General features: G+C 66.1%; 50 protein-coding genes, 1 tRNA gene and 1 pseudogene. 12 read left to right on the forward strand and 40 right to left on the reverse strand.

The annotated features are described in order from the left end of the window. Positions 1–313: 313 nt before the first annotated feature. The 12 genes from tyrS to ACLQ3C_RS18915 form a co-directional block, all read right to left on the reverse strand. Positions 314–1,642, reverse strand: coding sequence for a tyrosine--tRNA ligase (tyrS, locus tag ACLQ3C_RS18860; RefSeq protein WP_425706632.1), 1,329 nt, complete (start codon positions 1,640–1,642; stop codon positions 314–316). A gap of 60 nt (positions 1,643–1,702) precedes the next feature. Beyond that, complete coding sequence (locus ACLQ3C_RS18865) at positions 1,703–1,918, reverse strand: Trm112 family protein (protein ID WP_425706675.1); 216 nt, start codon at positions 1,916–1,918, stop codon at positions 1,703–1,705. A gap of 82 nt (positions 1,919–2,000) precedes the next feature. Then, on the reverse strand, positions 2,001–5,006 hold the full coding sequence (locus tag ACLQ3C_RS18870) for an AMP-binding protein (protein WP_425706633.1): 3,006 nt from the start codon (positions 5,004–5,006) through the stop codon (positions 2,001–2,003). A gap of 122 nt (positions 5,007–5,128) precedes the next feature. After that, positions 5,129–6,583 (reverse strand): argininosuccinate lyase, encoded by a 1,455-nt coding sequence (gene argH / locus ACLQ3C_RS18875; protein ID WP_425706676.1) that lies wholly within the window; start codon positions 6,581–6,583, stop codon positions 5,129–5,131. Between the two features lie 17 nt (positions 6,584–6,600). After that, positions 6,601–7,800, reverse strand: coding sequence for an argininosuccinate synthase (locus tag ACLQ3C_RS18880; RefSeq protein WP_425706634.1), 1,200 nt, complete (start codon positions 7,798–7,800; stop codon positions 6,601–6,603). A 217-nt stretch (positions 7,801–8,017) separates the two neighbouring features. Next, the gene (locus ACLQ3C_RS18885) at positions 8,018–8,530 is read right to left on the reverse strand and encodes an arginine repressor (protein ID WP_425706635.1); all 513 of its coding nucleotides are present in this window, start codon (positions 8,528–8,530) and stop codon (positions 8,018–8,020) included. Beyond that, complete coding sequence (gene argF / locus ACLQ3C_RS18890; RefSeq protein WP_425706636.1) at positions 8,527–9,450, reverse strand: ornithine carbamoyltransferase; 924 nt, start codon at positions 9,448–9,450, stop codon at positions 8,527–8,529. Before argF ends, ACLQ3C_RS18885 begins: the two co-directional genes overlap by 4 nt. Next, on the reverse strand, positions 9,447–10,655 hold the full coding sequence (locus ACLQ3C_RS18895; protein ID WP_425706637.1) for an acetylornithine transaminase: 1,209 nt from the start codon (positions 10,653–10,655) through the stop codon (positions 9,447–9,449). The genes argF and ACLQ3C_RS18895 overlap by 4 nt, the downstream gene beginning before the upstream one ends. Then, positions 10,652–11,644 carry an acetylglutamate kinase gene (gene argB, locus ACLQ3C_RS18900; RefSeq protein WP_425706638.1) on the reverse strand — a complete coding sequence of 331 codons (993 nt, stop codon included), beginning with the start codon at positions 11,642–11,644 and terminating at the stop codon, positions 10,652–10,654. Before argB ends, ACLQ3C_RS18895 begins: the two co-directional genes overlap by 4 nt. Beyond that, positions 11,641–12,918: a bifunctional glutamate N-acetyltransferase/amino-acid acetyltransferase ArgJ gene (argJ, locus tag ACLQ3C_RS18905; RefSeq protein ID WP_425706639.1), complete on the reverse strand. Its 1,278-nt coding sequence runs from the start codon at positions 12,916–12,918 to the stop codon at positions 11,641–11,643. Before argJ ends, argB begins: the two co-directional genes overlap by 4 nt. Next, complete coding sequence (argC, locus tag ACLQ3C_RS18910) at positions 12,915–13,955, reverse strand: N-acetyl-gamma-glutamyl-phosphate reductase (RefSeq protein ID WP_425706640.1); 1,041 nt, start codon at positions 13,953–13,955, stop codon at positions 12,915–12,917. The genes argJ and argC overlap by 4 nt, the downstream gene beginning before the upstream one ends. Positions 13,956–14,065: 110 nt before the next feature. Continuing rightward, entirely contained in the window at positions 14,066–15,019 is a 954-nt protein-coding gene (locus tag ACLQ3C_RS18915; protein ID WP_425706641.1) for a zinc-binding dehydrogenase, read from the reverse strand. A gap of 93 nt (positions 15,020–15,112) precedes the next feature. Here ACLQ3C_RS18915 and ACLQ3C_RS18920 point away from each other — a divergent pair, with 93 nt between their 5' ends. Then, positions 15,113–15,751, forward strand: a complete 639-nt coding sequence (locus ACLQ3C_RS18920; protein ID WP_425706642.1) for a TetR/AcrR family transcriptional regulator — start codon at positions 15,113–15,115, stop codon at positions 15,749–15,751. Positions 15,752–15,758: 7 nt separating this feature from the next. Here the strand turns inward: ACLQ3C_RS18920 and pheT are convergent, their stop codons facing one another. The 7 genes from pheT to infC form a co-directional block, all read right to left on the reverse strand. Beyond that, a complete protein-coding gene (gene pheT / locus ACLQ3C_RS18925; protein ID WP_425706643.1) occupies positions 15,759–18,230 on the reverse strand; it encodes a phenylalanine--tRNA ligase subunit beta in 2,472 nt (823 codons plus the stop codon). A gap of 43 nt (positions 18,231–18,273) precedes the next feature. Next, positions 18,274–19,341, reverse strand: coding sequence for a phenylalanine--tRNA ligase subunit alpha (gene pheS, locus ACLQ3C_RS18930; protein ID WP_425706644.1), 1,068 nt, complete (start codon positions 19,339–19,341; stop codon positions 18,274–18,276). A 165-nt stretch (positions 19,342–19,506) separates the two neighbouring features. Then, positions 19,507–19,887 (reverse strand): DUF488 domain-containing protein, encoded by a 381-nt coding sequence (locus tag ACLQ3C_RS18935; RefSeq protein WP_425706645.1) that lies wholly within the window; start codon positions 19,885–19,887, stop codon positions 19,507–19,509. Positions 19,888–19,942: 55 nt separating this feature from the next. Further along, complete coding sequence (locus tag ACLQ3C_RS18940) at positions 19,943–20,740, reverse strand: TrmH family RNA methyltransferase (protein ID WP_425706646.1); 798 nt, start codon at positions 20,738–20,740, stop codon at positions 19,943–19,945. 32 nt (positions 20,741–20,772) lie between these two features. Beyond that, positions 20,773–21,153 (reverse strand): 50S ribosomal protein L20, encoded by a 381-nt coding sequence (gene rplT / locus ACLQ3C_RS18945; RefSeq protein ID WP_188327984.1) that lies wholly within the window; start codon positions 21,151–21,153, stop codon positions 20,773–20,775. 33 nt (positions 21,154–21,186) lie between these two features. Further along, positions 21,187–21,381: a 50S ribosomal protein L35 gene (gene rpmI / locus ACLQ3C_RS18950; protein ID WP_005208912.1), complete on the reverse strand. Its 195-nt coding sequence runs from the start codon at positions 21,379–21,381 to the stop codon at positions 21,187–21,189. A 109-nt stretch (positions 21,382–21,490) separates the two neighbouring features. After that, on the reverse strand, positions 21,491–22,135 hold the full coding sequence (gene infC / locus ACLQ3C_RS18955) for a translation initiation factor IF-3 (RefSeq protein WP_425706677.1): 645 nt from the start codon (positions 22,133–22,135) through the stop codon (positions 21,491–21,493). Positions 22,136–22,376: 241 nt separating this feature from the next. Here infC and ACLQ3C_RS18960 point away from each other — a divergent pair, with 241 nt between their 5' ends. Continuing rightward, on the forward strand, positions 22,377–22,814 hold the full coding sequence (locus tag ACLQ3C_RS18960; RefSeq protein WP_425706647.1) for a DUF1844 domain-containing protein: 438 nt from the start codon (positions 22,377–22,379) through the stop codon (positions 22,812–22,814). On the opposite strand, the gene ACLQ3C_RS18965 is transcribed toward ACLQ3C_RS18960, so the two are convergent. Both ACLQ3C_RS18965 and ACLQ3C_RS18970 read right to left on the reverse strand, forming a co-directional pair. Then, positions 22,811–23,008: a hypothetical protein gene (locus ACLQ3C_RS18965; protein WP_425706679.1), complete on the reverse strand. Its 198-nt coding sequence runs from the start codon at positions 23,006–23,008 to the stop codon at positions 22,811–22,813. The genes ACLQ3C_RS18960 and ACLQ3C_RS18965 overlap by 4 nt on opposite strands. Positions 23,009–23,064: 56 nt before the next feature. Further along, a pseudogene (locus ACLQ3C_RS18970) lies at positions 23,065–23,220 on the reverse strand (nitrilase-related carbon-nitrogen hydrolase); the annotation flags it as partial. Positions 23,221–23,341: 121 nt separating this feature from the next. Here ACLQ3C_RS18970 and ACLQ3C_RS18975 point away from each other — a divergent pair. Both ACLQ3C_RS18975 and ACLQ3C_RS18980 read left to right on the forward strand, forming a co-directional pair. Then, the gene (locus tag ACLQ3C_RS18975; RefSeq protein WP_425706648.1) at positions 23,342–23,674 is read left to right on the forward strand and encodes a PspA domain-containing protein; all 333 of its coding nucleotides are present in this window, start codon (positions 23,342–23,344) and stop codon (positions 23,672–23,674) included. A gap of 32 nt (positions 23,675–23,706) precedes the next feature. After that, complete coding sequence (locus ACLQ3C_RS18980; RefSeq protein ID WP_425706649.1) at positions 23,707–24,075, forward strand: nuclear transport factor 2 family protein; 369 nt, start codon at positions 23,707–23,709, stop codon at positions 24,073–24,075. 39 nt (positions 24,076–24,114) lie between these two features. On the opposite strand, the gene uvrA is transcribed toward ACLQ3C_RS18980, so the two are convergent. Next, the gene (gene uvrA, locus ACLQ3C_RS18985) at positions 24,115–26,994 is read right to left on the reverse strand and encodes an excinuclease ABC subunit UvrA (protein ID WP_425706650.1); all 2,880 of its coding nucleotides are present in this window, start codon (positions 26,992–26,994) and stop codon (positions 24,115–24,117) included. A gap of 228 nt (positions 26,995–27,222) precedes the next feature. Here uvrA and ACLQ3C_RS18990 point away from each other — a divergent pair, with 228 nt between their 5' ends. The 4 genes from ACLQ3C_RS18990 (at position 27,223) to ACLQ3C_RS19005 (ending at position 31,990) form a co-directional block, all read left to right on the forward strand. Further along, the gene (locus tag ACLQ3C_RS18990) at positions 27,223–27,906 is read left to right on the forward strand and encodes an MBL fold metallo-hydrolase (RefSeq protein ID WP_425706651.1); all 684 of its coding nucleotides are present in this window, start codon (positions 27,223–27,225) and stop codon (positions 27,904–27,906) included. Positions 27,907–28,050: 144 nt separating this feature from the next. Beyond that, entirely contained in the window at positions 28,051–28,971 is a 921-nt protein-coding gene (locus ACLQ3C_RS18995; protein WP_425706652.1) for a DoxX family membrane protein, read from the forward strand. A gap of 110 nt (positions 28,972–29,081) precedes the next feature. After that, a complete protein-coding gene (locus tag ACLQ3C_RS19000; protein WP_425706653.1) occupies positions 29,082–29,702 on the forward strand; it encodes a hypothetical protein in 621 nt (206 codons plus the stop codon). Further along, positions 29,699–31,990 carry a HelD family protein gene (locus ACLQ3C_RS19005; RefSeq protein WP_425706654.1) on the forward strand — a complete coding sequence of 764 codons (2,292 nt, stop codon included), beginning with the start codon at positions 29,699–29,701 and terminating at the stop codon, positions 31,988–31,990. Before ACLQ3C_RS19000 ends, ACLQ3C_RS19005 begins: the two co-directional genes overlap by 4 nt. A gap of 86 nt (positions 31,991–32,076) precedes the next feature. On the opposite strand, the gene ACLQ3C_RS19010 is transcribed toward ACLQ3C_RS19005, so the two are convergent. Both ACLQ3C_RS19010 and uvrB read right to left on the reverse strand, forming a co-directional pair. Next, positions 32,077–32,520, reverse strand: a complete 444-nt coding sequence (locus ACLQ3C_RS19010) for a universal stress protein (protein ID WP_425706655.1) — start codon at positions 32,518–32,520, stop codon at positions 32,077–32,079. A 124-nt stretch (positions 32,521–32,644) separates the two neighbouring features. Further along, on the reverse strand, positions 32,645–34,807 hold the full coding sequence (gene uvrB, locus ACLQ3C_RS19015; RefSeq protein WP_425706656.1) for an excinuclease ABC subunit UvrB: 2,163 nt from the start codon (positions 34,805–34,807) through the stop codon (positions 32,645–32,647). Positions 34,808–34,908: 101 nt separating this feature from the next. Between uvrB and ACLQ3C_RS19020 the strand changes: the two genes are divergently transcribed. Beyond that, on the forward strand, positions 34,909–35,442 hold the full coding sequence (locus tag ACLQ3C_RS19020; RefSeq protein ID WP_425706657.1) for a DUF402 domain-containing protein: 534 nt from the start codon (positions 34,909–34,911) through the stop codon (positions 35,440–35,442). A 12-nt stretch (positions 35,443–35,454) separates the two neighbouring features. Here ACLQ3C_RS19020 and coaE read toward each other — a convergent pair whose 3' ends face one another. Both coaE and rpsA read right to left on the reverse strand, forming a co-directional pair. Further along, positions 35,455–36,345, reverse strand: coding sequence for a dephospho-CoA kinase (gene coaE / locus ACLQ3C_RS19025; protein WP_425706658.1), 891 nt, complete (start codon positions 36,343–36,345; stop codon positions 35,455–35,457). Between the two features lie 132 nt (positions 36,346–36,477). Beyond that, positions 36,478–37,965, reverse strand: coding sequence for a 30S ribosomal protein S1 (gene rpsA, locus ACLQ3C_RS19030; RefSeq protein WP_425706659.1), 1,488 nt, complete (start codon positions 37,963–37,965; stop codon positions 36,478–36,480). Between the two features lie 373 nt (positions 37,966–38,338). Here rpsA and ACLQ3C_RS19035 point away from each other — a divergent pair, with 373 nt between their 5' ends. Both ACLQ3C_RS19035 and ACLQ3C_RS19040 read left to right on the forward strand, forming a co-directional pair. Next, positions 38,339–38,899, forward strand: coding sequence for a 2'-5' RNA ligase family protein (locus tag ACLQ3C_RS19035; protein WP_425706660.1), 561 nt, complete (start codon positions 38,339–38,341; stop codon positions 38,897–38,899). Positions 38,900–38,951: 52 nt separating this feature from the next. Next, positions 38,952–39,797, forward strand: a complete 846-nt coding sequence (locus ACLQ3C_RS19040) for a class I SAM-dependent methyltransferase (protein ID WP_425706678.1) — start codon at positions 38,952–38,954, stop codon at positions 39,795–39,797. Between the two features lie 26 nt (positions 39,798–39,823). On the opposite strand, the gene ACLQ3C_RS19045 is transcribed toward ACLQ3C_RS19040, so the two are convergent. The 13 genes from ACLQ3C_RS19045 to ACLQ3C_RS19105 all read right to left on the reverse strand — a co-directional run bounded on the left by ACLQ3C_RS19045 (position 39,824) and on the right by ACLQ3C_RS19105 (position 53,764). Continuing rightward, a complete protein-coding gene (locus tag ACLQ3C_RS19045; protein ID WP_425706661.1) occupies positions 39,824–40,606 on the reverse strand; it encodes an amino acid ABC transporter ATP-binding protein in 783 nt (260 codons plus the stop codon). Then, a complete protein-coding gene (locus ACLQ3C_RS19050; RefSeq protein WP_425706662.1) occupies positions 40,593–41,561 on the reverse strand; it encodes an amino acid ABC transporter permease in 969 nt (322 codons plus the stop codon). The genes ACLQ3C_RS19045 and ACLQ3C_RS19050 overlap by 14 nt, the downstream gene beginning before the upstream one ends. Positions 41,562–41,565: 4 nt before the next feature. Then, complete coding sequence (locus tag ACLQ3C_RS19055; protein ID WP_425706663.1) at positions 41,566–42,501, reverse strand: ABC transporter substrate-binding protein; 936 nt, start codon at positions 42,499–42,501, stop codon at positions 41,566–41,568. A gap of 135 nt (positions 42,502–42,636) precedes the next feature. Beyond that, positions 42,637–43,716, reverse strand: coding sequence for an isocitrate/isopropylmalate dehydrogenase family protein (locus ACLQ3C_RS19060; RefSeq protein ID WP_425706664.1), 1,080 nt, complete (start codon positions 43,714–43,716; stop codon positions 42,637–42,639). A 37-nt stretch (positions 43,717–43,753) separates the two neighbouring features. After that, a complete protein-coding gene (locus tag ACLQ3C_RS19065; RefSeq protein WP_425706665.1) occupies positions 43,754–44,275 on the reverse strand; it encodes a hypothetical protein in 522 nt (173 codons plus the stop codon). A 10-nt stretch (positions 44,276–44,285) separates the two neighbouring features. Continuing rightward, positions 44,286–47,015, reverse strand: coding sequence for a DNA polymerase I (polA, locus tag ACLQ3C_RS19070; RefSeq protein ID WP_425706666.1), 2,730 nt, complete (start codon positions 47,013–47,015; stop codon positions 44,286–44,288). 64 nt (positions 47,016–47,079) lie between these two features. Then, on the reverse strand, positions 47,080–47,646 hold the full coding sequence (locus ACLQ3C_RS19075; protein WP_425706667.1) for a GNAT family N-acetyltransferase: 567 nt from the start codon (positions 47,644–47,646) through the stop codon (positions 47,080–47,082). A gap of 39 nt (positions 47,647–47,685) precedes the next feature. Further along, positions 47,686–48,468 (reverse strand): ABC transporter ATP-binding protein, encoded by a 783-nt coding sequence (locus ACLQ3C_RS19080; protein ID WP_425706668.1) that lies wholly within the window; start codon positions 48,466–48,468, stop codon positions 47,686–47,688. Next, the gene (locus ACLQ3C_RS19085; protein WP_425706669.1) at positions 48,452–49,420 is read right to left on the reverse strand and encodes an ABC transporter ATP-binding protein; all 969 of its coding nucleotides are present in this window, start codon (positions 49,418–49,420) and stop codon (positions 48,452–48,454) included. Before ACLQ3C_RS19085 ends, ACLQ3C_RS19080 begins: the two co-directional genes overlap by 17 nt. Further along, positions 49,417–50,625 carry a branched-chain amino acid ABC transporter permease gene (locus tag ACLQ3C_RS19090; RefSeq protein ID WP_425706670.1) on the reverse strand — a complete coding sequence of 403 codons (1,209 nt, stop codon included), beginning with the start codon at positions 50,623–50,625 and terminating at the stop codon, positions 49,417–49,419. Before ACLQ3C_RS19090 ends, ACLQ3C_RS19085 begins: the two co-directional genes overlap by 4 nt. Beyond that, positions 50,622–51,668 carry a branched-chain amino acid ABC transporter permease gene (locus tag ACLQ3C_RS19095; RefSeq protein WP_425706671.1) on the reverse strand — a complete coding sequence of 349 codons (1,047 nt, stop codon included), beginning with the start codon at positions 51,666–51,668 and terminating at the stop codon, positions 50,622–50,624. The genes ACLQ3C_RS19090 and ACLQ3C_RS19095 overlap by 4 nt, the downstream gene beginning before the upstream one ends. Before the next feature lie 86 nt (positions 51,669–51,754). Further along, positions 51,755–52,978, reverse strand: coding sequence for a branched-chain amino acid ABC transporter substrate-binding protein (locus ACLQ3C_RS19100; RefSeq protein WP_425706672.1), 1,224 nt, complete (start codon positions 52,976–52,978; stop codon positions 51,755–51,757). A 162-nt stretch (positions 52,979–53,140) separates the two neighbouring features. After that, positions 53,141–53,764 carry an ANTAR domain-containing response regulator gene (locus ACLQ3C_RS19105; RefSeq protein WP_425706673.1) on the reverse strand — a complete coding sequence of 208 codons (624 nt, stop codon included), beginning with the start codon at positions 53,762–53,764 and terminating at the stop codon, positions 53,141–53,143. 146 nt (positions 53,765–53,910) lie between these two features. Between ACLQ3C_RS19105 and ACLQ3C_RS19110 the strand changes: the two genes are divergently transcribed. Further along, a tRNA-Leu gene (locus ACLQ3C_RS19110) sits at positions 53,911–53,984 on the forward strand. A 15-nt stretch (positions 53,985–53,999) separates the two neighbouring features. On the opposite strand, the gene ACLQ3C_RS19115 is transcribed toward ACLQ3C_RS19110, so the two are convergent. Beyond that, positions 54,000–54,740 carry a tyrosine-type recombinase/integrase gene (locus ACLQ3C_RS19115; RefSeq protein ID WP_425706674.1) on the reverse strand — a complete coding sequence of 247 codons (741 nt, stop codon included), beginning with the start codon at positions 54,738–54,740 and terminating at the stop codon, positions 54,000–54,002. Positions 54,741–54,979 lie beyond the last annotated feature (239 nt).

Genomic DNA, 54,979 nt, shown 5'->3' on the forward strand with positions numbered 1-54,979 from the left:
CACCAACACACTATCGAGTTCTCAACGAACACACACCCACCAACACCACCCCACACAGGAGCGAACTTCGGCGAGCTAGTTCTAACAGAGCAGACTACCCGATCAAGGGCAACTGATCCAGGCTACCAGAGCCACTGTCACCGACCAAACTGACGCTCGGCCGGCTTTTGCGCCCGGCTACACCCCAAAGATACGTACTTCACGAGGTGAAGACACTGAGCTACCCCGGGAATCCTGTCGGCCCCGGGGGAGTTGCTCTCTGCGGTGCAACAAGAAAGTTACACACGCCGGAACATTGCGTCAAATCTGCTGGTCAGACGGCTACGCGCGCGCCGGCAAAAGTCTTCTTGCCGCGCCGGATGACCAGCCAACGCCCGTGCAGCAGATCTGTGGTCGACGGCCGCCAGTCGGCATCGCCGACCTTCGCATTGTTCACATATGCGCCACCTTCGGCGATTGCCCGCCGAGCCGCCTTGTTGCTGTCGGACAAGCGCGTATCGACGAGCAGGTCGACGATGGTCGGCCGATTCTCGTCCCCCTCGGCGGCGGCGGGGTACTCGGCAACCGTGGTCTCACCCAACGCGGCGGCAAGCGTCGCCTCGTCGAGTTCGAGCAGATCCCCCCGACCGAACAATGCCTGGCTGGCCAGCTCGACCGCGGCAGTGTGATCGGCACCGTGGATGAGTGTGGTCATCTCCGCGGCCAGACGTTTCTGCGCCAAACGCAGATGCGGCGTCTGTTCGGTCGCGAGCTCGAGGTCGGCGATTTGCGGTCGCCCGAGGAAGGTGAACCACTTGAGGTACCGGACCACGTCGGCGTCGGCGGTGTTCATGAAGTACTGGTACCAGGCGTATGGACTGGTCAGCTCCGGGTCCAGCCACAGACTTCCGCCCCCCGTCGACTTTCCGAATTTCTTGCCGTCCGACGAGGTCACCAGCGGCACCGTCAGTGCATGAACAGTGTTGCCATCGACCCGACGCACCAGGTCCACGCCTCCTACGATGTTGCCCCACTGGTCTGATCCGCCGATCTGAAGCGTGCAGCCGTAGCGTCGATGGAGCTGAAGATAGTCGTTGGACTGCAACAGGATGTAGCTGAATTCGGCGTAGCTGATCCCATCGGTGTCGAGTCGTCGTTTGACCGTTTCCCGGGCGAGCATCACGTTGACGGAAAAATGCTTGCCGAGGTCACGCAGGAAGTCGACGACCGACATCGGTCCGGTCCAGTCGAGGTTGTTGACCATGACCGCACCGTTCGCGGTGCCGTCGATGTCGACAAAGCGACGCAACTGTCCACCGATCCGGTCAGCCCAGCCCTCGACGACATCCGCGGCGTTCATCGTCCGCTCCCCCACGTCGCGTGGATCACCGATCAGACCGGTTGCGCCACCCGCGAGGACCACGGGACGATGTCCGGCGAGCTGAAATCGTCGAAGCGTCAACAGCGGGACGAGGTGGCCGGCATGGAGGCTGGCAGCAGTCGGGTCGAATCCGGCATATAGCGTGATCGGACCATCGGCCAATGCCCCACGCAGTTCGTCGAGGTCGGTCGACTGCGCGATCAGCCCACGCCACCGGAGGTCCTCGAGGATGTCAGGGGTGGTCACGGTTACCTGCGATGTCTCAGCGCTCACGGCGTTCATCTTTCCACCCGACTCCCCGACCGGCGGCGAGGGGCGGGCGCGCGGGCGCGCGAACCCCGATCAGGATTCGCCGGTCAGTCTCTGGTGTTCGTCGGGGTCGACGGCGCGCGCCTCGTCCGCAAGCATCACCGGGATCCCGTCGGAGTCGATCCGGTAGGCCACCCGCAGCCGGGGGTTGTACAGCTCGTCGCCCGCGTCGAGCAGCGGGCCGTGATCCTGCGGGCAGACGAGTCGTTCCCGCACGATCGGATCGATGGTCTCGGCACGCGACGGCATGTCGACGGTTCCCTTCACTCGATGACCGCACCGCTGGGATCGCGGCGTGATAGGCGTGGCCTCACCGTAGCGTGCCGCGATTTCACCCTGGCGTGCCGGCCGCGGCTTCGGCCGCACCCGCCGGCGCCGTCCTGACCCAGGTGACCTTGGTCGCCGCGGAGCGCGTATACCTGCGATAGCGGCCTTCCTCGTCTCGGTACCAGATCTTGGCGCCCGGCTTCGGCAGCCCCGCCCGCACGAGCTCGGTCACCTGTGGCCGGTACGAGTTCGACACGGGGATGTCGTCGACCACCCTGATCAGGTGCGGGCGCTCGGCGGACGGGAACTCGCCCAGCGCGACCCGCAGTTTGGTCACCGTCAACGAGTCCCGCGTCGCGGTCGGCAGGAGAGTCACCGCGACGACCGCCAGCTGGTTCCCGGGCTCGCCCACGCCGTACGCGGCCACCTGGTCGACGCCGTCCACCCGTGACAGTGCCTGTTCGAGTGGTAGGAGATAGACAATTCCGTCGGCGGAGAGGACCGGTGAGTCGACCGCCCCCATGAACCACAGATCGTCGTCGGCATCCCGAATGAACAGTTGTCCGGAGACCTCCCACCGGTCGTCACGGTTGAACACATCGCGCAACACCGTGGAGAAGATGTCGAACCGATAGCGCGTGCGCGCCAGCAGGAGGCCGACCTCGCCCGGTTCGGCCCGACGCACGAAGCCGTTGGGCGCCACGTCGAGTCGCGAGTTCTCGATGTCGTACGCCGCGACCTGTACATGATTCGTCCCCGGCAACTCCCGCCCCATCGACCCGGCCTTGTCCCCGGCGACGTTGGCGAGGATCGCCGACCCGTCGGCAGTCGCGAAGAACTCGAGTATCCGTGCCCGCGGGAAGGCCTCTTGGACGTCCTCCCACAGTCCGACCGGCATTCCGGAGCCGATGAACAACCTGATGGGGTTGTGCTCGGCGATGTGGAACGACCCCGACCGGACGATCTCGCGCATCATGGTCCACGTATAGGAGACGACCGTCACGCCGTACCGGCGTACCTCCACGGCGAAGGTCTCGGCCTCGACCCCGTTGGACAACGCGATGCGGGAGCGACCGGCAACCGTCGCGCCCAGAGTGGTGAGCAGGCCCGATGCGTGATGCAGCGGCGGAAGACAGTACACGGTGTCCCTGTCGGTCAGCCCCGCCGCCGAGGCGGCGCCGAACGCGGACACCGCGAACCGAAGATTGGTGATGGGCCAGACGGTGAGCTTCTGTTCGGACCGGGTGAACAGGATGAACGCGAGGTCCCCGGCCAGTCCCGGATCGGCGCGATACCACGCGGGCATCTCGACGGACGCGGGATCGATCTGTTCCATGTCGATGATGCGGTGCCCGTCGGCACGTTCGATCACTCGCGCATCGCCACTGCCCCCACCGAGGATGAGGACCCGACCACAATGTGCCGCAGCGGTTTCCAAATTCTTGGGATCGGCCACCACGACGGCACAGTTGGCCAGGCGAAGCATCTCGTCGATGTCGCCCTCCGGTGAGAGCATCACCACGACCGCGCCGAGCCTCGACAACGCCGCGACGACCACCAGCGCACTGGGCCGGGTGTCCATCAGGACGCCGATGTGCTGACCGGGGCGGACACCGCACGAGACCAGACCGGCGACGACGTTGCCGATGCGGACGTTGACCTGTTCATGGGTCAGCACGCGGTTCTCGAAGAGGAACAGCTCCTTGTGCCCGCCCCGCTTGGTGTTCTCCGACATGAGCTTGCCGAGCGAGATCCGGGTCCCGGCCTGGATCTGCCCCAACCGCAACAGCCGGGGCGCGGTACGCACCGATTCCTGAGCCACCGCCAGTGACGAACGCTGGAACGATGCCGCCCGGCCCAGAAGCTCGCGGGAGACCCCGGCGCCGGCGTCGGCGACCGCGCTCAGACCATGGGAGAGCCGCGAGGCCACACTGACCCCTGAACCACTGCCCGGTTCCGGAAGGGTCATCGGCTCGATGTCTTCGGGCTGCGGACCGAGTCCGCCCTGCCAGCGGATCCACTCCGCGGTCAGCGGCCACGTATGCGTTCCCGAGGTACTGCCCACCACGAGACCGAAGTGGCCGACCGGCACACATGATTCGTAGACCTCCGCGTCGGGGGCGGCACGCACGATACCTCGCACCGCGGCCGGCTGACCGATGTCGTCGGCTCCTCCGACGAACGCGAGGATCGGACAGGTGATCTCGGCGAGGGTCACCAGTTCACCGTTGATGACAAAGCCGCCCGAGACCATCCGATTGTGGACGACGAACTGCTGCAACAATTCCGCGATCGCGGGCCCCGACCAGGCCACCCATCCGTCGGATTCGAGGAAGCGGCGTTGGTCCTCGCGCGGCAACAGCGCGTCGCGGTCGTGGAGTTGACGGAGGAAGTCGAACCGGCTGCGCGCGGTCTTGACCGGGTCGAGCATCTGAAAACCGAGGCGCGCCAGCCATCCGGGCACCCACAGATGGCTGACGACACGATCGGCAAGGATTTCGGCACCGGGTACCACCAGCCCAGCAGGCAGGCCGAGCGGCAACCCCGCCAACACGTCGACTGGACTGCCGAAGGTGATCAGGCTCGCCAGGCCCTTGCTGCGCCGGTAGGCGGCGGTTTGGTAGGCGAACATCCCGCCCTGCGAATAGCCGGCCAGGTGGACGTCTGACCCGGTTGCGTCGATGATCAGGTCGATCGCGCGGCTCACCGCGAGCACGTGGTCGGCGAGGTCGCGTTCCCGGCCGCCCTCGGCGGTGTCCGGCGAGCCGAAATCGATGACCCACGGCACGATCCCGTGCTGGTGCAGTATCGAGACCGCGCCATTGTGTTCGGTCACGTCGTAGACGTTCGCCGACACCATCATCGGCGGGATGAGCACCACGTTGGGGCCGGCGGACGCGTCGTCGGGAAAATAGCGCCGCAACCTGAACATCTTCTCGGTCTCGACGACCGTGAACGGAGCCGGTTGCGTGCCCGTCTCCAGTCCACCGAGACGTAACACCTCGAGCCCGTTCTGCGCGGTGGCGACCACCCGGCCGACGATCGCTCCCAGATCCGGAATTCCGCCCAATCGACACCCCTCCTATGTGGGCACCCACTCTACCCACCCGTACGAGGCCCGAGCCGCTGTTGTACCGGACCGTGTGGTGACCCGGACCGTCAGTTCACCTGGACCGTCAGTTGACCCGGCTGCTACTGACCACCCGAACCCGGGTGCGTTCTCGGCTGGTTCTGCCAGCGTGCACGAAGTCGCGAGACCTGCTCGGTCAGTACCGCGAGCTGGCGCTGCACCTGGCCGGACGATGTGCCGCCGTGCGCGTCACGCGATTCGATCGATCCGCGAACGCTGAGCACCTCGCGCACCCGCGGGGTGAGCGCCGGGTCGATCGCGGCGAAGGTGTCATCGTCGAGCTCGGCGAGTCCGACACCCCGGCGCTCGGCCTCCCGTACGCATGCCCCGGCCAGCTCGTGGGCGACCCGGAACGGGACGCCCTGACGCACCAGCCACTCGGCGATGTCGGTGGCCAGGGTGAAACCGGCCGGCGCGAGTTCGACCATCCGGTCCTCGTGGAACTCGAGGGTGCCCACCATCCCGGCGACCGCAGGCAACAGCAATTCCAGCTGGGCGACCGCGTCGAACAGTGGCTCCTTGTCCTCCTGTAGGTCGCGGTTGTAGGCCAAGGGCTGTCCCTTGAGGGTCGCCAGCAAGCCGGTCAGGTCTCCGATGAGTCGGCCTGCCTTACCGCGGGCGAGTTCGGCCACGTCCGGATTCTTCTTCTGCGGCATGATCGAACTGCCGGTCGACCACGCATCGGACAACGTCACGTAGCCGAATTCCGCTGTGCTCCAGATGATCACCTCTTCAGACAGCCGCGACAGGTCGACCGCCGCCATGGCGAAGACGAATGCCGCCTCCGCAGCGAAATCACGCGCGGCCGTGGCATCGATCGAATTCTCCGCCGGCCCGTCGAACCCGAGATCTGCCGCGATCGCACCTGGATCGAGCCCGAGAGATGAACCGGCCAGCGCGCCGGAACCGTACGGCGACACCGCGGTCCGACGATCCGCGTCTCCGAGGCGGTCGACATCACGCAGCAGCGGCTGCGCATGCGCCAGCAGATGGTGCGCCAGGAGCACCGGCTGAGCCGCCTGCAGGTGCGTCTTACCCGGCATCACCGCATCCGGGTGCGCCACGGCCTGGCTGACGAGTGCGTCCACGACGTCGAGCAGCCCGAGCGACACCCGCGCCATCGCCTCGCGCACCCACATCCGGAACAGCGTGGCGACCTGGTCGTTGCGTGAACGACCCGCCCGCAGGCGGCCGCCCAGCTCGGGTCCGACCCGTTCGATCAGGCCGCGTTCGAGCGCTCCGTGTACGTCCTCGTCCGACGGCGCCGGACCGAAGGTGCCATCGGCGACGTCAGCGGCGAGTCGATCGAGCCCGTCGAGCATCACCACCAGGTCGTCGTCACCGAGCAATCCCGCCGCGCCGAGAACCCGGGCATGCGCCTTCGACGCGCGAATATCGAAGGGCGCCAACACCCAGTCGAAGTGGGTGGACTTGCTCAGCGCGGCCATCGCCGCGGCCGGGCCGTCGGCGAATCGCCCACCCCACAGCGAACCCTCGTTGGTGGCCCCGTCTTTCATGTGACCGGCCTGCTCACTCACCCGAGCAGGTCCCGTTGCGCGGCGATCTTCGAGGAGAGGCCGTGCAGTTCCACGAAGCCGCGGGCGTTGGACTGATCGAAGCTGTCGCCCTCGTCATAGGTGGCGAGGTTGAAGTCGTAGAGCGACTCCGGGCTGCGTCGGCCGTTGACGGAGATGTGACCGCCGTGCAAGGTCAGCCGGATGTCACCGGTGACGTGCTCCTGGGTGGAGTCGACAAAAGCGTCCAGGGACCGCTTGAGCGGCGAGAACCACAGGCCGTCGTAGACCAGCTCGGCCCACTTCTGGTCGGTGTGCCGCTTGTAGCGACCCAATTCCCGCTCCAGGGTGACGTGTTCGAGCTCGGCATGGGCGGTGATCAGCACCATCGCGCCTGGGGCCTCGTACACCTCACGGCTCTTGATGCCCACCAGCCGGTCCTCGACGACGTCGAGCCGGCCGACGCCCTGCGCACCGGCCCGCCGGTTGAGTTCCTCGATGGCCTCGAGCACGCTCACCGGCTTGCCGTCGATCGCGATGGGCCGGCCCTTGTCGAAACTGATGATGACCTCGTCGGGCGACTGCCAGTTGAGCGTCGGGTCCTCGGTGTAGGAGTACACGTCCTTGGTGGGTGCATTCCACAGGTCCTCGAGGAACCCGGTCTCCACTGCGCGGCCCCAGACGTTCTGGTCGATCGAGAACGGCGAGCGCTTGGTCACGTTGATCGGGATCGCGTTCTCCTCGGCGAAGGCGATCGCCTTCTCGCGCGTCCAGGCGTAGTCGCGGACCGGTGCGATGACCTTGAGATCGGGTGCCAGCGAGGCGAATCCGACCTCGAAGCGCACCTGATCATTGCCCTTGCCGGTGCAGCCATGGGCGACGACGGTGCCGCCATGGTCCCGAGCAGCGGTCACCAGATGTTTGGCGATCAGCGGCCGCGACACGGCCGACACCAGCGGGTAACGATCCATGTAGAGGGCATTGGCGGTGATGGCGGGCAGGCAGTAGTCGTCGGCGAATTCGTCACGCGCGTCGACGAGTACGGCCTCCACCGCACCGCAGTCGAGAGCGCGCTGACGCACGACCTCCATGTCCTCGCCACCTTGGCCCAGGTCGACCGCGACCGCCACGACCTCATTGCCGGTTTCCCGGCCGATCCAGCTGATGGCGACCGAAGTATCCAGTCCGCCCGAGTATGCGAGTACGACGCGATCGGCCATGTGTTTATGAACTCCTGTTTCGTGTGTGCACATCCATCATGGGATGCGCGGTTGGCTGGGGTGATCGGGGGTCCGATGAACGGTTCTCCCGATCAACCCGGGGTATCAGATCCGCCGATGGTCGGTCAGGTCTGCCGGGTCTTGGGGTGGTCGGGTCGGGGGTGGTCGGGTCTGGGCTGTCGGGTCTGCGTGTACCGGACGGAACGACGCGGCCCGGTCACACGAGACCCTCGATTCGTCGAGCCATCTCGGCACCGTCGATCGGATCACGCGCGCACACGAAGATCGTGTCATCACCGGCGATGGTGCCGACCACGTCGGGCAGGCTCGCCCGGTCGATGGCGCTGGCAAGATAGTGCGCCGCACCCGGCGGCGTGCGCAGGACGGCCAGGTTTCCGCTGCTGTCGGTGGAGACCAATAGTTCGGAGACCAACCGCGCGAGCCGATCGGTACCGCCGAACACCCCACGAACCGGCGAACCGTCCTCGGGAACCATGTACACGCCGACGCCACCGTCGGCGGCACGCAGCTTCACCGCACCGAGTTCGTCGAGGTCACGCGAGATGGTCGCCTGTGTGGCGTCGATACCGCGTGCGGCGAGCAGATGCTGCAGCTCGGATTGGCTGCGCACCTGCCGTTTGGCCAGGACCTCGACGATCAGCGCGTGCCGGCCGGCACGCGTGGCGGCCAGCCGCGGCTCGGGCTGCTCGGATCTGCTCGATGCGGTCATCGATGCTCCAGCAACCAGATCAGCAAGGCCTTCTGCGCGTGCAGCCGGTTCTCGGCCTCGTCGAAGACCGCACTCGCCGGCCCGTCGATGACCTCGTCGGTGATCTCGTCGCCGCGGTGGGCCGGCAGGCAGTGCAACACGACCGCCCCGGGAGCGGCGTGGGAGAGGAGCCCGGCGTTGATCTGATACGGCCGAAACGGCGCCTTTCGATCCCTGCCGTCGTCCTCCTGTCCCATCGACACCCAGGTGTCGGTGACCAGCACGTCGGCATCGGTCGCGGCGCGGACCGGGTCGGCGACCAGCCGAATCGACCCACCGGTCAGCGTTGCACGCTTCTCGGTGTCGGCGATGACCTGGGCGTCGGGCGCGAAGCCATCGGGGGCGCTGATCGTCACGTGCATCCCGGCGGTGACTCCGCCGAGCGCCAGCGAATGCGCCATGTTGTTCGCACCGTCGCCGAGGTAGGTCATCCGCAGTCCGGCGGTGGCGCCCTTGCGTTCGATGATCGTCTGCAGGTCGGCGAGTATCTGACACGGGTGAAAGCTGTCGGAGAGGGCGTTGACGACGGGAATCGTGGCGGTGGACGCCATTTGCTCGAGCCGTTCCTGGGCGAAGGTGCGCCACACCACCGCGTCGACGAAGCGCGAGAGCACCCGGCCGGTGTCGGGTAGGGATTCGTCGCGGCCGAGCTGGGTGGTGCGTCCGTCGACGACCACGGCGTGGCCGCCGAGTTGGGCGATTCCCATCTCGAAGGAGAACCGGGTGCGCGTGGAGTTCTTGTCGAAGATCACCCCGACGCCCCGCGGGCCCTCCAGCGGGCGATACGCGAACGGGTTGCGCTTGACGTCGGCGGCGAGTGCGAGCACTTGTGCCTGCTCGTCGGCGGTCAGGTCGTCGTCGCGCAAGAAATGGCGTGTCATGGGCGTCCCTTCGCTTCGGTCTCGGCGTGCGCGGCGTCTGTGGCGGCATCGAGGATCGCCGGTAGTGCGGCGACGAATTCCCGGCCCTGTTCCTCGGTGAGGATCAGCGCGGGCGCGAGGCGCAGCACATCGGGCGCCGGCGCATTGATGAGGAAGCCGTCTGCGCGGGCGGCGGCTTCGACGTGGGCGGCCGCTGCCCGGTTCAGCACGATCCCGAGTAGCAGGCCGGATCCGCGGACATGCGAGATCAGCGGGTGGTCGAGGTCCTCGATGCCTGCGGCTATCGATTTACCCACCGCCGCAACGTGTTCGACGAGTCCCTCGTCGTCGATGACCCGCAGGACTGCCAGTGCTGCCGCGGCACTGACCGGGTTGCCGCCGAAGGTGGTTCCGTGCTGTCCGGGCGTGAAGAGGTCTGCCGCATCGCCGGTCGCGATGCACGCGCCGATGGGCAGGCCGCCGCCGAGGCCCTTGGCCAGGGTCATCACGTCCGGTACCACCCCGCCGGCCTGGTGGGCGAAGAACGTTCCGGTGCGCGCGATCCCGGTCTGCACCTCGTCGAGGATCAGCAGGGCCCCACGCTCGGCGGTGATCCGCCGGGCGTGTGCCAGATAGTCGGCGGGCGGCACGACGACACCTGACTCACCGAGGATCGGTTCGAGGATGACTGCCGCGGTGTGTTCGTCGACCGCCGTATCGAGGGCGGCGGCATCGCCGAAGGGCACGAACTCGACGCCCGGCGGCATCGGCGCGAAGGGCTCGCGCTTGCCCGGCTGTCCGGTCATCGCGAGTGCACCCATCGTGCGGCCGTGAAAGGCTTTGTCCGCAGCAATGATCTGTGGCCGTCCGGTCCGTCGTGCAAGTTTGAACGCGGCCTCGTTGGCCTCGGTTCCCGAATTGCAGAAGAAGACCCGGCCCGGATGGCCGAACCGGCCAAGGAGCTGCTCGGCGAGCTCGACGACGCGCTCGTTGATGTAGAGGTTCGACACGTGGCCGAGGGTGGCCAGCTGGGTGGAGACGGCATCGATGATTGCCGGATGGGCGTGGCCGAGCGCGTTGACGGCGATTCCGCCGAGCAGATCGAGGTAGCGCTTCCCGTCGGCGTCCCACACGTAGGCCCCGTCGCCACGTTCGAGTGTCAGCGCCGGGGTGCCATAGTTGTTCATCAGCGCGGTGGACCACCGCTGCTGCCAGGGTGCGGTCATGAGGTCGTGACTTTCGGGTCGGGAGTCGGTGTGCGGGTATCGGAGTCGGCGCCGGTGTCGGCGCCGGTTCGGTATGGCACCACGGTCGTTCCGGCCGAACTCGAGGTCAACAGTTCGGCCAGCACCGCGTGGGATACCCGGCCGTCGATGACATGCGCCCGGCGCACCCCACCGGTCACCGCCCGCAGGCAGGCCTCCATCTTCGGAACCATGCCGGAATCCAAGCGCGGCAACAGTTCTGCGAGCCGTTCGGTATCGATCTCCGACACCATCGAGGCCCGGTCGGGCCAGTCGGTGTAGAGACCTTCGACATCGGTGAGCATCACCAGTCGCGCGGCACCCAAGGCCTCGGCCAGCGCGCCGGCGGCGGTGTCGGCGTTGATGTTGTGCACCACGCCATCACGGTCGGGGGCGATCGTGGAGATCACCGGAATCCGCCCGGCGGCAACAAGATCGAGAACCGCCGAGGCATTCACCGAGGAGATGTCGCCGACCAGACCGACGTCGGTGGCCACGCCGTCGACCAGGACCGAACGGCGGACCGCGGTGAACAGATGGGCGTCCTCACCGGTCAGGCCCACCGCGTACGGACCATGAGTGTTGATCAACCCCACCAGCTCTCGGCCGACCTGCCCGAACAGCACCATCCGGACGACATCCATCACTTCCGGAGTGGTGACCCGGAAACCGCCGCGGAACTCTCCCGACAACCCCAGCCTCGCGAGCATTGCCGAGATCTGCGGCCCGCCGCCGTGCACCACGATCGGGTGCATCCCGCAGGCACGAAGGAACACCATGTCCACGGCGAACGCGCGTTTCAGGTCATCGTCGACCATCGCGTTGCCGCCGTACTTGACCACGACGGTCGCGCCGGCGAGCGCCTGCATCGCAGGCAGCGCGTCGGCGAGTACGGCCGCCTTGTCCACGTCCGCCGATGCGGCGGTGTCGACAGCGATCTCGTGACCGTCGGGGAATGCTCCGGTGCTCATGAGGAATACGCCGAATTCTCTTCGACGTAACCGTGCGAGAGGTCGGTGGTCCGGATCGACCCGGATGCCGAGCCCAGTCCGAGATCGATGCGCACCTCGATGTCGGCGCCCGACAGGTCCACCTCCCGTGCACCGGGTGCACCCGCACCGTCGACGCACACCGCATTACCGTTGAACGACACCGAGATCCGGTCGGGATCGATCGTGACCGGCGCAATCCCCACGGCGGCGAGAACGCGGCCCCAATTGGGATCGGACCCGAAAAGTGCGGTCTTGACCAGCGAGTCACGCGCGACCGTGCGGGCGATCGTGATCGCGTCGTCCTCGGTGCGCGCGCCGGCCACGGTGATGATGATACGTTTGGTGACGCCCTCGGCGTCGGCCATCAACTGGGCCGCCAGTTCGTCGCAGACGGCCAGGACGGCGGCATCGAGATCGGCTTGCTCGACCGGGATCTGGCTGGCGCCCGAGCTGAGCAGCAGCACAGTATCGTTCGTCGAGGTCGCCCCGTCGACGTCGAGGCGATCGAAGGTCAGCGCGGTGGCCCGCCGCAACGCCGCATCGAGCTGCTCGGCGGTGGCCCGGGCATCGGTCGTCAGCACACACAACATGGTGGCCAGCGACGGCGCCAGCATTCCGGCGCCCTTCGCCATGCCGCCGACATTCCATCCCTGCGGATGGTGCAGCGCAACCTGTTTGGGCACCGTATCGGTGGTCATGATCGCGTAGGCCGCATCGGTGCCGCCAGACAGTCCGCCGCCCATATCGTGGACGATCTCGGTCACTCCGGCGAGGACCTTGTTCATCGGCAACCGATCGCCGATGAGGCCCGTGGAACAGACCGCGACCTCCACCGCCCCGGTCTCGGTGCCCCAGTTGCTCAGCGCGTCGGCGACCGCCTCCGCTGTGGCATGGGTGTCCTGAAATCCGCCCGGCCCGGTGCAGGCATTCGCACCGCCGGAGTTGAGGATCACCGCACGCAGCCGACCGGTGGTCAGCACCTGCTGTGACCACAGCACCGGCGCAGCCTTGACCTGATTACGGGTGAACACCCCCGCCGCGGCATGGTCGGGACCCTCGTTGAACACCAGCGCGAGATCTTCTTTGCCAGAAACCTTGATACCGGCCGCGATTCCCGCCGCGCGGAAACCGAGCGGCGCGGTCACACCCTGCTCACGCACCAGCCGCGGCGCGCCCAGCGGCGCGCCCCCGACGATCCGGTCCTCGGTGTCGGTCCGGCCGTCCGTGTCGACCCGATCATCCGATGCCGTCACGGCGCGATCCCCACGGTGCTCAATCCCTCTGCCTCATCCCAGCCCAACGCCAGGTTCATCGATTGCACGGCGGCCCCGCCGGTGCCCTTGGTCAGGTTGTCGACGGCACCGACAGCCACCAGCGTGCCGGCGCGCTCGTCGACGGTCACCGCGATCTGGACGGCGTTCGAGCCGATCACCGAACCGGTCGTCGGCAACGATCCGGCCGGCAGCACATGCACGAAATGTTCGTCGCCATATGCCTTCTCGTAGACGGCACGGACCTCGTCGACAGTGGCGGTGGTCCGCGCGGTGCAGGTGGCAAGAATGCCACGCGACATCGGGACGAGAACGGGTGTGAACGAGACACTCACCGGCAGATCGGCCGCCTCCGAGAGCGCCTGGGCGATCTCCGGGGTGTGGCGATGGGTACCGCCGACGCCGTATGCGCGAGCCGAACCGATCACCTCGGAGGCGAGCAGGTCGACCTTGGGCGAGCGTCCCGCCCCTGAGGTGCCACTGACCGCGACCACGGTGACCGCGGGCTCGACGAGGCCGGCGGCCAGCGCAGGCAGTAAGGAGAGGATCGAGATGGTGGGATAGCAGCCGGGCACCGCGATCCGGCTCGCGCCCGCGAGCACCTCCCGGTTGCCGGGCAGTTCGGGCAGTCCGTATGGCCACGTGCCGGCGTGGTCGCCGCCGTAATATGCGCTCCAGTCAGCACTGTCACGAAGCCGGAAGTCGGCCCCGCAATCGATGATCAGAGTGGTCGGCGGCAGCGCGTCGGCGATTGCGGCCGAGGTACCGTGCGGTAGTCCGAGGAACACCACGTCGTGTCCCGCGAGGACCTCGGTGGTCGTCTCCTCGAGAACCCGATCGGCCAGCGGCAGCAAATGCGAATGCTGGGAGCCGAGTGTGCTCCCGGCGTTGCCGCCCGCGGTCAACGCGCCGATCTCCAGCTCACCCGAACGCAGTCGGGGGTGACCGCAGAGAAGACGCAGGATCTCACCGCCCGCATAGCCGCTGGCACCAGCGACCGCCACCTTGATCGTCGTCATGCAAACATTATGCACGATGATGCAAATTGATTCATGGGCGGTTCCGCGGTCGGCCCTCGCAACCGCCGGGCTCCACTGTCCATCGGGCCGGCGGTCCACCCGATGGGACGCTACGGGACGAGCACTATCCGGCCGAACACAACACCGTCGTCCATCTGCCGATGGGCCTCGGCAGCGTCGGCCAACGGCATGACCGCGTGCACCACCGAGTGCAGTTCGCCGCGCGACGCCCCGGCAAACCATTTCGCGCGCACGGCGTCGCGCGCGGCCACGGGCACCGTGTCCAGACTGAAGGTCGCAAACGACCGAGACCGCTGGAATGCGCCCATCAGTCGCATTCCGAAGTCGACCGGCGGCGCCCCGGCAATGACTCCGACCAGTACGAACCGGCCATTGGACGCGAGCCGGTCAAGGAAGTCCGGTAGGTGCGCACCGCCGGCGATGTCGATGATCACGTCGTATGACTCCGGCGCCGCAGAGTCCCCGTGGCCAGTGCGATCGAGTACATGCGTCGCGCCGAGCGCCCGCAGGCGCGCGCCACGATCCGCCGACGAGGTCGTGACTGCAACCACGTCGGCGCCACCGGCCGCAGCCATCTCGACGGCGGCGATGCCGATGCTGCCGGCCGCACCACGCACGAGCACCGACTCGCCCGCGGTGAAGTGGGCGTGGCGCAGGGCGAAGTGTGCGACCGGCGCCGCGCTGCCTAACGTCACCGCATCGATCGATGACAGGCCGTCGGGAAGTTCGACGATCTCGCTCACTCGCGCGAGCGCCTGCTCGGCGTATCCGCCGCCGAGGCCGGTGAACGCCCAGACCCGGCGTCCGATCAAGGAGGTATCGACGCCATCACCCACCGCGGTCACGGTGCCGGCGACCTCGCTTCCCGGGATCAGCCCCTCGGCGAAGCCGTATCCGGCGAGAGTTCCGCGCCGGATGACCGCGTCGACGCCACCCACGCCGATCGCCTCGGTCTCGATGACCACCTCTGCGTTTCCCGCTCGGGGTCGGGGGATGTCGGTCTCCACCAGTCCGGCGGGTTCCCCGAACTGTTCTATGCTCACCGCGCGCACCTGCGCCTCCTCGAAGTTCCTGCTGTCTGCGATACGGTGACGACGCTAGCGGACGCACCCGTCCACTTATCGGAAGTGAGAAGTATGCCGGTTCGATCGCCTCAGATGTTGCGCACCGACGCCCGGGACAATCGCGATCAGATCCTGGCGGCCGCACGGACACTGTTCACCGAGAGCGGCCTGCAGGTCACGATGCGACAGATCGCGCGCCGCGCCGCGGTCGGCCCGGCAACCCTCTACCGACGGTTCCCGACGAAGCAGATCCTGATCGACGAAGCCTTTGCCGACGAACTCCGCACCTGCCGACAGATCGTCGACGACGGTTGTGCCCACGAAGACCCGTGGCGTGGGTTCTGCGGCGTCATCGAACGGCTCATCGTCCTCAATGCCCAGAATCAGGGATTCGTCGACGCGTTCACGTCGTCGACCGCAGAGATGAACGCGGTTGCGGCACATCGTGTCTCGATGATTCGCAAGCTCACGGCGCTGACCGCCCGCGCGCAGGCCATGGGGGGCCTACGACACGATTTCGTGATCGATGACGTCGTGCTGATCTTGTTGGCCGGTCGCGGCCTTGCCACCCTCCCGCAGGAGCACCGGGCCAGGGCCGCAACGCGCTTCGCCGCGGTGGCCGTCTCCGGGCTCCGGCAATCCGAGGACAACGTGGCATTGCCACAAGGTTCGAGAATGGCCGCCGCCGTGATCCTGGGTGGCACGGCCTGAGCGCCGGCTACCGCAACCGCGCACCGACCCGATCGCCGGCAACCGCCACCGCCGCCAGCTTCGCCGCGTTGGCTTCGTCCTCGGTGAGCGTGCGGTCGTCGGCGCGGAAACGTAACGAGAAGGTCAAGGACTTGTTGCCCTCGCCGACCTGACTACCGGTGAACACGTCGAACAGGTCGATCGCCTCGAGCAGTTCACCCGCACCCGCTACCAGCGAAACCCGGACGTCTTCGGCCGGCACGTCGTGCGCAACGACGACGGCCACGTCCTGCAGAACGGCCGGGAACACGCTCACATCAGGTGCCGGCAGCACGGTCGTGAGCGGCAAGGCGTCGATGTCGATCTCCACCGCACACGTTCGTTTGGGGAGTCCGGCGCGTTCGAGTACCGCCGGATGCAGCTCTCCCGCATACCCCACCGTCGACCCCTCGACACTCAGCCTGGCGCACCGGCCGGGATGCCACGGCCGGTGGTCGTCGGCCGTGAGCTCGATGGTCACACCGGCCGTGCGCCCGACCGTTCGCGCCGCCTCGAAGGCGTCGAGATAGTCCGCGGTACGGCCCGGACCCCACGGGCCTGCCGGGTCACGCAGGCCCGTGACAACCGCCGCCACATGCAGCGGTTGCTGCGGAAGCGACGCGTCGAGGGCGGCGATCTCCTCGTCGGTGGGACTGCGCGTCACATCCAGCGCACCGACCGGGGCGACATTGTCCCCGACGATGACCACCTGGCCGATGGTGAACAGCGACAGGTCGCGCTGACCGCGAGCGATGTTGCGGGCGGCCATCTCCAGCAGCCCGGGCAGCAGCGTGGTGTTGAGTTCGGGACGGTCGGCCTCGAGCGGGTTGAGCACCTTGGCGGTGCGCCGCCGCTCGTCGTCGGCCGCGAGATCCCATTGGTCGAAGACACCCGCGGGCATGAACGGATACGGCAACACCTCGACGTAGCCATCGAGCGCCAGCGCGCGGCCGATTCCGCGGCGGCGGCGCTGCGCAGCCGTCAGACCGGTGCCTGCAGGCGCTGTCGGTGGGATGGCCGGGATGTCCTCGAGCCCTTCGAGGCGCAACACCTCTTCGACAAGATCGGCCCGTTGGCGCAGATCGGCTCGCCACGACGGCGGGGTGACCTCCAGCGGACCACTGCCGGCAACCAGACAACCGACCTCGGTCAGGCGCGCCGCGGTGGTTCCGGTGGGGTACGTGACGCCGGCGGTGCGGTCCGGTTCGTCGGCCGCGATGGTGATCGGCTGCGGCGCGGCGACGGTGACGCGATCCTCCGACAGCGGGGAGGCGACCTCACCGCCGGTGAGCTCCACGATCAGCGAGGAGGCGCGATCGGAGGCAACCGCGGTGATCGCCGGATCCACGGTGCGCTCGAAGCGCTTGGCGGCCTCCGAGGTGAGCCTGTGCCGCTTGCCGCTGCGGAACACCCGAACAGGGTCGAAGGTGGCCGCTTCGAGCAGCACCCGTGTGGTCTGCGGGCCGACCTCGGTGCCGGCACCACCCATCACACCGGCCAACGCGATCGGGCCGCTCTCGTCGGCGATCACGACGTCCTCGGGGTCGAGTTCGCGGACCACTCCGTCGAGGGTGGTCAGCTCCTCCCCCGCCCTCGCGTTGCGCACCGTGATCGCGCCGGTGATCTTGTCGGCGTCGAATGCATGCAACGGCTGGCCGAGTTCGAGCATCACATAGTTGGTGACGTCGACGACGGCCGAGATCGGTCGCACCCCGGCGACCAGCAGACGCTTCTGCATCCACCACGGCGATGCCGCGGTCGCGTCCACCCCGGTGATGAGTCGCGCCGTGTATCGCGTCGCGGTCGACGCGGGATCGATCGAGACCGGCCACGGCTCGCCCCCGGCCGCGATCGCCTCGCCGGGTAGGCCGGGATCGATGAACGGCACCGAGAAGCTGCTCGCGAGTTCGCGCCCGAGCCCGCGGACGGAGAAGGCGTAACCGCGGTCCGGGGTGACGTTCACATCGATCGCGGCGTCGTCGAGGCCGAGTACGTCCCGCGCGTCGGCGCCAGGCGCGGCAGTGCCGGGGGCGAGAACCAGAATGCCGCTGTGATCGGTCCCGATCCCCAGTTCGGAGATCGAGCAGATCATGCCGTCGGAGGTATGGCCGTAGGTCTTTCGGGCGGTGATCTCGAACGGCCCGGGCAGCACGGTACCCGGCAGAGCCGCCACGATCAGGTCACCTTCGGCGAAATTACGTGCACCACAGATGATTTCTCGAAGATCGTCCTCGCCGACATCCACTGTGCAGAAGCGGATGGGCTTTTTGAATTCGGTCAGCTCGGTGATCTCGCGCACCCGCCCGATGACCAGTGGGCCGGTGATCTCGGGGAAGGGATCGATATCCTCGATCTCGAATCCGACGCGGACGAAGCCTGCGTCGATCTCCTCGGCACTCGCCGACCAATTCGGGTCGCCGGCACGCAACACCTCGGTGTACCAGGATTGTGGGGCACGCACGTCTATCAGCTACTTTCTCGAAAGTGTGGCGATGTCTCGGGGGTCACACCGCGGGGCCGAACGGCAGCGAGAAGCGGATGTCACCCTCGACCATGTCGCGCATGTCGGAGATGTCGTTGCGGAACTGCAGAGTGCGTTCCAAACCCATCCCGAAAGCGAAGCCGGAGTAGACGTCGGGATCGATTCCGTTCGCGCGCAGTACATTCGGGTTCACCATGCCGCAGCCACCCCACTCGACCCAGCCCGGGCCACCCTTCTTGGCGGGGAACCATACGTCCACCTCGGCCGACGGTTCGGTGAAGGGGAAGTAGCTCGCGCGCATGCGTGTGGTGGTGTCGGGACCGAACAGGGCGCGCGCGAAGATCTCCAGCGTGCCACGCAGATTGGCCAAGGTCAGCCCCTTGTCGACGGCGAGGCCCTCGATCTGGTGGAAGACCGGGGTGTGCGTGGCATCCAGCTCGTCGGTGCGGAAAGTCCGGCCCGGGCACGCCACATAGATCGGGACGTCGCGGCTGAGCATGGATCGCACCTGCACCGGCGAGGTGTGGGTGCGCAGCACCTGCCGCGACCCCGGCGGGGCGATGTAGAAGGTGTCCTGCATCGACCGGGCCGGGTGGTCGGGCAAGAAGTTGAGTGCGTCGAAATTGTGGTGTTCGGTCTCCACCTCCGGCCCCTCGGCGATCTCCCAACCCATGCCGACGAAGACGTCGGCCACCTGCTCGGAGATGACGGTGATCGGGTGGCGCGCGCCGAGCCGACGACGACGGCTCGGCAAGGTGACGTCGACGGATTCGGCGTCGAGGACTGCCGCATCCCGCCGGGCTTCGAGAACAGCAGTGCGTGCGTCGAGTGCCGCCGACACCCGCGCACGGACCTCGTTGACCGCCTTGCCTGCCGACGAGCGCTGATCCTTGGGAAGCCCGCCCAACGCGCGGCGGGCCAGAGCGAGAGGTGATCGGTCACCGAGATGGGCCGACTTCGCAAGCGAAAGCGCGTCCAGGTCGGCGGCCGAATCGAACGCTGCGAGCGCAGCGTTTGCTGCATCGTCGAGTTCCTGCGGTTCGGGGAATCGGAGATCCGGCATTCCCTGATCGTCGGCGGAAGGTGCCACGGCTGGCGACTCCTCGTCATCACTTGTCGGGCTGGGCGTCGATCACCGCACCGACCTGCACAGCTGCCGATCAGCGCCTGCGATGACTCCCGATCGAGGGTAGTCGACCGTCTGATCGTGTTGACCTGCGGGCGGCGGGGCGCCACGCCGCACCGCCCATGTCGGTTACGGGCCGGACCGAATCGACTCGATCAACAACTCGCGCAGCACCGTCGCATCGCTGATGTCGGCGCGTTTGGCGCCGGTGAGCAAAGTCAGCCGGCCGCCGCCGGCAACCAGCTCGGTCAGTGCCGCGAGCGCTGGGGCGTGGTCGGGCTGGGCGAGTTCGTCGCGGTATCGGCGAGAGAATTCCGAGAACTTCGCCGGGTCATGGCCGTACCACTTGCGTAGCTCGGTCGACGGAGCAAGGTTCTTGGACCACTCGTCGAGGTGCGCCCGCTCGTTGCTGATCCCACGCGGCCAGAGCCGGTCCACGAGCACGCGGTTCCCGTCAGCGGAATCCGGCTCGTCATAGATTCGCCGAACTGCGATGAAAGGATCTGGCATGGGCTTGCCCCCTCGGTGTTGCCGGAGTCACCTGCCCCTGATGATATGTCCCGCTCTACTTCGAGTGCTGCACGCGCGCGGCCGCATACAGGCAGATGGCGCTGGCCGCGGCGAGGTTGAGACTTTCGGCTCGACCGTGAATGGGGATCGATACCCGATGATCGGCGCCGGCGAGGACATCGTCGGGAAGTCCGTGCGCTTCGTTACCGAACAACCATGCCACCGGTTCGGCCAGCACCGTGTCGGCAGCGTCGAGACCCATCTCTCCGTCGGCGGCGGTGGCGAGCGTCGCGATACCTTCGGCCCGGATCGCGGTCAGTGCGGAGTCCACACTGTCGGCGCGGACCACCGGGATGTGAAAGATACTTCCGGCGCTCGCGCGCACCACCTTGCCGTTGTGTGGGTCGACGGATGCGCCGAGCAGCACCACCGCATCGGCGCCCATCGCGTCCGCGCACCGGATCAGCGTTCCGACGTTGCCGGGTTCGCGCGGCTCCACCGCGACGGCGAGCAGTCGGGGCCGGGCGGCGAGCACCGCGTCGAGGTCGACGGTGAGTAGCTCACATTCCGCGAAAATACCTGGCGCGGTCGTGGTTTCGGCCAGCTTGTCCGCTGCCCGCGCACTCAACAGGTACACCGGCCGCGCCGCGGTCGTCGCCCGCGCGAGCAGGTCGCCGAACCGGTCTGTCGAATCCTCGCGGACCAGTACCGCGTGTGCCCGACCGGTGCTCAGCGCCGCGTCCACCGCATTGGCACCCTCGACGAGGAAGCGCTGTTGCGTCTTGCGTACCGGCGCGCGATGCAGCTTCGCCAACGAAACGACCCGCGACGAGCGTTCGGAGAGAACGTCCATCGCGGGTCGGGAATCGTCGATCGTCGGCGAGATCAGGCAGCCGGCGCGTTGACGTCGGCGGGCAGCGCCTTGCGGGCAACCTCGACCAGGCCGGTGAAGGCCTCGGGATCGGTGACGGCGATGTCGGCGAGCACCTTGCGGTCGACCTCGACACCCGCGGCCTTGAGGCCCTGGATGAAGCGGTTGTAGGTGATGTCGTTGGCGCGGGCCGCTGCGTTGATACGCGAGATCCACAGCTTGCGGAACTCACCCTTGCGGGCGCGACGGTCCCGGTATGCGTAGGTCAGCGAGTGGAGCTGCTGCTCCTTGGCCTTGCGGTACAGGCGCGAACGCTGTCCGCGGTAACCCTTGGAAGCCTCCAGAGTTGAACGACGCTTCTTCTGGGCGTTGACAGCCCTTTTCACGCGTGCCATGTGTAAATCCTCTTCTTGGTGGTGGTCAGGGCGTCAGCGGTTGAGCAGCCGCTTGATGCGCGGCGCGTCGTTTTCGCTCACGACGGCGATGCCATCGAGGCGACGGGTCCGGCGAGAGGACTTGTGCTCCAACAGGTGGCGTCGGTTGGCCTTCTGGCGCACGATCTTTCCGCTGCCGGTCACCTTGAAACGCTTCGCGGTGCCCTTGTGGGTCTTGCTCTTGGGCATGTGTATTCCTTCGTTTGGGCGAACTCCAACCACGCGTCCGCCGGGCGGACGTGCTGGGTTCGCGGTGGTCTGTCCGTCGACCGCGTTAGCGTTCGACGACCGGTGTCGTCTAGTTCCTCGTGGCGTCGGCGTCGCCGGCCTGCCGCGGCGGACGCTGCGACTGCTCTTGCGCCTTGACGCGGGTCTTCGCTCCCTTGTGCGGGGCGAGGACCATCGTCATGTTGCGGCCGTCCTGCTTTGCCGAGGTCTCGACGAAGCCGTAGTCGGCGACGTCGCTGCCGAGTCGCTGCAGGAGTCGGAACCCGAGCTCGGGCCGCGACTGCTCGCGTCCACGGAACATGATGGTGACCTTCACCTTGGACCCGTCTTTCAAGAACCGGATGACGTGACCCTTTTTGGTCTCGTAATCGTGGTCGTCGATCTTCGGGCGGAGCTTCTGCTCCTTGATGACGGTCATCTGCTGGTTACGACGCGCCTCGCGCTGCTTCTGGGCGGCTTCGTATTTGAACTTGCCGTAGTCCATGATCTTGCACACCGGCGGGCGGGCGTCGGGTGCAACCTCGACCAGATCCAGATCGGCCTCGTAGGCCAAGCGGAGCGCATCTTCAACACGCACGATGCCCACCTGCTCCGAATTGGGTCCGACGAGTCGGACCTCCGGTACGCGGATGCGCTCGTTGATGCGGGTCTCAGTGCTGATGGGGCCTCCTTGATAATTCCGAAAAGGTCGGCCGCCGCGATGAGTCGGGCGCAGGAGGAGAATGGCCTCAGCAAAAAAGCCCCGCGGCGATCCGGTGCGGATCACATGCAGGGCTCCAACGCCGACCGGTCCGTCGATGCCTGGCATCACCGACCCGTGCCACTCGATGGTGGATCCGGGTCTTTCGGACCGGACCGTACAACTGCATCTTGGGAATGCGTCGTAGCGGTGGGAGCCTGACTCCACTTGCAACCCCGGCGAACCGGGGCGGTCGTGCTATGGAAGTCTAACAGTCATGACCGGAAACACCTATTCGCCCTCCGACGACGCCGCTGGTGACGGACCTGCCGACGGCAATCCGGGCGAGGGTCAGACCGAAGAAAACCCTTCCATTGCCCCCGACGACAACGTGCGTGACCTGGCAGATATTCCGGCGATCGAGGTCATCACCAAGGCCATCGTCATGCTGATGAGCGCGTCCGCGGAGAAGCTCGGGCTGGCCGAGGGCGCCGCTGATTCGGCCGTTGACCTCGACGAGGCGCGGCGACTCATCACCGCGCTCGCCGGTCTCATCGATGCGTCACGGGCGGATCTCGGCATCCACGCGGCGCCGATCCGTGACGGCCTCAAACAACTGCAGCTCGCCTTTCGTGAGGCGAGTGCCTACCCGGACGAGCCGGGTGAAGGCCCGGGCGAGAAGTACACCGGGCCGGTGCGGGATCGGCGTCGCTAGCGCCGGCGGCGCCTCGCATCGCGATCGAGATCGAACACGGCGACCGAGCCCGGTCCCGGCCCCGCGTCGGCCACCACCACGCCCGCGTCGGTGCTGATCGTCGAATGCGCTGCGGTGTCGTGATATCCGCCGCCAGTGGGCCCGGCGAAGCTCGCCATGGCCACCGGTGCCGGGTGCACCTCGCCGCCGCGCATGCCTCGGCGATCGTCGCGATCGACGGATCGTCAGGCGACACGGGCACGGCGTCGAGGCGATATCCGGTAAGCGACAACTCAGGGAACACGATCAGGTCGGCACCGGCGCGGTGGATGAGCTCTGCGTGTTCACGTGCGCTTCCCCGCAACGAGAGTCGGTCGAGGGCGGGTTGGGCCACCGCGACCCGCAGGACCGCTGCCCTCTGTGTCATCACGCCGATCTCGGTCACCGCATCAGCGTGGCACCGTGCACGCCCGGCCGTCGCGCGAAACGGCCGTGTCCGGTGAACGGCTCCCGCCCGGTAATGCGTCCCGGGCGCCTACGCTGAAGCCATGACGGCATCCGACGAGTCAGCGTCCTCCCCCGCCGATCCCGGTCGGCCCGACGACGACATCATCGACGGCGAGGTCCTGCCGCCGGCGACGCCGAGGGCCGTCGAGAATCCCTTGACGCCTCCGCTCCCCGATCCCGACTACACCGAATCCGGTGTTCCCACTTTCGATTTCGTCCGCGACAAGATCGAGAATCGCATCACGACCGCCATCGGCTCGCAGGAGCTCGCCGAGGGCACACCCGAAGGCCGGCAGGTCGACAAGATGATCCGCAAGCGTGACGAGGCAGCCAAGGAGCGTCTCGAGGAGATCCGAAAGTCGATGGGCCAGTAGCGGTATCGCACTCATCGTCACTGCGGCACCGGATGTGCGAGATGTTCACGCGCATGGTCGAGGCCAAGGATCTCTCACTTGTCGAGACCTACTACGACCCGGACTTCGAGCTGCACACCAACGGTCAGGTGCAGGACTACCAGGCGTTTCACGACGGGCACGCCCGCGTCTATCCGACCGCGATCAGCTATTCCGTCCGGTATGACGACGAGGCGTGGGTGGAGGGCGACGGCCGACTCGGCGGTCGGGTCTGGATAACCACCGAACGTCCCGGCGAGCCCGCGTCGGAGATCGAGGTCATCTTCCTGGCGACGTTCCGTGACGGCCGTATCCACCGCCTCTGGGAGCTGACCTGGCCGGATTGGAGTTCGCTGAAAGCGTTCGACAGCTACGCCGACTAGGCGCCGGCGGCGGTGTCCTGGCGAGCGTCGTCGGGGAGGTCAGCCGACCGAGGCCACCTGCTCGTCGTCGACGATCTCGGCGAGGAACTTTCCGGTGTGACTCTCCGGGGTGTCGGCGATGTCCTCGGGCGTGCCCTCGGCGACCACCATGCCGCCGCCCGTGCCGCCCTCGGGCCCCATGTCGATGACCCAGTCTGCGGTTTTGATGACGTCGAGGTTGTGCTCGATGACGATCACGGTGTTGCCCTTGTCGACCAGCCCGTTGATGACCGCGAGCAACTTCTTGATGTCCTCGAAGTGCAGACCGGTCGTCGGCTCGTCGAGGATGTAGACGGTGCGGCCCGATGACCGCTTCTGGAGTTCGGCGGACAGCTTCACACGCTGCGCCTCCCCGCCGGACAGGGTCGGCGCCGGCTGCCCGAGCCGGACGTAGCCCAGACCGACTTCGACGAGGGTTTTGAGATACCGGTGGATCGAGGTGACCGGCTCGAAGAACTCGGCGGCCTCCTCGATGGGCATGTCGAGTACCTCGGCGATGGTCTTGCCCTTGTAATGCACCTCGAGGGTCTCGCGGTTGTATCGCGCACCATGGCACACCTCACAAGGGACGTACACATCCGGCAGGAAGTTCATCTCGATCTTGATGGTCCCCTCGCCGGCGCACGCCTCGCAGCGACCGCCCTTGACGTTGAAGGAGAACCGGCCCGGCTGATAGCCCCGGACCTTGGCCTCGGTGGTGGCGGCGAACAACGTGCGGATCTTGTCGAAGACGCCGGTGTAGGTCGCCGGATTGGAGCGTGGGGTGCGGCCGATCGGTGACTGGTCAACCTGTACGAGCTTGTCCAGATTTCCGAGACCGTTCACCCGGGTGTGCCGACCCGGCACCTGACGAGCGCCGTTGAGCTTGTTGGCGAGCACCGTCGCGAGGATGTCGTTGACCAGTGTGGACTTCCCCGACCCCGATACCCCGGTGACCGCGGTGAGCACACCGAGCGGAAAGGCGACGTCGACGCCACGCAGATTGTGCTCGCGCGCCCCGACTACGGTGAGCTGCCTGTTCTTGGTGATCGGACGGCGGACCGCCGGCACGGGAATGGTGTCGCGGCCCGCAAGGTAGTTACCCGTCAACGACTTTCGGTTCTTGAGCAGATCCCGGTAGCTGCCCGAGTGCACGACCTCACCGCCGTGCTCACCCGCCCGCGGCCCGATGTCGACGATCCAGTCGGCCGACCGGATGGTGTCCTCGTCATGTTCGACCACGATCAGGGTGTTGCCGAGATCACGCAAGCGCGTGAGCGTTTCGATGAGGCGCCGGTTGTCGCGCTGATGCAACCCGATGGACGGCTCGTCGAGGACGTAGAGAACGCCGGCCAGGCCGGCACCGATCTGGGTCGCCAGCCGGATACGCTGCGCCTCCCCGCCCGAGAGTGAGCCGGCCGCGCGCTCCAACGACAGGTACTCCAGACCGACGTCGAGCAGGAATCTGATGCGTGCCTGGATCTCTTTGAGGACCCGTCCGGCGATCGCTTTCTGCCGCTGGTTCAGCGAGAGTCCATCGAGGAAGACCGCGCAATCGGTGATCGAGAGCGCACACACCTGCGCGATCGATCGGGGACCGTCAGTCGGGTGGTCGAGGGTCACCGCAAGGATCTCCGGGCGCAGCCGGGCGCCACCGCACGCAGGACACGGCACGTCGCGCATGTAGCCCTCGTACCGTTCCTTCATCTGCTCGGACTCGGTCTGGTCCAACCGGCGGTTCAGAAACGCCATCACACCCTCGAACTCGGTGTAATAGGACCGGGTGCGTCCGTAGCGGTTGCGGAACTTGACGTGTACCTGATGATCGGAGCCGTTGAGCAGCGCATTGCGCGCCTTGGCGGGCAGCTTCTTCCACGGGGTGTCCACGTCGAAGCCCATCTGGTCGGCCAGACCGCCCACCAGCCGCAGAAAATAGTCGGCGTTGTGTCCGGTCGACCACGGGGCGATCGCGCCCTCCGACAATGCGAGGTCGGGATCCGGCACGACGAGGTCCTCGTCGATCTCCTTGCGGACGCCGAGGCCATCGCACTCGGGACAGGCACCGTAGGGCGAGTTGAACGAGAACGAGCGGGGTTCGAGGTCGTCGATCGCGATCGGGTGGCCGTTCGGACAGGCCATCCGTTCGGAGAAGCGTCGCTCTCGATGTGGGTCGTCGGCCTCGAGGTCGACGAAGTCGAGCACGACGATCCCGTCGGCCAGACGCAACGCCGTTTCCACGGAGTCGGTCAGCCGTTGCTTGGCGCTCGCCTTGACGACCAGACGGTCCACGACCACGTCGATGTCATGCTTTTCCTGCTTTTTAAGCTTCGGCGGCTCGGCGAGCGGATATACCTTGCCATCCACCCGGGCACGCGAGAAGCCCTGCGTCTGCAGTTCGGCGAACAGGTCGACGAACTCGCCCTTGCGGGTGCGCACGACCGGCGCGAGCACCTGGAATCGGGTGCCGTCCCCCATGTCGAGCACTTGGTCGACGATCTGCTGTGGCGTCTGCTTGGCGATCTCGGCACCACACACCGGACAGTGCGCCGTGCCCGCCCGCGCGTAGAGCAGGCGCAGGTAGTCGTAGACCTCGGTGATGGTGCCGACGGTCGACCGCGGGTTGCGGTTGGTCGACTTCTGGTCGATCGACACCGCGGGTGAGAGACCTTCGATGAAATCGACGTCGGGCTTGTCCATCTGGCCGAGGAACTGCCGCGCATACGCCGACAACGACTCGACGTAGCGCCGCTGCCCTTCGGCGAAGATCGTGTCGAACGCCAGGGACGACTTACCCGAACCGGACAGCCCGGTGAACACGATCAGACTGTCACGCGGCAGGTCCACGTCGATTCCGCGCAGATTGTGCTCGCGGGCTCCGCGGACGATCAGACGATCAACCACTGCTTTCCTAACTCAAGGCCTCAGGTGTCCGGGGTCATGGCGCCCCGCGCGCAAACCGTAGCGGGAGCCACCGACAGAACCGGCGATAACGGACTTTCGCGCCGGGCTGTCACAACCCGGCGCACCATTGATCCACGATACGCGCGCAGTGTCGATACCCGGCGGCGCAGTTGTCCGGATCACCAACCCGCACCAGCATGTCCGACCGCATGTCTAGGCTTGGGCCCCATGACCTCCGACGCAACCGTCTCCGACGACTACACCGGCGACCTGTCGGAGTCCGGACCCCAACGCCGCACGCTGTCGAACGCGACGATCGTCAAGATCTCCGTCGGCCCGATGGACAACAACACCTACATCGTCACCTCCACGGCAACCGGTGAGCAGCTGATCATCGACGCCGCCAACGACGGCGACACCATCCTGGCGGTACTGCGCGAACTCGGCGGCACACCGAAACTGATCTTCACTACCCACCGCCACTTCGACCACTGGCAGGCTCTCGAGCAGGTGGTGGCGGCCACCGGCATACCGACCGCGGCCGGGCGCCTCGATGCCGCCGAACTCCCCGTGCCCCCGGACACGATCGTCGACAACGGTGATCTCCTGGCGGTCGGCGACCTGACCTTCACCGCCATCCACCTCGTCGGTCACACTCCCGGCTCGATCGCGCTCGCCCTCACCGACCCCGCCGACGGGGTCGTGCACCTGTTCACCGGGGATTCGCTGTTCCCGGGCGGCGTGGGTAAAACCTGGGAACCCGGCGATTTCGACACACTCATCGACGATGTCTCGACCAAGCTGTTCGGCCGCTATCCCGATTCCACGGTGGTCTATCCAGGCCATGGGAAGGACACCACACTCGGTGCCGAACGTCCCGCACTCCCCGACTGGCGCGAACGCGGTTGGTGATGCCCACCCGCATCACACCCCGACCCGGCGGCCATGACGGGTAACCTCGATAAGGCGCCGTATCGAGCAAGCTGATTCGAGAAACCGGGTCGGCCGCTTCGGCGCCGGCTCCGCAAGCAGACCGATCGAAGGGCAGTGTCACCTATGATTCTTCGCCGTATCGCACGTCCCATGCTCGCCACCATTTTCGTTGCGGCGGGGATCGACTCCGTACGCCATCCGACCGGCCGCGCCGAGATGGCCGGCGACTTCATCCACAGTTCCTTGGATGTGTTGCCGGACAACATCTCCGCCGCCGTACCGAACGACCCCGAGACCCTCGTCCGCGTGAACGGCGCCATCCAGGTGGGCGCGGGCCTCCTGCTGGCCACGGGCAAGTTCCCTCGACTCGCCGCGCTCACGCTCACCGGGTCACTGGTTCCGACCACCTTCGCCGGGCACCCGTTCTGGCAGGAAAGTGATCCGCTGAAGCGCGGCCTGCAGCGCAACCAGTTCTTCAAGAACGTCAGCCTGGCCGGCGGACTGCTCATCGCCGCCGCCGACACCGAGGGCAAACCGTCACTGGCGTGGCGCGGCAAGAAGACGGCCAATGCCGCGACCGCGGCGGTCACCGCAGCATTGCCGATCGGCGCCAAGGCCGGCTCGTCGGCGTGGGATTCCTTCGTCGAGCACACACACGAAGGCGCCTCCCTGATCGGGGAGAAGTCCGAAGAGGCCGCCGAACGGATTCGTGACCGCGCACCCGAACTCGCCGACACCGCCCGCGAACGCTCCGTCGAATGGGCCGAGAAAGTCCGCGACCGCGCACCAGAACTCGCCGACACCGCCCGCGAGCGCTCCAGCCAATGGGCCGACAAGGTCCGCGACCGCGCACCCGAACTCGCCGACACCGCCCGCGAACGCTCCAGCCAATGGGCCGACCTGCTCAGCGATCGATCCGCCGAGGTCGCCGAGCGCATCGGCGACCGCGCGCCGGAGCTGGCCGATTCGGCGAAGTCCCTCGCCCGCAACGCGCAGGACAAGGCCGACGCCGGCCGACGCCGCTGGCGAAAGGCTGCGTCCTGACGCTGCCGGTCCGCCAACGAGTCGCCGGTGCCGACCGGCGATTCGAGCCACATCTCTATCCGTGGCATGAAACCACCGACGTCCCGGCATCGTCGCCGCAACCGCCGACGATGCCGGGATCGCCGATCGCCGGTGCCACACTGGTCGTCGGCATCGGCTCGAACGCCTCACCACATGTGTTGCAGCACAAGTTCATCGACGCGGGCCTCGAGGTCGACGATCTCGAACGACGACTCGTCGGCGTTCGAGTCGCCGGGCTCGGCGTCGCTCACTCCGCCCACGTCGCCCGACGTGGTTACATTCCGGCCGGTCCCTATCGACAACCCGGCGCGGAGTTGGCCACCACCGCCGCATGGCTCGAACCCGCACACCTGGCGGTCCTCGACGCCACCGAACCGAACTATCATCGAATGATCGTGAGCTCCACATTCCACCCTGTGCGCGTCGGCGGAACCCCGCATGCGTTCTCCGGCGCCTTCTGTCTATACGTCTCCCGGCACGGCGTGCTGGGAGACGGTCCGACCGCACTTGCGCCCTTCTCATCCCAGGAAGCCATCCTGCGCTGGCTCGGCGAACGAATTCGGCCTGCACTCCCGGCCGCTGCCGACGCCGCAGCCGCGTGCTGCGCTCTCGCCGATCCTGACGGGGGCCGCCGCCTATTCGATGGCATACATGCCGCAGGCCTGGCGCACGACGCACGGTTGGCCTACGCGCGGGTGGCGGTCCGATGAGTTCGTCCCCGGCGAGTACCCACGACCCCCGCAGTACCGAAGAGCAAGCGCACCTCGACCTCGTCTATGCCCGCCTGGACCGGATGCGCACCAACACCAGCCGTCGCCTCTCGGTGGCCCTTCGCGAATCGGGCGGCACCCCGCAGGCGCAGTCCGAGCGCGAGTCATACGAGCGCATGTACATCGACGACCTCTCCAAATATGATGCGGCCGAGCACAATCTGTACTTCGGCCGGTTGGATCTGGCCGACGGGGAGACACGGCGTATCGGTCGCATCGGCATCCTCGACGACGATGACGATGACTCCACGCTCCTGCTGGACTGGCGCGCACCGATGTCCCGGGCGTTCTATCTGGCCACCCCCGCCGCCCCCGAGGGGGTGGCGCGCCGCCGCCACATTCGCACACGCAACCGAGTGGTGGGGGCGGTCAACGATGAACTCCTCGCGGCCGATGAGGCATTGGTGGAAGACTTCGGTCACGGCGACGTCGTCAACGAATCGGCTCTGGTCGCCGCGCTGAACACCGCCCGAACGGGCGAGATGACCGACATCGTCGAGACGATCCAGCGCGAGCAGGACCTCATCATCCGCTCCACCCACCGCGGGGTGACGGTGATCCAGGGCGGACCGGGCACCGGCAAGACCGCGGTGGCCCTGCACCGCGCGGCGTACCTCCTCTACACACACCGCGAAATACTCTCGCGCAGCGGAATCCTGATCATCGGCCCCAACAACGACTTCCTGGATTACATCGGTCAGGTGTTGCCGTCTCTGGGCGAGTCCGGGGTCCTGCTCGCGACCATCGGGGAGTTGTTCCCAGGCGTCGATGCCCGCGCCGAGGAACCACGGACCACCCGAGAGGTCAAGGGCCGCCTCGCGATGCTCGACGTCCTCAAACGGGCGGTACGGGCCAGGCAGTCTCTGCCGCGCACACCCGTTCCGGTCGATTTCGAGGGCTATCGGGTCGAGATCGACAGCGAGCTGGTCAAGACCGCCCGTGGCAAGGCCCGCTCGTCCCGACGTGCCCACAACCAAGCCCAGTCGGTATTTCTGCGCAGCGCACTCGATGGGTTGGCGTCTCGGCACGCACGCACCATCGGATCGAGTCTGCTCGACGGATCTCAGCTGCTGAGTCCCGCAGACATCGCCGACATCCGTGCCGACATGTCGCGTGACGCCGGCATCCGGTCGGCGCTACTGGAGTTCTGGCCGACACTGACCCCGCAGGCGATGCTGCGGGATATCTTCGCCGACAAGGCAACCCTGCGCGAATGCACTCCGGGGTGGAACGACGACGACCGCGCTGCGCTACATCGCGCGCCGGCGGCCGATACCGAGTTGGCTCCCGCCGATGTGCCCTTGCTCGACGAGCTCGCCGAACTGATCGGCTACGGCACTGCAGAGGCCGAGGCGCGCGAGAAGGAACAATGGCGACAACAACTCGCCGAGGCGCAGGACGCCTTGGATATCCTGACCGGCTCCGCCCCGCAGGATCTCGAGGACGAGCTCGATCCCGAGATCCTGATGGCCTACGACCTGATCGACGCCGAGCAACTCGCGGCACGTCAGACACAGACGACGCGCGCGACCACCGCGGAGCGCGCCTACGGCGATCGGACCTGGACCTTCGGCCATGTGATCGTCGACGAGGCGCAAGAACTGTCGGCGATGGCATGGCGAATGGTCATGCGTCGCATCCCGAATCGGTGGATGACGATCATCGGCGACACCGCACAGACCGGTGATCTGGCCGGCACCACGTCATGGGACGAGGTGCTGCATCCCTACGTCGCCAACCGCTGGCAACTGCGGGAACTGACGGTCAACTACCGGACGCCGGGCGAGATCATGATGTACGCAGCGCGGGTGCTCGAACGCGTGGATCCGGCCGCGTCGGCGCCGACGTCGTTGCGCAACAACGGCATCGAGCCCTTTGGTGTTCGTAGCGAACCGCGCGCATTGACCGCGGCCATCATCAGGGCCGCCACCGTTGCAGACCTGACGGGCCTGACCGGGATCGTCGTCCCGGACGCGGCGTATCCGATGATGCGGGAGGCACTTGCCGAACTCGACGAGCAGACTCGTCCCCGCCTGCACACGGTGACGACGTGCAAGGGTCTGGAGTTCGACACGACAGTGGTGGTGGAACCAGCCGAACTCATCGAGCAGTCAGCGCGCGGGTACAGCGATCTGTACGTGGCGTTGACCCGCAGCACCCAGCGACTCATCGTGGTGCACACACGCGACCTGCCCGACGAACTCGCGGACATCCCGACCCCGGATTGACGAATCATGAATTCCGGCAGGGCGCCCCGTACGGGACGTCCTGCCGGCTCCGTGATGACCTGTCAGCTCTGTGAAGAACCCGCAGTCTACGTCGTGTGGACGATCAGGACGTCCGAGGTGGACTTGCGGGCGGCGTCGGCGGGGACCGAACCCAGGAGCCGACCGGCGATCGAGTTGAGGCCCTTGTTCCCGACCACCAGGAGGTCGGCCTGCACATCGGCGACCAGCTGGAGAAGCGCATCCACCGGCGCTCCCTTGACCGCGCGCTGCACGACCTGCGTTGCCCCGGCCTTGGCGGCACGTTCCTTGGCGCGCCGCAGGATCTCCTCGGTGGGCGACGAGCCGGTGACCTGATAGGCCTCATCCTTCAGCACGTCGGCGACCTCACCCGACGAACGGTCATTCGGAAAATATGCGCACGCGATCACCAGTTTTGCCGCGTCACCGGCGATCGCCCCCGCACGATCCACCGCCGCCAGCGACGACTCCGAGCCGTCTGTTCCGACAACCACCGTGGTATATGCGCTCATTCGTACCTCCACTACGTGTCCGGCCCCGCACAGCGCGGGCACCACCATCCCCCACACTTTAGGGAGCCCTGAATGTGCAGATTAGTGTGCCGCAGGCGATTTGTCCCCCGATCGACCCGGCGCGTCACTTGATACCGGCAGCATCCATTCCTCGCAACTCCTTCTTCAGATCGGCGATCTCGTCGCGTAGCCGTCCCGCGAGTTCGAATTGGAGGTCACGCGCGGCAGCCATCATCTGGTCGGTCAGCTTCGAAACGAGATCTGCGAGTTCGGCTCTCGGCATCTCCGCGATGTCACGCTTCTCGATCACACCGGCGCTGACGGTCCTGCCGCCGGACACCTCGCCCTGCGCGCGCCGACCACGGCTCGCGCTGCGACCGGACCCGACGACCGCAACCGAGGTGTCCTCGGCTTCCCGGTACACCTGATCGAGGATGTCGGCGATCTTCTTGCGCAATGGTTGCGGGTCGATGCCGCGTTCCTCGTTGTAGGCGACCTGCTTGGCGCGTCGGCGATCGGTCTCGTCGATGGCGTTGCGCATCGAGTCGGTGATCTTGTCGGCATACATGTGCACCTCACCGGACACATTGCGCGCCGCGCGGCCGATGGTCTGGATGAGCGACGTCGTGGAGCGCAGGAAGCCCTCCTTGTCGGCGTCGAGGATCGCGACCAACGACACCTCAGGCAGGTCGAGTCCCTCACGCAGCAGGTTGATTCCGACGAGGACCACGTAGTCGCCCGAGCGGAGCTGACGGAGCAATTCGACGCGGCGCAGGGTATCGACCTCCGAATGCAGATACCGCACCCGGATGCCCAATTCGAGCAGGTAGTCGGTGAGATCCTCGGCCATCTTCTTGGTGAGCGTGGTGACCAGCACGCGTTCGTCGCGATCGGTGCGTTCGCGGATCTCATGCACCAGGTCGTCGATCTGACCCCTGGTGGGTTTCACCACGATTTGCGGGTCGACCAGTCCCGTCGGACGAATGACCTGTTCGACGAATTCCCCGTTGGACTGGCCGAGCTCGTACGGTCCCGGCGTCGCCGACAGGTAGACCGTCTGGCCGATCCGGCCGACGAACTCGTCCCAGGTGAGCGGCCGGTTGTCGACTGCGGACGGCAACCGGAAGCCGAACTCGACGAGGTTGCGTTTGCGGGACATGTCGCCCTCGTACATGCCACCGATCTGCGGCACCGTCACATGCGACTCGTCGATCACCATGAGGAAGTCCTCCGGGAAGTAATCGATGAGGGTGGCCGGCGCTGTCCCGGAACCGCGTCCGTCGATATGGCGCGAATAGTTCTCGATGCCCGAGCAGAACCCGACTTGTCGCATCATTTCCAGGTCGTAGGTGGTGCGCATCCGCAGCCGTTGGGCCTCGAGCAGTTTGCCCTTGCGTTCGAGTTCTGCGAGGCGCTCCTCGAGTTCGGATTCGATGCTCTTCATCGCCCGTTCCATCCGCTCCGGCCCCGCCACATAGTGGGTCGCGGGAAAGATTCGAAGCGAGTCAACCTGCCGCACAACGTCTCCGGTGAGCGGGTGCAGATAGTAGAGCGACTCGACCTCGTCGCCGAAGAACTCGATCCGCACCGCCAGTTCTTCGTAGGACGGAATGATCTCGACGGTGTCACCCCGGACCCGGAACGTGCCACGGGTGAATGCGGTGTCGTTGCGGGCGTATTGGACATCGACCAGCAGGCGCAGCAGGGCATCACGGTCGATCTCATCGCCCACGTTGAGTTCCACGGAGCGGTCCAGATAGGACTGCGGCGTTCCGAGACCGTAGATGCACGACACCGAGGCCACCACCACCACGTCGCGGCGGGAGAGCAGGCTCGACGTCGCCGAGTGGCGCAGCCGCTCGACGTCATCGTTGATCGAGGAATCCTTCTCGATGTAGGTGTCGGTCTGCGCGATGTACGCCTCGGGTTGGTAGTAGTCGTAGTACGAGACGAAGTACTCCACCGCGTTGTTCGGCAGCATCTCGCGCAACTCGTTGGCGAGCTGGGCGGCGAGTGTCTTGTTGGGAGCCATGACCAGCGTCGGACGCTGCAGACGTTCGATCAGCCAGGCCGTGGTCGCCGATTTACCGGTGCCGGTGGCGCCGAGCAGGACGATGTCCTTCTCCCCGGCACCGATCCGCTTCTCCAGATCGGCGATGGCGGCCGGTTGATCACCGGCCGGCTCGTACTCGCTGACCACCTCGAAGTGGCCCTCGGTGCGTTCGATCTCCCCGATCGGACGGTATTCAGAATGCGCGATCACCGGTCGCTCTGCTGCAAAAGCCATAACACCAGGGTAAACGCGCCCACCGACAACAATGTTCCGCAACGATTCGGGCCTCTGGTCGGGCGCGATCCCTCGTCACCCCGAGCCGCTATGGTCTCCCCATGCCCGACGCCGCCCACCTGCATCCGCCCAAGCGTGAGACCTTCGACGTACCCGCGATGACCAACACCGACAACAAGGGCTTCGTGCGACCTGTCGAGCATTACGAGGTGACCGGCTTCGGGCTGTACATGTCACGCACCGCCGACCATCCGAGGTTCACTCACCTGGAGTCCTGGCTGCTGCCGGCGCTGGGGCTGCGCGCCAACATCTTCCACTACGTTGCCGGCTACCGACCCGGCCAGCGCCTCTATCTCGATGTCGGGCGCTTCGACGGTCCCGACGAGGCCGGCCGGTGGCATGCCGTCGACTGGTACCTGGACCTGGTCGACGTACAGGGCAGGACGTTGGAACTGATCGACGTCGACGAACTCTTCGCAGCGCACGGTTCGGGACTGCTCGGCGTCACCGAATGCATCGAGGCCGTGTCGATCGCCACGCGGGCGTTGACGGGAGCGGCCGAACACGGCAACGACGTGCAGGCCTGGCTCGACGAGGCGGTCGGTGGTCGGGTGGCATGGTCACCCGGACCGTGACACCGCGGCGACTCATGGACCGACCGATACCTCGACGGTGGCGGGGCGCCCCGGATCGGCCGAGGCGTACCGGTGTTCGCCGACTGGGGCGAATCCGCCCGGCGGCAGGGCTTCGGCGAGTGCCGCGGCCGCGTCGCGATCGCGGGCGGTGATTCGTATGGCACCTTCGGTGGCATCGACCGCGGTGGCATTCGCTCCCGCCAGTGCCCACAACCGGTTGGTCAGCCGCGTGTTCACGGTAGCCGGACTCGGCTCGGCGGCAATGAGTTCGGGGTCCGGGATGGCCGCGGTCCGGGTACGCACGTGGTGTTCGTAGGGCACCAGCCGTCGCTCCCAGAGCCGTGCCGACGCCGCGGCCAAGTCCGTTGGCTGTCCGGAGTTGTCGAGCCAGACGTCGGTCACAGCGCGGCGCTGCTCGTCCCCTGCTTGGGCCGCGATGCGGGCGCGTGCGTCCGCTTCCGGCATCCCGCGCAACTCGGTGAGCCTGCGCACGCGTTCTTCGGTATCGGCGTGGACCACCACCACGAGATGAAAGAACGGGGCCATGTTGGCCTCCACGAGCAGCGGGATGTCCTGGATGACGATCGCATCGTCGGGCGCGGCGTCGAGGAGTTCCTGAGTGCGCGCGCCGACCAGCGGGTGGGTGATGGAGTTCAATGTCCGGCGACTGTCGTCGTCGACGAAGGCCTTGGCCGCCAGGGCCGGCCGGTCCAGTGCTCCGTCGGCGGTCAGTATGTCTGTACCGAAGGCCGCCACGAGCCGAGTCAATCCCGGCGTTCCGGGTTCGACGACCTCGCGGGCGATGACGTCGGCGTCGATGTGGTGACCGCCCAGCTCGATGAAGGTTTTGGCCACCGTTGATTTTCCGGCGCCGATACCGCCGGTCAGTCCCACTCGGATCACGGACCCAGTGTGGCAAACACCTCCCCCGTCCCGGTTTTCGGGTCGAGTCGGCGGGGCGACGACAAACGGGACCCCTTCCGACTTCGGAAGGGGTCCCGCTGATCGATCTCAGATCAGGCGATCACACCGTGATCAGGCGTTGCCCGACAGCTTCTCGCGGAGCGCGGCGAGCTGCTCGTCGCTGGCCAGCGACCCACCGCTCGACGACGGTGCAGAAGCGGACGAAGACGACGACGATGATGCAGAGCCGCTACGGCCCTCCGACGCCGACGAGTAGTCCGACGGGGCCTTCTCGGCCTCGGCTGCTGCGGCAGCGAACTTCTCGATCTGCGCGGTGTGCATCTTGTGACGACGCTCGGCCTCGGCGTAACGCGCCTCCCAGGCCTCACGCTGCTTCTCGAAGCCCTCGAGCCATTCGTTGGTGTCGGGATCGAAGCCCTCGGGGAAGATGTAGTTCCCCTGCTCGTCGTAGCTGTCGGCCATGCCGTACTTCGACGGGTCGAACTCCTCGGTGTAGTCCTCGTTGGCCTGCTTGAGGCTCAGCGAGATCCGGCGACGCTCCAGGTCGATGTCGATGACCTTGACCATCGCGTCATCGCCGACGGCGACAACCTGGTCGGGAACCTCGACGTGACGCTCGGCGAGCTCGGAGATGTGCACCAGGCCCTCGATGCCCTCGTCGACGCGGACGAATGCACCGAACGGCACCAGCTTGGTGACCTTGCCGGGAACGATCTGGCCGATTGCGTGGGTACGAGCGAACTGACGCCACGGGTCTTCCTGAGTTGCCTTGAGCGACAGCGACACACGCTCGCGGTCCAGATCGACGTCGAGCACCTCGACAGTGACCTCGTCACCGACGGTGACGACCTCGGACGGATGATCGATGTGCTTCCAGGACAACTCGGAGACGTGAACCAGACCGTCGACGCCGCCGAGATCGACGAACGCGCCGAAGTTGACGATCGAGGAGACGACGCCCTTGCGGACCTGACCCTTCTGCAGCTGGTGCAGGAATTCGCTGCGAACCTCCGACTGGGTCTGCTCCAGCCAGGCCCGACGCGAGAGCACGACGTTGTTGCGGTTCTTGTCCAGCTCGATGATCTTGGCTTCGATCTCCTTGCCGATGTACGGCTGCAGATCGCGCACGCGACGCATCTCCACCAGCGATGCCGGGAGGAAGCCACGCAGACCGATGTCAAGAATCAGGCCGCCCTTGACGACCTCGATGACGGTGCCCTTGACGGCCTCGTCCTTCTCCTTGAGCTCCTCGATCGTGCCCCAGGCACGCTCGTACTGCGCGCGCTTCTTGGACAGGATCAGGCGGCCTTCTTTGTCCTCTTTGGTGAGAACCAGCGCTTCGACCTCATCGCCGACGTTGACGACCTCATTGGGGTCGACGTCGTGCTTGATCGAGAGCTCACGCGACGGGATGACGCCTTCGGTCTTGTAACCGATATCGAGCAGAACCTCGTCGCGGTCGACTTTGACGATGGTGCCCTCGACGATGTCGCCATCGTTGAAGTACTTGATCGTGGAGTCGATGGCGGCGAGAAAGTCCTCAGCCGAGCCGATGTCGTTGACGGCTACTTGCGGCGAGGTGATGGTGGAGGACGGCATATTGGTGAGTTACTCCGGACAGATATGTAGTAGGTACAGTTCGAATTACTGGGACAGCGGTGTCGGTACGCACCCGAATCCGTCAGGATCCGGGCCTGCGCTCTCCCACACCATCATCGATCGATGGCGTCCAGGTGAGGACATGCGCAACCGCGCGTGAATCGTGCGCACGCGCGTCGATCAGCCTACTCTAGCGGGATTGCGCTGGGCAAATACCATCCTGGACACCCTTCATGTTGGACACTTCGCAGAGATAGCCACATCGCGGCACAGCGAAACCCGACACCGACACCGTGAATCCCGACACAGTCAATCGGACACACCGCACACGTGCGCGGTGAGACCGCACATGTGGACAACAGGAGGTGCAACGATGGTGCACTCGATCGAATTCCTCCTCGATGACGCTGGTGATCAGCGGATACGCGCGCAATGGGCAGCGCTGGCCGAGGCCGGACTGCCGAGCCAGGCCCGGATCCACTCGGCGACCAACCGTCCGCATATCACGGCCATCGCGGCCGGAACCGTCTCCGCCGAGGTCGACGCCGCGCTCGCGACGGTCGGAATGCGGCTGCCGACTCCGGTGACGCTCGGCGCCGTGGTGATGTTCGGCCATGGTCCGCGGCGGGTGCTTGCGCGTCTGGTGGTGCCCACCGCTGAACTGCTTTCGGTCCATGCGGCGATCGTGCGTCTCGACGCCGAGCACACTGCCCGGGCTGACGGAAGCGCCTCGATGTTCGAGCACTCGCATCCGGGTTCGTGGACGGCACACATCACACTCGCTCGGCGAGTGGAGGTCGACCAGATCGGACGGGCACTGCAAGTGCTCGACGCCACACACCGTGAGAACGACAACGCCACTGCCGTCATCGCGTTGCGCCGCTGGGACGGCGACGCCGAAGTCGAGCACGTCGTCGCCGGCCGGAACTGCTGACGCCACGGTGCAGCCGTAGCCGCCCGGCCGCCGGCCGTACGATCACCACGTGGTGGACGAACCGAACAATGCCGACTCCGTCGGATCCGCGCCCCGTCAGCTGGGACCGATCGACTCGATCACCAGTGAACGCGCCAATCGGGCATGGTGGGATGCCGAGACATTCGACTATCACGCCGAGCACGGCGAGTTCCTCGGTACCGCCACACCTGGCGGCGACTTCGTCTGGTGTCCGGAGGATCTACGAGAACGCGACGCTCATCTTCTCGGCGACGTTCGCGGACGTTCGGTGCTGGAGATCGGCTGCGGCTCGGCGCCTTGCGCACGATGGCTCGCGACCCAAGGTGCCGAGGTGGTGGCGATCGATCTCTCGCACCGGATGCTCGGCCACGGGTTGGCGGCGATGGAACTGTTCGACGAGACCCGCGTTCCGCTTGTACAGGCCACGGCCGAGGCGCTCCCTTTTGCCGACGCATCGTTCGACATCGCGTTCTCGTCGTTCGGGGCGGTACCGTTCGTCGCCGATTCGGCCGGAGTGATGGCCGAGGTCACGCGCATCCTGGTACCGGGCGGCCGGTGGGTGTTCTCGGTCAATCATCCCATGCGGTGGATGTTTCCCGATGATCCCGGACCCGACGGCCTGACGGTCGCGATCCCCTATTTCAATCGGACCCCATATTCCGAGGCCGACTCCGACGGCACCATCACCTACGTCGAACATCACCGCACGATCGGCGATCGCGTCCGCGAGATCCGTTCTGCCGGTCTGATACTCGATGACATCGTGGAGCCGGAGTGGCCCGAAGATCTCGATCGCGTCTGGGGGCAGTGGAGTCCCCTTCGCGGACAATACTTTCCGGGCACCGCGATCTTCTGCTGTACCAAACCCGACTGCTGACGCGACGGCCTCGGCGGCGCCGTGGCTCATAGGATCCTGGACAGGAAACTCTGTGTCCGTTCGTGCTGCGGAGCCGCGAGAACCTCACGCGGGACGCCTTTTTCGACGACGACCCCGCCATCCATGAACGCAAGTTGATCGGCGACCTCGCGGGCGAACCCCATCTCGTGGGTCACGACCACCATTGTCATTCCCGACGCGGCGAGTCCACGCATCACGCCGAGTACCTCACCGACCAGTTCGGGATCGAGAGCCGATGTCGGTTCGTCGAACAACATCAATTTGGGATCCATCGCAAGCGCCCGCGCGATAGCGACCCGCTGCTGCTGACCGCCCGACAATTGCGCCGGGTAGGTGTCGGCCTTGTCGGCCAGGCCGACACGGTCGAGCAACTCGCGGGCCCGCGCCACCGCCACGTCCTTCTTCTGCTTTTTGACCTGGGTTGGGGCCTCGATCACGTTCTCCAGCGCGGTGCGGTGCGGAAACAGGTTGAAGTGCTGGAACACCATGCCGATGTCGCGACGCTGACGGGCCGCGTCCTTCGCGCTCATCTCGTAGAGTTTGCCGCCCTTCTCCCGGTAGCCGATGAGATCGCCGTCGACGTTGAGTCGGCCGGCGTTGACCACCTCGAGGTGGTTCACACAGCGGAGGAACGTCGACTTACCGGATCCGGACGGCCCGATCAGGCAGAGCACTTCACCCTTGGCGACATCGAGGCTGATGCCCTTGAGGACTTCCAGCGTGCCGAAGCTCTTGCACACCCGGTCGGCAAGGACCATCGGCCGGTCGGTGCCGTCAGCGCCGCTCATCACTCTCCTCACCCACCACGATCGCGTTGTTCTGTGCGGCGGCCATCGCCTTGAGTTGCCGGCCGGTCAGCTGCCGTGACGCGCCGCGCGAGTAGTGGCGCTCGAGGTAGTACTGCCCGACCATCAGCACGCTGGTCGCCACGAGGTACCAGGTCGACGCGACGAGCAATAGCGGAATCGGCTGGAAGTTGACACCCGAGATGTCATGCGCCACACCGTAGAGCTCAAGGCTGAACGGGACCGCCGTGACCAGGCTGGTGGTCTTCAGCATGCTGATGACCTCGTTTCCGGTCGGCGGGATGATGACCCGCATCGCCTGCGGCAGCACGGTGCGCCGCATCGTCTGCGTCCACGACATCCCGAGCGCCACCGACGCCTCGGTCTGCCCCTCACCGACCGATGAGATACCGGCCCGGACGATCTCGGCCATATAGGCCGATTCGTTGAGCGCCAGGCCGATCATCGCGAACGTGAAGGCCGCATTGAGTGACTGGATGTCGAAGTGCGCGAACTGCTGGACGAATGGAATTCCGAGATCGATCTGCTTGTACAGCGACGGAAACAAGCCCCAGAAGACGAGCTGGACGTAGACCGGTGTGCCGCGAAAGATCCACAGATACACCCACGACACCGCCCGGAGCACCGGGTTGGGCGACAGCCGCATGATCGCCAGCAAGACACCGAGCACGATTGCGATCACCATCGACAGCACCGTGAGCGCAAGGGTGTATCCGAGCCCCTTGAGGATTCGGGTGTCGAACAGGTACTTCGCGTACGTCCCCCAGCCGTAGGCGCTGTTGGTCGCGGCGCCGTAGACGAAGAGGAAGACCAGGACGAGCACGATCGCCGCGGCGATCCATTGCCCCGGATGTCGAAGTGGGACGGCCTTGATCGGTGCCGGCTCCGTCGAACTGTCGGAACCGACACCGACCGGGCCGGCGGTCGGTGTGCTCACCCGGTCAGCTGGTCGCGCCGTTGACGACCGCGGTCGGGATGACTCCCGCCCCGACACCCCAGTGGTCGGCGATCGCCTTGGAATGGCCGTTGTCGATGAGGTATTGGACGGCCTTCTGGATCGCCGGCACCAGCGGGGAGCCCTTGGCTATCGGATATCCGTAAGGCGCCGAGTCGAAGACCGCACCGGCGGGCTCGATCTTCCCACCGGCCTGCTTGATCGCGTACGCGGTCACCGGCGAATCGGCGGACATGGCATCGACCCGACCCAGCACCAGGGCATTGGTCGCCTCGGACTGGTCGGTGAACTTGACCTTCTCGATCGCCGGTTTGCCCGCGTCGGTACACGCCTTGCTCTTGGCCGGGATCTCGTCGGTGTCCTGGATGGTCGTGGCCTGGACCGCAACCTTTTTGCCGCACGCATTGTTCGGGTCGACGCTGCGGCCGGCCTGCTGCGCCCATTGGGTGCCGGCCTGGAAGTACGTCACGAAGTCGACCTGCTGCTGACGTTCCTTGGTGTCGGTGAACGAGGACATCCCGATATTGAAGGTACCGGCCTGTACCGCCGGGATGATCTTGTCGAAGTCGGCCTCCTTGTAGACCGGCGTCAACCCGAGCACCTTCCCGATGGCATTCATGAGGTCGATATCGAACCCGATGATCTGACCGTTGCTGTCCTTGAATTCGTTGGGGGTGTAGGGCACGTTGACGCCGACGATCAGCTGACCGGAGTCCCGGATCGGCGCAGGCAGCAAGGCGGCGATGTCGGCCTGCTTCGCGACGTCGACCGTCGTCGGCCCGATCGCGGCGCTCGAACCGCCACCGGTCGACTCGTTGTCGTTGTTCGAGCAACCGGCCGCCACCAGGGCGGTGACCGCGACCGACAGCATGAACATCCCGGGCAGGCGCCGCAGGCGGCCTATCGATCTGAGATCGCGCATCACAAATCCCTTCGCCCCGATGTCACCTCGGAGCACGTCGGTCGAATCGGGAGCAGGACCGCCCCCTCGCGGTCTGAACATACTTCCTCGGCGGCGCTTTCACCGGGTGGTTACGAGAGATTTACCGTCTGCCGGTTACCGATCGAGGTGGGCGACTATGGATTCCCCGACCTCAGATGTCGTGGCCGTACCGCCGAGGTCCGGTGTGCACACCCCGTCGGCGACTACTGCCGCCACCGCCTCGTCGATTGCGCCGGCGCACCGCACCAACCGATCGTCGTCGTGACGAATCCCCAACCATCGCAATGCCATCGCCGTCGAGGCGACGATCGCGATCGGGTTGGCGATGCCTTGCCCGGCGATGTCGGGCGCGGCACCGTGGGCGGCTTGGGCCATCACCACGGTGTCCGAGCAGTTGATCGAGCCCGCCGTTCCGAGCGAACCCGCCAATTCGCCGGCGAGGTCGGAGAGGATGTCGCCGAAGAGATTCTCGGTGACGATGACGTCGAAGTCTGCCGGACGGCGCACGAGCAGCGCGGCCATCGCGTCGACGTGTTTGTCGTCGACGGTGAGTTCGGGATATCGGCCGGCGACGTCACGACACGCGTCACGGAACAGTCCGGTGGTCAACCGCAGTACGTTCGCCTTGTGGACGATGGTCAGCCGGCCCGACCGCTCGCGGGCCAGTCGGCATGCCTGATGGGCGATGCGTTCGGTGGCCTGGCGTGTGACCACACCAACCGCCAAGGCAAGATCGGGAGTCGGCATGAATTCGCCGGAACCGACCGCCATGTTGCGGTCGGCGTACAAGCCCTCGGAGTTCTCCCGGGCGATCACGACATCGAGATCGGGCGCGAGGGCGTCGACGCCCGGAAAAGCCCGGCACGGGCGGAGATTGGCGTAGAGACCGTACCGTTTGCGGACGATGGCGCCCGGCGCCGGCCCTTCGGCGAAGCGCGCGGGATAGCCGGCGGAGTCGTGCGGTCCGAGGACCCAGATGTCCAGGCCGTCGAGGGCACCCAACGTCTCCTCCGGCACCGGGGTGTCGTGAGAGTCGATCGCGTCGCGGCCGAGAGACAGGGGGAGCCAGTCGAATTCGACCCCGATGCGGGCGGCGGCCGCATCGGCCACCGCCACCGCCACCGGGACGATCTCCGGACCGATGCCGTCGCCGTTCATCACACCGATGGGCAGCGCAGCGTTGGCGTGGTTCATCTGTCGAGCGTATCCGCCGTCGCCGATCGGCCTGATGTCACTCGACGCGCGGTTTGATCAGACACGATCCCTGCGCGAAGCGCGCGCACACGTCAGCCGCCTCGTCGCGGGAGCGGGCCGGGCGGGCCACCACATATCGGCTCGACGATCCGAGCATCTCGCCGGGCAGGATGAGCGATCCGTAGTGCTCGTCGCGGTTGCGCGCGGCCTTGTGATAGCTGTCGAACGCGCCGAACTGTGCGTACCAGACCGTGTCGGCGACCGGCGGTACCGCGCCCGACGTATCGTCGGTACTCGCTTCGGTGGTGCCCGAGTCGGTCGGGTCGTCGGACTCGCTCGGCGTGGTCTGCGACGGGGTCGCCGACTGCGTCGCCGTCGCGGTGACGACCACCGTGGGTGCGCTCGGCGTGGTCGTCTCGCTACTCGAGACCGAATTCCATTGACTGTGAGACAGTTTCAGACCGAGGATGACTGCCGCCACGACGAGCAGGCCGACGACGACACCGACCACCACCGGGATCACCCACGGGGGACGGTTCGGTCGCTGGTCGGGATACACGTATCGGCCTCTAGTGCGCGGCGTCGTCCCACGATCGGCCGTAGCCGATCGACACCTCCAGTGGGACCGACAGTTCGATGGCCCTTCCCATCTCCTCGCGTACCACCGCCTCGACCTTCTCGCGTTCGGAGTCGACCACCTCGACGACGAGTTCGTCGTGGACCTGCAACAGCATCCGCGACTGCAGCGACTCGGCCGCCAAACGCTCGTGCACGTTGATCATGGCCACCTTGATGATGTCGGCGGCGGTGCCCTGAATGGGGGCGTTGAGCGCCATCCGTTCGGCCGACTGGCGTCGCTGCCAGTTGTCGCTGTTGAGGTCGGGCAGGTAGCGGCGCCGGCCGAAGAGTGTGGCGGTGTACTCGTTGCGCCGGGCCGCGGCGACCACGTCCTGTAGATAGTCGCGCACCCCACCGAACCGGGCGAAGTAGGCCTCCATCTGGTCCTTGGCCTCATCGCGACTGATCCGCAACTGCGCGGCGAGACCAAAAGCGCTGAGCCCGTACGCAAGTCCGTAGGACATGGCCTTGACCCGGTGACGCATCTCGGTGGTCACCTCGTCGATCGGCACCCCGAAGGCACGGGAACCGACGAAGTTGTGCAGGTCTTCTCCGGTGTTGAAGGCCTCGATCAGGCCCTCGTCCTCTGACAGGTGCGCCATGATCCGCATCTCGATCTGGCTGTAGTCGGCGGTCATGAGGTCGTCGTAGCCCGCGCCCACGACGAAGCCACGCCGGATCTGCCTCCCCGCGTCGGTCCGGACCGGGATGTTCTGCAGGTTCGGCTCGGTGGACGACAACCGTCCGGTGGCGGCGACGGTCTGGTTGAAGGTGGTGTGGATGCGTCCGTCGTCGGCGACAGACTTCAGCAGCCCGTCGACGGTGACCTTGAGCCGCGTGGCGTCACGATGTTCGAGCAGATGCGCGAGAAACGGGTGGTCGGTCTTCTCATAGAGGGTCTGCAGCGCATCGGCGTCGGTCGTGTACCCGGTTTTGGTCTTCTTGGTCTTGGGCATCTCCAGTTTGTCGAAGAGGACGGTCTGCAGTTGTTTGGGCGACCCGAGATTGATCTGCTCGCCGATGACCTCGTAGGCGGCCTCGGCCGCGGTCCGGATGCGCTCGGAGAATTCCTCTTCCAATGTCCCGAAGTGGTCGACGTCGACAGCGATGCCGGCGGCTTCGAGGTCGGCAAGGACGAACAGCAGCGGCAACTCCATGTCGGTGAGCAACGGCCGGGATTCGATCCGGTCGAGTTCGGTGTCGAGGGTGTCGGCCAGTTCGGCGACCGCACTCGCCTCGAGCATGTGCGTCTCGGCCTGCTGAGCGAGCCCACCATCCTCGTCGAGCAGTGAGAGTTGGTCGTTGCCCGCTCCGTCATCGGCGCGCAGTTCGCGGCGCAGATACCGCAGCGCGAGGTCGTCGAGATTGAACGACCGTTGCCCCGGCCGCACGAGATATGCGGCGAGGGCGGTGTCGCTGGTGACACCGCGCAATGTCCAGTGCCGCGACCGTAGCGCGTGAATCGCCCACTTGGTCTCGTGAAGCGCTTTCGGCTTGCTCGCGTCGGCCAGCCACCGGCCGATCTCCTGCTCGTCGGCGGGGTCGAGTTGGGTGATGTCGACGTACGCCGACACACCGTCGGCCCCGGCGAGGGCGATGCCCGTCACGTCGGCGCCGACGACGGTGTGCGGTGAACTGACCGTCAGGCCGGTCCGGCCGGTCTGGGTGTGTGCGCTCAGCCAGGAGCCGACCTCGCCGGGCGCGAGGACCGAGCCGTCGAGGTCGAAGCCCGATTCGGCCTCGGGTTCGACCGAGGAGAGCGTGGCGAACAGTCGGTCGCGCAGCACCCGGAACTCGAGGTCGTCGAACAACCGATGAATCCGGTCGCGGTCCCAGCCGACCATCGCCAGATCGTCGGGTGCGGCCGGCAACTGCATGTCCCGGATGAGTTCGGTCAGTTGCCGATTGGTCTGGACCGAGGCGAGGTTGGCGCGCAGCGCGTCACCGACCTTGCCCTTGACCTCGTCGACGTGATCGACCAGTGATGCCAACGAGCCGTACTCGCGAATCCACTTCGATGCCGTCTTCTCCCCCACGCCGGGGATACCCGGCAGGTTGTCGCTCGGATCGCCGCGCAGCGCCGCGTAGTCGGGGTACTGCGTCGGGGTGAGCCCGTACTTCTTCTCGACTTCCTCGGGGGTGAAGCGGGTCAGCTCCGACACCCCCTTGCGCGGGTAGAGGACGGTCACCGAGTCGTCGACCAGTTGCAGCGAGTCCCGGTCACCGGTGACGACGAGCACCTTGAATCCTTGCGCCTCGGCCTGGGTGGCCAGGGTCGCGATGATGTCGTCGGCCTCGTACCCGTCGATCGCCATCACCTGGATACCCAGCGCGTCGAGGACCTCCTTGGTGACGTCGACCTGCCCGCTGAACTCGTCCGGCGACTTCGACCGCTGCGCCTTGTACTCCGGGAACATGTCCGAGCGGAAGGTCTTGCGCGATACGTCGAACGCCGCCGCGATATGCGTGGGCTCCTCGTCGCGGAGCAGGTTGATCAGCATCGAGGTGAAGCCGTAGACGGCGTTGGTGTGCTGTCCGGTCTCGGTCTGGAAGTTCTCCGCAGGCAGGGCGAAGAATGCCCGGTAGGCCAGGGAATGTCCGTCGAGCAGCATCAGCGTCGGCTGGGTGGTCTTCGGCTTGGTCTTGCCTCGGGTGGCGGTCGAACTCTGTGCGGGACTCACCCCAGCGAGTCTAGTGATGCCCTCCGACACCGACGACACCCCGCACAGGCGCGCGCCGAAGGCCTCAGCCCCGGCGATACATGGGCCACACCGAGGGCCCGTTCGGCAACCGCACCTCCTGCACCACCTCGAACCCGAAGCGCTCGTAGAGCGGGATGTTCGCCTCGTTCGAGCTCTCCAGATACGCCGGTCCCTCCACTCGCGCCACGCCTGCCTCCAGCAGAGCAGTGCCGACGCCGACTCCCTTCTCGACGGCGCCGAGCTGCGCGAGATACCAATGCGGCTCTTTCGGCTGCAGCTTCGAGAAGGTGTCCTCGAGATATTTGCCCCGCCTGATACCGGCGCGCAGCGCCCGCACGAAACCCGGTATCGCCCGGAGTTGGTTGGTTCGCGACACCCGATGGCCCGGCGGATCCCACACCGCGATCCCAGCGAACCCGCCGTCGCGCAGGGCAAGGTCATGCGCCACGTCGCTGTGGTGGGCCCACCGGACCAGTGTGCGGAACATCAGGACGTCGCCGCGTGGGTCGGACGTCACCCACCGGGTGACCGGGTCCTCGGCAAACGCTTGCGCCAGAAGCGAACTGACGACATCAAGATCTCGGGTGGGAACGATCGTGGTCTCGACCATACCCCGAGTCTACGCACGGCCGCGCACGCCGCCGGCGGCTCACGCGACCCCGAGGTAGGCCTCCCGAACCGCGTCGTCGACGAGAAGATCCTTGCCGGGACCTTCCTTGGTGATCGATCCGGTTTCCAGGATGTAGCCGCGATCGGAGCGGCTCAGCGCCTGCTGGGCGTTCTGCTCGACGAGCAGGATCGTGGTGCCCTCGGCGTTGATCTGTGCGATGATCCGGAAGATCTGCTGGATCACCATGGGCGCCAAACCCATCGACGGTTCGTCGAGGAGCAGGAGCTTCGGCCGCGCCATCAGCGCCCGGCCGATGGCCAGCATCTGCTGTTCGCCACCGGACATGGTGCCGCCGAACTGCTTACGCCGCTCGCCGAGTCGCGGGAAGACATCGAAAACATGCTCAAGCGCCGCATTGTAGGCCGCCTTGTTCTCGAATTTCCTTCCGTAGCAGCCCATGTCGAGGTTCTCCAGGACCGTCATCCCGGGAAAGATCCGGCGCCCCTCGGGCACCTGGATGATGCCGCGTCCGACCCGCTCGTGCGGCGCGAGCCGGGTGATCGACTCGCCGTTGAAGCGGATGTCGCCCGAGGAGAGCTTGTTCAATCCCGAGATGCCACGCATCGTCGTGGATTTGCCGGCACCGTTCGCACCGAGCAGCGTCACCAGTTCGCCTCGGCCGACGCTCAGCGAGATGCCGTGCAGCGCACGGATCCGCCCGTAGTGGATGACGACGTCGATCAATTCGAGCACCGGCCCATCCGGCGCTGCCCGATCGGCCGGCGCCGCCTCGGGCGCCTTCTTCTCACGCGATTTCTTCATCGGGGACTCCCAGGTATGCGGCGATGACCGCCGGGTTGTCGCGGACCTCGCGCGGGGGTCCGTCGGCGATCTTGCGACCGAATTCGAGCACCACGATCCGGTCGGTCACCCCCATGACCAGTCGCATGTCGTGTTCGATCAGCAGGACCGTGTACCCGTCGTCGCGGATCTTCTCGATCAGACCCATGAGTGCGGTCTTCTCACTGGGGTTGAATCCCGCGGCGGGCTCGTCGAGACACAGCAGTTTGGGTTCGGTGGCCAGTGCCCGGGCGATCTCGAGGCGACGCTGGTCGCCGTAGGGCAGATTCGACGCCTTCTCCGCGGCACGCGGTCCGATTCCGACGAATTCCAGCAACGCCATCCCCCGGTCGACGGCGTCGCGTTCTTCGCGGTAGTGCCGTGGGGTGCGGAAGATCCCGCCGACCACCGACGTCTTGTGCCGTGCGTCGGTGCCCACACACACGTTCTCCAGCGCGGTCATCTCGCCCCACAGGCGCACGTTCTGGAATGTGCGCGCGATACCTCGTCGGGTGATCTTGTGCTGCTTGAGTTTTCCCAGCGGTGCGTTGTCGAAGGTCACTGTTCCCCGCGTCGGCCGGTAGACCCCGGTGATCGCGTTGAAGCAGGTGGTCTTGCCGGCACCGTTGGGCCCGATGAGCCCGAGAATCTCGCCGCGTCTGATCTCGAAGCTGACGTCGTCGAGGGCGGCGAGCCCACCGAACTCCACGGTGAGGCCCTCGACCCGCAGCAGCGCCTCACCTTCTTCGACGGCGATGTCGCGTTGCGGTGCAACCACTTCGGCGACGGCGGCCGGATCGGCGAGGTCGGGATCGACGGCGGCCGGATCGACCACGGTGGTGGCTTCGGCATCTGCGCGGACCTCGGCGATTTGTTTGGTGAGATCGGGTGTCGTATCCCGGCCGGCCGGTTCGTCGGGCAGATGGTGACTCATGCCGGTACCTCCTCGGCATCGGGCGATGCGGGCTTCGGGTTGCGCCGCACCGCGGCGTACACCTGCCGCCCGAAGGTGATCAGCCGCGCCCGCGCCGGGAAGAGACCCTGCGGACGGAAGATCATCAGCACGACCAGCGCGATGCCGAAGAACAGATACTTGTACTCACTGAGCGCCTGGCCACCCACCTCGATGCCCTGCACCCGCGCCGGTAGATAGACGACGATGAACGCGCCCGCGATCACTCCGAGTTTGTTGCCCTGACCACCCAGGACCACGGCACACAGGAACAGCATCGAGTTGATGACGGTGAACGCCTTCGGGTCGATGTACTGCACCTGCCCGGCGTAGACCGCCCCCGACAGTCCCCCGATGCCGGCGCCGATGACGAACGCCCACAGTTTGTACTTGAAGGTCGGGACACCCATGATCTCCGCGGCGTCCTCGTCCTCCCGGATCGCCACCCAGGAGCGGCCGACTCGGCTGCGTTCGAGGTTGCCGATGACGATGAGCACGATGATCACCGCAACGATTCCCAGCCAGTACCACCACACGCCGTAGTTGAGTGTCGAGGCGTTGTTCCCGGTGGAGAAGACGCCGCCCGGACTCTGGGCCGACCGGCCCAGCTGCGGATAGAGGACCCCTTGCAGCCCCGAAGCGCCGTTGGTGATGTCGGTGAGATTGTCGGCGAGCAGCCGCACGATCTCGCCGAAGCCGAGGGTGACGATCGCGAGATAGTCGCCGCGAACACGCAGGGTCGGGGTCCCCAGGATGAGACCGGTGATCCCGGTGGCGACGATGGCCAGCGGCACACAGGCCGGCCATGCCCACGGTCCGGAGAAGAACCCGTGATCGGCGCTGTTCCACAACGGGCTCGACGGGCTCGTCATCAGGGCCACGGTGTAGGCGCCGACAGCATAGAAGCCGACATAACCGAGGTCGAGCAGACCGGTCTGGCCGACCACCACGTTGAGGCCTATCGCGATCAGCGCGGTCATGGCGAACGTGGCCATCACGACGCCGAAGTTGGTGGCGGTCGTTGTGATCAGCGGCGGCTTGATGACCGGCAACAAGGCCAACAGGACGATCAGCGGCACACCGACCAGCCATTGCTGCACGCGCGGCAGTCCCGCCCACCATCCGCGGATGGCATCGCCGACGCCGTGGCGTCCGGGCGCCGTCACCTCAGGGGTTCCCGTCGTCATACTCTCGCCTTCCCGAGCTTCTCCCCCAGAATGCCCGTCGGACGGAACATCAGCACCAGGATCAGCAGAGCGAATGCCACGACGTCCTTCCACTGATTGCCCAGCAGCACCGACCCGTAGTTCTCCATCACGCCCAACAGCAGCCCGCCGAGCACGGCGCCGCGGACGTTACCGATCCCGCCGAGCACCGCGGCGCAGAACGCCTTGATGCCCAGGATGAAGCCGCCATTGAAGATGATCCCGTTCGGCACCCGCAAGGTGTAGAGCAACGCTGCCGCACCCGCGAGCAGACCACCGATGAGGAAGGTGATCAGGATGATTCGTTCCCGGGACACCCCCATGAGCAGTGCGGCATCGGGGTCCTGGGCCACCGAGCGAATTCCTCGTCCAAGCCTCGTCCGGTTGATCACGAAATCGGTCCCGAGGCCGAGCACGATGGCCGACAGGATGATCACCATTGTCAGGTTGGTGACCGGTGCGCCGAAGATCGTGAATTCCTCGACGGGCTGGGCCAGCCTGATGGTCGGCTGTGCCGACGAGCCGCCGAGCGGCGGATCCACGGGAACCTTCGGCAGCACGTAGTGCACGAACTCCTGCAGCACGAACGACATACCGATCGCGGTGATGAGGAACGCCAGCGGTTTGGCATTGCGCTTGCGCAACGGCCGATAGGCGACGAACTCCAGCCCCACGGCCGCACCGCCGCCCACGACCATCCCGAACAGTCCCGCGCCGACCAGATAGACGACGGTCATCAACGTGCCCTCGGCGTAGGTGTTGCCCGACGGGCTGAATCCCATGAGGAGCAAGCCGATATATGTGCCGAACATGCCGAGCATGAACACTTCCGAATGTGCGAAGTTGATCAGCCGCAGAACGCCGTAGACCAGCGTGTAGCCAACTGCGACAAGCGCATACACCGAACCGTAGGTCAGCCCCTCGATGGTGAGTCCCCAGAACCCGTGCACCAGCGAGTGGACATCGAATCCGATGGTCGATGCCACCGCGCTTGTCGTCTGGGCCACCAGATATGTGGTGGTCATTCGTCCCCTTCAGGATTGATCTCACAGCACTCGGCGCGCCCGGGCGCTTATCGCGCCACGGGCGCACCAGGTGATGGAAACGGTGCTTACTTGACCTGGTACATCCAGATCAGAGATGTCGAGAGCTCACCCTTCGGAGTCCACGAATACTGTCGGGCAAGGCCGGCGCCGTGGTACTGCGAGATGTACTGCAACATCTTCGGGCGGGTGGTGTTGCCTTCCTCGATGCCCTTCATCATGATCGACGCGATGTCGTAGGCCTCAACGGAATACACACCAGGGGCCTGGTTGAACGCCGCCTTGTACTGGGTCGCGAACTGCGACGGCGCCGGGCCGCACGGACAGGACAGGTACGCACCCTTGGCGGAGTCGCCGGCCTGCGCGGTGAACTGCGGGTCATTCGACCCGTCACCGGACACGAACACCACATTCGACGCAGCCGACTTCAGCTGCTGGGCCAGCGGCGCGGCCTCCGAGTAGTAGCCGGCGTAGAACAGTGCATCAGGTTGGGCCGCAGTGACTTTGGACAGGACCGCCGAGAAGTCACGTTCACCCTTCTTGACGTCGCCCGAGCAATCGGCATCGGCGTTGGAGCCCAGGGCGGCGGTGACCGCACTGGCGAGTCCGGCACCGTAGTCGGTGTCGTCCTTGATCACGCACACCTTCTTCTTGCCGAGCTTCTTGGTGAGGTAGTTGGCGACGGCAGGGCCCTGCACATCATCGTTGGCCAGTCCGCGGAAGAAGGTCTTCCAACCATTGTTGGTCAAGGTCGGGTTGGTCGCCGACGCTGTCACCGACACCAGACCGGCCTGGTTGAAGATGCCACCGGTGGCCTTGGTCTCGCCGGAGAAGGCCGGACCGATGAGCCCGGTGATGGAGCTGTCGTTGACGATCTGCGGGGCGACCTGGGTGGCCTTCTGCGGATCACCCTCGGTATCAAAGGTCTTCAGGGTGATGGTGCAGTTGGGATTGGCCTTGTTGTGCTGGTCGACGGCCAGTTGTGCGCCGTCCTTGATGTTGATGCCCAACGCCGCGTCGGCACCGGTCAGTGCGCCGGCCGTCGCGATCTTCGCCGGGGCGCAGGTCTTGCCGCCGGGCTGAGCCGGGTTGAGCGCGTTGGCCTCTGCGACCGACGGCTGCTCTTGTCCCGATGTGTCGATCTGCGCGACGGGTGAGATCGTCAGGCCCGAGTTCGCCGCGCCGCTGGATTCCCCCGACCCGGAGTCCGTGGATTTACTGCTACACGCCGACACCGCGAGCATTCCCGCCAATGTCACCGCGATGGCTGCGGTCGCCATTCGACGTCGCATTCTGGTTGCCTCTCATCCGCCCGCCCGGCGACTGCCGGGAGGCCTACCCCGTAGACCTGAGAGGAAACATAGACCGGACGGACGTCTCATGCGACGCATCTCGCCGAAATCGTGCAGTTCACCGCCGACCTTGTTTCAGAGATTTAACGAACGGTCCGTGAATCACTCCTGTGGGCCCAAAGTTTCCACCACGACCTGCGCGACCACCTTCATCGTGGTACGGCGATCCATCGCCGCCCGTTGAATCCACTTGAACGCCTCAGGTTCCGAGAGTGACTGCTTCTCCATCAGCAGCCCTTTGGCCCGCTCGACGAGTTTGCGGGTCTCGAGCCGGTCGGCCATCGAGGCCACTTCACCCTCGAGTTGGCGCAGTTCCTGATAGCGGCTCACCGCCACCTCGATCGCGGGCACCAGGTCGGCCTTGGTGAACGGCTTGACGAGATACGCCATCGCGCCGGCCTCGCGCGCCTTGTCGATGAAGTCGCGCTGGCTGAACGCCGTCAGCATCACCACCGGCGCCAGACGTTTGCTCGCGATCTCGGCGGCCGCATCGATCCCGTCCCGGACCGGCATCTTGATGTCCATGATCACCAGATCCGGACCGAACTGTTCGGTCAGGTCGACCGCCGCCTGGCCGTTGGGTGCCTCACCGACGACGTCGTAGCCCTCCTCCCGAAGCATCTCGATGAGGTCCATCCGGATCAGCGAATCATCCTCGGCCACGAGCACCCGGTGGCCCGTCTGCTGTTGGTCCGACGTTGCCGGAGCACTGTCAACCACGGTCACATCCCCTCCTCCACCTCGAGCGAAAGACCTGCGCGAAACCCCAGGCCACACCCGTCGCATACGACCGGCGATGTCGGAAGCGTACCGGTTGGCCCGCCCGCCGTCCGATCATCTAAACTAGGCTGCCGCGGCACCCACAGCCGCATGCCCTCGTAGCCCAATTGGCAGAGGCAACGGATTCAAAACCCGTCCAGTGTCAGTTCGAGTCTGACCGGGGGCACAATGTCAATGCAGGTCAGGACTGGTTTTCTAAGACGATCGAAGAGGCGCGATCAGACCCGGTATGCAGGCGGTATGCAGCAGCTTCAGCTGCAGCGTCCATCACACGTGCGATTTCGTCCAAATCGTCGGGCATAAGGTGCCCGTAACGATCTAGTGTCATTGTCGCCGTCTTGTGCCCCAGCAGTGTTTGAAGCACCTTTACGTTGGCTCCGGCGCTGATGGCGAGCGAAGCGCACGTGTGCCGCAGTTGATGGGGCGTGACCTTGGGAAATCCCTCAACGGTCTTCGTGCAGGTCTTCACCGCGGGGTCGAAGACCCACCGAAGCGCACCGATCGTCACCCAGGGCGTGCCGGCTGCGGGGGGCCACACCAATTTGCTGGCTGACCGTTTGCCGATCTGCTTCCGGAGCGGCCCGAGTGCAACCCTGGGTACCGGGACTGTCCGTGCAGCGTGGTTCTTGGTCGTTCCCTCCATGTAGCCGTAGCCACGGACATGGGTGGCCGATCGCCGGACCCGGATTCTTGCCGTGTCGAGATCGACGTCGCCGATGCGTAGAGCAGTGGCCTCGCCGAAGCGCAATCCGCAGTAGCCGAGAACCAAGACCAGTGACTCAAAGCGACCGCACTCCTCGGCGAGCCGGATGAGCTGCATGTGATCGAGGTATACATGCTCGGCCTCCAGCCTTCGCGGGAGTTCGATGTCTTCGGCAGGATTTCGGATCAGTAAACCGCTTCTAACGGCAAACTTCAGCACCGCAGAAAGGACTTGGTGAGCCTGGATTACTCTCGAGGGCGAAAGCCCACGGTCACTGAACCTTGAGCCGCCACCCGGAGCACTAAGACTGCTCACCCACTCTTGAACTGCCGTGAAGTCAATGTCGATGAGTCGCACGGACTCCCAGTACGGGAGCACTAACCTCGATTTTTCGTGCCGGTTGTTCAGTGTGCGGGTTTCGCCTCGGATCGGGTTGGTCCGAGGCGGTTTTCGGTGTG

The sequence above is a fragment of the Gordonia sp. DT30 genome, assembly GCF_049844915.1.
Taxonomy (GTDB): Bacteria; Actinomycetota; Actinomycetes; order Mycobacteriales; family Mycobacteriaceae; genus Gordonia.

Bases quoted from the DNA above. Each gene is read 5' to 3' on its own strand.
- tyrS (WP_425706632.1), bottom strand. From the start codon at position 1,642: ATGAACGCCGTGAGCGCTGAGACATCGCAGGTAACCGTGACCACCCCT.
- ACLQ3C_RS18865 (WP_425706675.1), bottom strand. From the start codon at position 1,918: ATGCCGTCGCGTGCCGAGACCATCGATCCGATCGTGCGGGAACGACTC.
- argH (WP_425706676.1), bottom strand. From the start codon at position 6,583: ATGAAAGACGGGGCCACCAACGAGGGTTCGCTGTGGGGTGGGCGATTC.
- ACLQ3C_RS18880 (WP_425706634.1), bottom strand. From the start codon at position 7,800: ATGGCCGATCGCGTCGTACTCGCATACTCGGGCGGACTGGATACTTCG.
- ACLQ3C_RS18885 (WP_425706635.1), bottom strand. From the start codon at position 8,530: ATGACCGCATCGAGCAGATCCGAGCAGCCCGAGCCGCGGCTGGCCGCC.
- argF (WP_425706636.1), bottom strand. From the start codon at position 9,450: ATGACACGCCATTTCTTGCGCGACGACGACCTGACCGCCGACGAGCAG.
- ACLQ3C_RS18895 (WP_425706637.1), bottom strand. From the start codon at position 10,655: ATGACCGCACCCTGGCAGCAGCGGTGGTCCACCGCGCTGATGAACAAC.
- argB (WP_425706638.1), bottom strand. From the start codon at position 11,644: ATGAGCACCGGAGCATTCCCCGACGGTCACGAGATCGCTGTCGACACC.
- argC (WP_425706640.1), bottom strand. From the start codon at position 13,955: ATGACGACGATCAAGGTGGCGGTCGCTGGTGCCAGCGGCTATGCGGGC.
- ACLQ3C_RS18920 (WP_425706642.1), top strand. From the start codon at position 15,113: ATGCCGGTTCGATCGCCTCAGATGTTGCGCACCGACGCCCGGGACAAT.
- ACLQ3C_RS18935 (WP_425706645.1), bottom strand. From the start codon at position 19,887: ATGCCAGATCCTTTCATCGCAGTTCGGCGAATCTATGACGAGCCGGAT.
- ACLQ3C_RS18940 (WP_425706646.1), bottom strand. From the start codon at position 20,740: ATGGACGTTCTCTCCGAACGCTCGTCGCGGGTCGTTTCGTTGGCGAAG.
- rplT (WP_188327984.1), bottom strand. From the start codon at position 21,153: ATGGCACGCGTGAAAAGGGCTGTCAACGCCCAGAAGAAGCGTCGTTCA.
- rpmI (WP_005208912.1), bottom strand. From the start codon at position 21,381: ATGCCCAAGAGCAAGACCCACAAGGGCACCGCGAAGCGTTTCAAGGTG.
- ACLQ3C_RS18960 (WP_425706647.1), top strand. From the start codon at position 22,377: ATGACCGGAAACACCTATTCGCCCTCCGACGACGCCGCTGGTGACGGA.
- ACLQ3C_RS18965 (WP_425706679.1), bottom strand. From the start codon at position 23,008: ATGCGCGGCGGCGAGGTGCACCCGGCACCGGTGGCCATGGCGAGCTTC.
- ACLQ3C_RS18975 (WP_425706648.1), top strand. From the start codon at position 23,342: ATGACGGCATCCGACGAGTCAGCGTCCTCCCCCGCCGATCCCGGTCGG.
- ACLQ3C_RS18980 (WP_425706649.1), top strand. From the start codon at position 23,707: ATGTGCGAGATGTTCACGCGCATGGTCGAGGCCAAGGATCTCTCACTT.
- ACLQ3C_RS18990 (WP_425706651.1), top strand. From the start codon at position 27,223: ATGACCTCCGACGCAACCGTCTCCGACGACTACACCGGCGACCTGTCG.
- ACLQ3C_RS18995 (WP_425706652.1), top strand. From the start codon at position 28,051: ATGATTCTTCGCCGTATCGCACGTCCCATGCTCGCCACCATTTTCGTT.
- ACLQ3C_RS19000 (WP_425706653.1), top strand. From the start codon at position 29,082: ATGCCGGGATCGCCGATCGCCGGTGCCACACTGGTCGTCGGCATCGGC.
- ACLQ3C_RS19005 (WP_425706654.1), top strand. From the start codon at position 29,699: ATGAGTTCGTCCCCGGCGAGTACCCACGACCCCCGCAGTACCGAAGAG.
- ACLQ3C_RS19010 (WP_425706655.1), bottom strand. From the start codon at position 32,520: ATGAGCGCATATACCACGGTGGTTGTCGGAACAGACGGCTCGGAGTCG.
- uvrB (WP_425706656.1), bottom strand. From the start codon at position 34,807: ATGGCTTTTGCAGCAGAGCGACCGGTGATCGCGCATTCTGAATACCGT.
- ACLQ3C_RS19020 (WP_425706657.1), top strand. From the start codon at position 34,909: ATGCCCGACGCCGCCCACCTGCATCCGCCCAAGCGTGAGACCTTCGAC.
- rpsA (WP_425706659.1), bottom strand. From the start codon at position 37,965: ATGCCGTCCTCCACCATCACCTCGCCGCAAGTAGCCGTCAACGACATC.
- ACLQ3C_RS19035 (WP_425706660.1), top strand. From the start codon at position 38,339: ATGGTGCACTCGATCGAATTCCTCCTCGATGACGCTGGTGATCAGCGG.
- ACLQ3C_RS19045 (WP_425706661.1), bottom strand. From the start codon at position 40,606: ATGAGCGGCGCTGACGGCACCGACCGGCCGATGGTCCTTGCCGACCGG.
- ACLQ3C_RS19055 (WP_425706663.1), bottom strand. From the start codon at position 42,501: ATGCGCGATCTCAGATCGATAGGCCGCCTGCGGCGCCTGCCCGGGATG.
- ACLQ3C_RS19060 (WP_425706664.1), bottom strand. From the start codon at position 43,716: ATGAACCACGCCAACGCTGCGCTGCCCATCGGTGTGATGAACGGCGAC.
- ACLQ3C_RS19075 (WP_425706667.1), bottom strand. From the start codon at position 47,646: ATGGTCGAGACCACGATCGTTCCCACCCGAGATCTTGATGTCGTCAGT.
- ACLQ3C_RS19080 (WP_425706668.1), bottom strand. From the start codon at position 48,468: ATGAAGAAATCGCGTGAGAAGAAGGCGCCCGAGGCGGCGCCGGCCGAT.
- ACLQ3C_RS19085 (WP_425706669.1), bottom strand. From the start codon at position 49,420: ATGAGTCACCATCTGCCCGACGAACCGGCCGGCCGGGATACGACACCC.
- ACLQ3C_RS19090 (WP_425706670.1), bottom strand. From the start codon at position 50,625: ATGACGACGGGAACCCCTGAGGTGACGGCGCCCGGACGCCACGGCGTC.
- ACLQ3C_RS19095 (WP_425706671.1), bottom strand. From the start codon at position 51,668: ATGACCACCACATATCTGGTGGCCCAGACGACAAGCGCGGTGGCATCG.
- ACLQ3C_RS19100 (WP_425706672.1), bottom strand. From the start codon at position 52,978: ATGCGACGTCGAATGGCGACCGCAGCCATCGCGGTGACATTGGCGGGA.